This window comes from Cyanobium sp. Aljojuca 7D2 (assembly GCF_024346415.1).
Classification (GTDB): Bacteria; Cyanobacteriota; Cyanobacteriia; order PCC-6307; family Cyanobiaceae; genus Cyanobium_A.
This window is the reverse complement of the sequence record NZ_JAGQCX010000015.1, coordinates 1-50,261: the sequence shown is the minus strand read 5'-3', so window position 1 is coordinate 50,261 and position 50,261 is coordinate 1. Positions and strand designations below refer to the sequence as shown.

Below are 50,261 nucleotides of genomic sequence, written 5' to 3'. Positions count from 1 at the left end.
TTTGCCTGGATTTATACCTGTCAAAGGCCAGTTTTCCTCTGGAAGGCGCTCAGGGATATTCTATGGCTTGAAACAGAAGAATTGCTCGTCACTGCATAACCGATCTAGCGAGCTTCCTGCACCCATGCCTCTTGGCTGAAATCAAGGCAGCTTGCTGGAAGCTTTTTCAGGAGTCCCTAAGTAGTTTGTTCCTCACAAGCTCATACGCTTTTTGAGCCTCGCTTTTCGTGATGTTCATTTCCTGAAATTATAGTCGGTCAAGGCTTGTGCTTGCCTTGTGTTCACCTTAACATATCTTTTCTATATCGCCATGCTGATCAGCAGAGAATTTGCTGGAGCCGCTTCCGAGTTGATCGACCACTAATCGGTGAAGGGTTCCTGAAGCGGTTTTTGATCGAGAGGTGGCAAGGCAGTGGAGTCCCAACAATTGGTGTGGCTCGGGAGGATTAACTCGGGTGTTGGCGGGGTTGATTGCTCTCCTTCCTCACGTCCCAGTTGTGGCCATGGGCGGTCCGGTCTGTTTCCCTTTTAGCAGCACTACCTGTCCGACAACAGTCGGGTTGAGAAGTCGCGCCAAACAGGTTGACCGCTCATGAGGGGTCCAGCTGAATCCGGTTGCCTTGCGCAGGGCACCGGGGCATGCCTGGTCCCCTCACCGCTCAACAAAGTGCGCTGACCATGGCCAATCGACGAGCCGGCAGCCGCCAAACTTCGTGGCCGGCGGCGTCCAGACCCGTTGGCCGAGGTGTTGGAGCCGCTGCTGGAGCACCTGCAGGAGCAAAAGCCAGATCAGGGCTGGAAGGCCCTCCATAGCCCAACTCCGGAGCTGATGGTCCCGCTGGCCTACCAGCCCGGAGAGATCGGCTCTTGCGATTTCACCAAGGTCAAGCGGGTGGAAATCACCCTGCGGGGCGAACCGTTTCCGCACCTGCTGGCCGCCTGTGGCGGTGTGCCCAAAGATCTGCGCACGGTGCGGCTGCACCATGACCGGCTGATCGTGGTTCTGCGCAGCGACTGGGTCTGCCAGCTTCCCCGCGCCTACGGCAATGGCGGCCATGGCCGCTACCAGCGCCACCTCTTGCCGGATCAGCACTGGTAATACTACATAGCTAGCTGTGCAGCACTTGTTTACGAGCCTGCCACCGCATCCACCAGCTGCAACTGGCGCTTGAGGCAGGCATGCAGCGCATAGCCCTCTTGGATGTGCTGCCGTGCCCGCTGCCGCAGGGGGGTGAAGCGCGCGGGTTGCTGCAGAGCCGCCAGCAACGTGTTGGCCAGGCCCTCAGCATCACCAAACGGCACCAGCAGCCCCGTTTCCCCGTGCTGGATCAGCTCCTGCACCGGCGCGGTGGCGCTGCCCACCACCAGGGCGCCGCAGCCCATCGCCTCCAGCAGGCTCCAGCTCAGCACAAACGGATAGCTCAGATACACGTGGGCGGCGCTCACCCGATACACATCCCGCAGCACCCCATGGGGCACCTGGCCCAGGGGGTGGATGCGGCGCCAGTCGAGCCGATCGCCTAGCTGCTCTCGCAGCACGGTGAGCCAGCCGCGGCCATCGCTGCGGTGGGCGCCGTAGCTCACCTTGGGCGTGTCGGTTCCCACCAGCACCGCCTGGGCCGTGGGGTGGCGGGCCTGCAGCTGTGCCAACGCCTCGAGAAACACATGCACGCCCCGGTAGGGCTCAAAGGTGCGGTTCACAAACGTGATCACCGGATCGCCGGGCCGCAACACCAGCCCGCCCGGCAGCTCCGACCGGGGGGAGATCGTCAGCTGGGCGGCGGGATCGGAGCACAGCCACTCCACATCGATCCCGTCGTGGATCACGCTGGTGCGCGCCTGGGCCCAGGCCGGCAGCAGGCTGTGCTGGAAGCGGGTGGGGGTGAGGCCCGCCTGCATCTGGTTGAGGTTCACCAGCAGATTGGTGTTTTTGATGCGCGCGCGGGCCTTTTCCTGCCAGGTTTGCGGCGTGGCATGGGGATCGGCGATGTCGTTGTCGGTGCCGGGCACGCCGTGGAAAAACTCCACGTAGTGCAGCTGGGGGGCCTCGGGCCACACATCCCCTAAGAACAGCATCTCGCCCCAGCCCGGGTGGCCCAGGATCAGATCGGGCTGCCAGGGCGCGCCCGTCACGGTGCCGTCGGCCAGCTGCGCTGCCACGGTGGCCACTGCCTCGCCGCGGATCACCTTGGTTTCCAGTTCGCTGGCCAGGGGGAGAGTGTCGCGGCCGTTGCCCCGCTCGAGCTTGTAGGGCAGGTAGCGCACCCCCGCTGGGATCTGCTGCTTGGCCCGGGGGCCGCTGATCGCCCAGAGCTCATCGCCGCGGGCCCGCAGGGCGCCGATCAGATGCTTGAACTGCCCTGGGAACCCCTGGTGGATCAGCAGGATCTGTCTCCCCATTGGCCGGCCCAAGCCCAGCGGCCGCATCTAATGCGATCCTCTCATGTATGCAGCACGTGGCCTCTTCTCCTCTCGATCCCCGCCCAGTGGCCTGGCTGGTGCCGGAGCGTTTGCAGCGCTTGCGCCAACAACTGGCCCCAGCGGCCCCCCTGCTGGGCTCAGCCTGCCTGCTGAAGCCAGCGCTCAACCACTGGGTGCGGCTGGAGCTAGCCCAGGAGGTGCTGGGTGCTCCCCTCGAGCAAGCCGCGCAGGAGCAAGCCGAGCTGAAGCAACTGGTGGGCGAGAGCTGTCTGCGTTGGGCTGATCAGCAATGGCGGCCGCGGCTCAAGTCGCTGTATCTCGAGCGCAAGGCCATGCTTGATCGCGCCAGCTGCCGCCTGCTGCGCCTGAGCAACAAGCACCTGGCCCTGGAGATCTATCACCGCATCCGCGCGGGGGAAGCCAGTTTTGAAAGCCTGGCCACCCTGCACGGGGAAGGCCCTGAGCGTCTGCAGGGCGGCCTGCTCCCCCTTCAGCCCATGGGCAGCATGCCCCTGGGGTTGCCGGTCGTGTTGCAGAGGTTGCACCCTGGCGAACTCACCATGCCCCAGCGGCTGGGTGCGGGCTTTGCCCTCGTGCAGCTCGAGCAGCTGCAGCCGGCCTGCCTCGATGCGGCGACCGAGCAGCAGCTGCTTAGCCAGGAGCTGGATTCCTGGGTGGCTGCAGTGGTGGCGGAGCTGCCGGCTCACCTAACCTCACCGCAACATTCTTTGGTTGACCCTTGAGCGTTGCCCCTGTGAGCCCGCTGGATCACTACCGCCAGCAGCTTGCCGGACAAGCCCCTTTTGCGCTGCTCCCTACGGAGCTCTGCGCCAACTGGTTTGCAGGTGGCAAGCTCCTCCGTTATCAGCCTGGGCAATACCTGCTCCGGCCCGACGAGCTCCCCGAGCGCACCCTGCTGGTACTCCAGGGGCAGGTGCGGCTGTTGGTGAATGATCCGCAAGATCAACGACCCATCACCCTCGAGAAGCGCGGCCCTGGCCAACTGCTGGGCTGGGCGAGCCTGCTACGGGGCGAACCGTGTGAGTGGGTGAGCGCGAGCGAGCCCGTGCTGGTGCTGGCGCTGCCGGCGGATGGCTTGGTTGCTGCCACCCGCAACAGTGACGACTTTCGGGCTTATTTCGCCCGCCTCTCCAGCCTGCAGGAGGCCCACCACGTGGCGCTGCAGGCTGGAGAGCTCTCAGCGCGGCGGCCAGATGGCTGGCAAGCCGACCTAGCCAGCCGGCTGCAACGGACCTGGGCCTGCACCCTGGAGCCAGGCCAGGCCTTCACTCCGCCGCCACAGGCACCGGCCGACCTGATCTGGCATCTCAGCACCCCCGATGTGCCGGGCTGCCCCGTTGGGCGGGCGGTAGCGCTGGGCGAGCAGCTCCCCAGCCGTGCTGGCTTCCTGCTGCCGTATCGGCTGATCGGTTTGCCGGAAGCGGCCCAGCTGCCCGCTGCGGAGCAGGTGCTGCCGGCCGATGTGGTTGCAGTGGATGCAGTAGCCGAGAATGCGGTGGATCAGGCATCCGCCACCTCCCTACGGCAGTTGGGGATCCTGGAAGCCGATCGCCTGGGTGATGGCGATCGCTACCCCGTGGTGCGTGGCCGTGGCCAGTTGGCTGAAGCGATGGCTGTTTGCGAAATGGTGGCGCTGCAGCAACGGGTGCCCTTCCGCCGCGACGCCATCGCCAAGGTGCTGGAAGACCAATTCCGGCGGGATAAAACTTTGTCGCTGGAGCTGATTGCCGGCCTTTGCGAGCTGCTGGGGATGAACAGCCAGCTCGCTGAGGTGGATGCGGTGCATCTGGCCAGTGTGGAAGCACCGGCGTTGTTGCTCCTGGAAGGCATTCCGGTGGTGCTGTTCCAGCAAGCCGGCCAGCAGGTGGTGATCGGCCATCCGCACCACGGCATCCAGCGCCTGCAGCGCCACGCTCTGCAAACCCAGCTGGGCGAGAGTTTCCGCTTTGCCTTGCCGCGGCGGCTGGCCAGCACGCCCACCAGCCGTTTTGGCTGGGGTTGGTTCACACCACTGCTGCGCAAATACCGCGTTGCGCTGGTGCTGGTGTTTGTGGCCTCGCTGTTGGCCCAGTTGTTTGGTCTGGCGATCCCCCTGCTGATCCAGCAGATCATCGACAAGGTGTTGACCCAAGGCAATCTCAGCAGCCTCAATGTGTTGGGGGCGGCGATGGTGGTGATGGCCCTGTTTCAGGGCGTGCTTACCGTGTTGCGGGGGTACATCTTTGTCGACACCACCGACCGCATGGATCTCACCCTCGGCAGTGCGGTGATCGATCGGATGCTGGCGCTGCCACTCAGCTTTTTTGAGCGCCGGCCCGTGGGAGAACTCAGCCAGCGCCTGGGCGAACTCAACACCATTCGCAGCTTCCTTACGGGCACAGCGCTGGTGAGTGTGTTGAACATCATCTTCGCCACGCTCTATCTGGCGGTGATGCTCGTGTATTCACCGTTGCTCACGGCGGTGGCCCTGAGCTCGCTGCCGCTCTATGTGCTGCTGGTGTTTGGCGTGGCGCCGATCTACAAGACCCTGATTCGCAAGCGGGCTGTCGCCCAGGCCAGAACCCAGAGCCATCTAATTGAGGTGCTCAACGGCATTCAAACGGTGAAGGCGCAACATTTTGAGCTCACCGCTCGCTGGAAATGGCAGGATCGCTACCGCCATTTTGTGGATCAGGGGTTCAAGAGCGTGGCGCTCGGCAGCGCGGCGGGCGAGATTGGCAACTTTCTCAATCAGCTCTCGGGGTTGCTGGTGCTGTGGGTGGGCATGTGGCTTGTGCTGGAAGGCAATTTCACCCTGGGTCAGTTGATTGCTTTCCGGATCATTTCCAGCAATGTCACCGGCCCTTTGCTGCAGCTTTCAGGCCTCTATCAGGGCTTTCAAGGTGTGCAGCTGTCGATGGAGCGCCTCAGCGACATCATTGATCAAAACCCGGAGCTGGGCAATCCCGAGGAGATTGGCCAGATCGCCTTGCCATCCATCCACGGCGATGTGCGTTTCGAAGGCGTGAGCTTCCGCTTTGGCCGCGCTGGTGCGAATCAAGTTGACAACGTGAGTGTCGCCATCCCTGCGGGCAGCTTTGTGGGAGTGGTGGGCCAGAGCGGAAGCGGCAAGAGCACCTTGATGAAGCTCTTGCCGCGGTTGTATGACCCCCAGAAGGGCCGAATTTTTATCGACGACTACGACATCGGCAAGGTGGATCTCTCCAGCCTGCGGCGCCAGATCGGCATTGTGCCCCAGGATTCCCTGCTGTTTGAAGGCACAATTGCCGAAAACATTGCCCTGAATGATCCCCAGGCCAGCACCGAAGCCATCCTGGAGGCAGCCCGGATTGCCTGTGCCCATGAGTTCATCATGGGCCTGGGGCAGGGCTATGCCACTCCCCTCACAGAAAAGGGCAGCAACCTCAGCGGCGGCCAGCGCCAGCGCATCGCGATTGCGCGCACCATCCTCGCCAACCCGCAATTACTGGTGATGGATGAAGCCACCAGTGCGCTCGATTACAACACCGAACGCCAGCTCTGTCTGAACCTGCAGCAGTGGGCGGCCGGTCGCACGGTGTTTTTCATCACCCACCGCCTCACCACGATCCAATCCAGTGATGTGATTCTGGTGATGCATCAAGGGCGGCTGGAGGAATCCGGCACCCACCACAATTTGATGCAGGCTTCGGCGCGATACGCCACACTGTTTCAACAGCAAGCCGATTGAGCGTCGATGGTGCTTGCCTAGGGGCATTCAGGTTTAGAAGATTTTGGCTGGGTCATTGCCCGGCTCCCCAAGCAAGTGGGCACAAAGCGGTAGCGCACATGACTTACTGATGCTGCAGTGCAGGGATCAAACCCGTGGAGACCCACTCGTTCAGCCTGTTTGTTTTAGCAGCGTGGAAAGTGATGTGCGCCCGGCATAGCCCCCGTCCCGGCATACATGCCTGTGAACACAAGATTGTCGTCCTGATACTTGTTAGATGGGCGAGTATCGATTGCTAGAGGTCATCCTCACCTGGGGGCGAGACCGCGTTGCTCTACTAATGACGCCGATTCTCATAAGGCAGAGAAAACGCTTTAGCAGTCAGCCATGCCTAGCAATTGGAGGTGCTGCGTCAGCCGCACTTGCTGAGACTTCGTCTACGGAAGACCAATGATTCGGCTCCGAAGACTTGCCATACATTTTTGTCATGCCAAAAAAAAACCCCGCCGAAGCGGGGGTGATGACAAGAGAATTTCGAATTAGGTAGAGTTTAGCCGACGAAGTTGACCTTGAGTGCGCTATTGCTCACTCGTGTGATTGAGCCGGACGCGAGGAAGGCGTCGTCTGCGATCCCGCCGAGTTCGACCAGGAGGTCATTAGATGTACCACTACCAGCAGCACCTCCTTGAACAAACAAGTAGGTAGAAGTGCCTGCCTGGAACAATACGGAGTTGCCATTTACCAAAGTTGCATCTAGCAGAGTGGCTCGGGCGGTCAGGGAGTTAGTAACTCCCGAAAACACTGCCTGTCCAGCCGCATTGCCAGAAACACCAGCGCCGTCAAAAGAGACAACGGAGAAATTGGTGACACTCTGGCTGACCATGAAGGAGCCAAACTGACCAGTATTAACTAGGCCAGTGACATCACTAACGCTGACAACGTCAAAGGACCCGAGCGTGGACTCGCTGAAAGCAGCGTAAGCGATGTTGACTCCGCTAGCTCCGGCAGGCGCATTGCCGCCTGTTACCTGAGCACCACTTGCGATGGCACCGAGATTAATAGAGTCGGCGCCTTCGCCACCGTAGATGAAGCCGCCATTAGCATCTGCGCCGTTCACAGTGATGGAGTCAGCTCCGCCACCCCCTTGGATAGTGCCAAAGTTAGAGACAAGTGCGGCGCTCACCGTGATGGTGTCAGTACCGGCGCCAGCGCCAACACTGGTGCCACCGCTTACCACAAAAGCATTGATGAAGATGCTGTCGTCTCCGGCATTGCCTTCAACGGATGCTCCAGTTGTGAAACCTCCGCTGATCACAACTTGATCATTCCCCTGGCCACCTTGGAGGAGAGAGGCGCTGCCAAACACGCCACCGATGGTGATGGTGTCGTTGCCGAAGTTAATAGTGTCGCTGAAGCTGTCACCCTCAACATTGGAATTGCTGATGGTGCCGCTCAAGCTGATGGAATCATTGCCTCCACCACCGTTCACAGTGGAGCTAGAAAGGTTAATGCCTTGTCCACTTACAAAATCCGCACCTGCGCCACCCGCGATTAGCGAATTGGTGAAGAGGGCGCTAAATACGGTGATGCTGTCATTGCCTCCGTTGCCGTTGATGCTGGAGTTACCACCAAATTCGCCGCCGCTTAGGGTGACGATAAGGTCGTTGCCACCGCCACCGGTGATATCCACACCGCCGCCGGCCGAGGAAGTTCCAGCACGAGTTCCGGCGGCAAGTGTTAAAACATCGTTGCCGCCGCCGAGCAGAATGGCAGCATTATCAAGAATGCCGGTGGCGACACTGAAGGTGACGGTGTCATTGCCTGAGCCACCTTGAATATTGGCAGCAGTGAAACCAGTTGCTGCGGCACTAATGGTGTCTGCTCCGCCGGCGGCGATGATTGACACGCCAGCGCCGGTGCGCAAATCAAATAAGTCAGTGGTATCCGTCCCCTGGGTCAGGGAATTCGGAGTTGTGATCAGAAAATTCGCCATGTCAGAGGAGAGAGACTAGGAGTCGATTTTAGACAACCCCTGTGAAGTTACAGGTTGGGGGGGGGATGGTCAACCGATTGTGGCCAGCTCCACACCCAGCACAGCCCCCCATCGTTTTTCGTCGTTGCGCCAGTGGCCCAGGTCCCTGCGCCACTGGTCATCTGGATCGTCGTGCTCGAGAGCCAGGGCCGGTTTCAGCCGGCCCTGGCGTCTTGCCATAGCTGGCTCCTGCAAGAAGCCCTGCACCCGGCTGTCCACCAGCCAGCCCCGGCCTGGGTCGCAAAACTCCCGCACGGGTTCCACGTCGCTGGCTACCAGTGGGCAGCCACAGGCCAGGGCCTCCAACAGGCTCCAGCTGGCCACAAACGGTTGGGTGAGATGCACATGCAGCCAGCTGCTCTGCAGCCAGCGCACGTAAGCGTCGCCATTGAGATGGCCGCGCCAGCGCACTCTGCCACTGGCCAGGTAGGGAGCCAGCCGCGTTTCGGCCCAGGTTTTCCAAGAGCCCTCTGGTGGAGCCTTGCCCGCATAGTGGATGCCATCGCCGCCGGCGATCTCCACCTGCAGTTCGGGCCAGAGCTCCAGCACACTGGGCAGCTCCTTCACCAGCTCCGGGAAGCCGCGCATCGGCTCCATGCCCCGGGTGCCATAGGTCAACAGCGGCAGGGGGCTGCGCTGCTGGGGATCGGGCCTGAAGCGCCGGCGATCGAGGTTGTCGTAGATCACCTGACAGCGCTCCCGCAGCGCCACAGGCAGTTGGCGCCGCTGCCACTCGCTGGGGGCCACCACCGCATCGGCACTCACCAGTTCCAGGGCCAGGGCCTGGTTGCGGAGCCACAGGCTCGGGGCCGACTCTGGCCCGAAGCCCAGGTGGGGGTTTTGGCTGTCGTGGTGGAGCAGTGGCGATTGGGGGTCAAACCACCACTCCAGGTAGCTCACCAGCCGGCATCGGGGCCAGAGCTCCTTCACGTGCAGGCCGCAGCCCCAGCCGCTGTGGCTTACCACCACATCGGCCTGCCACCCCTGGCGCTCCAGCTGGGCCATGGCCTGGCGGTATTGATCCGCCACGATCCGGGTTCTCTCGAGTTGGTTGGGTTTGTGCTTCTCGAGGGCTTCGGCGCCCAGCGGCCCTTTCATGCACAACCGCCGCACGCCAGGCAGGTTGCGGCCGTAGTGGGTGTGGCAGAGAAACGCCACATCGTGGCCAGCCGCCGCCAGAGAGGCAGCCAGATGGCGAAACTGGCCTGGAAAATTCAGATGCAGGAACAGAACGCGCACCGCCAATCCCAAAGCCCGCTGCGACCATGCTCTACTACGGCTCAGCGAATACGACATCGTTGCCGTGGGACTACCCCTTGCGCTGCAGGCCCATCAGCGCGGCGATCTGGTGCAGGCGAAGCAGCACTACCAGCGTGCTTTCGAGCAGCAGGTGCGCGCCGCTGTTCTCTATCAGAATTATGGCGCTCTGCTGCGTGAGCAGGGCGATCTGACCGGGGCAGCCCAGGTGTACAACCAGGGCCTTGTCTTGTTTCCCCACCACCCCGGGATCCTGGGCAATCGCGCCAATCTCCACCGTGCCACCCGGCCCGCCTCAGCGTTGGCTGACAATCTCCGGGCGCTCAGGCTGCTGTTGGCTGCGGCAGAGGGTGGCGCCGCTCTCCGCACCGTTTGGCTCTCCGCCCTCAGCCAGCTCCGCGAGCTTCAGCTGCACGCCTGGGCCCTCGCTCTGGCGCGAGAGGGCCTGGCGCGCCTGGGGCCCGACCCCCAGTTGCTGCTCCAGCTCCTGCTGGTGTTAGACGCCCTGGCCAGCTCCAGCGGGGCTGAGCTGCTCAACGCCGATCAGGCGGCAGCATTGCGCCGCCAGATCGAGGCTCGCCTGGCCGATTGTGCGCCCGTGGAGCAGGCGGAGATTCGCCTGGGCCTGGCCAGCCACCAGATGGGCCAGGGCCTGCTGGATGACGCCCTGGCCAGTTTTGAGCAGGCCATGGCCATCGTTCAGCAGCCTGGTGAGGTCACGCCAGAGGAACGGGAGAAACGCCAGAAGCTGGTGGATGTGAACAGCTGGAATTTCGGCATCACCCTGCTCAAGCGCCAGCAATTTGAGCGGGGCTGGCGCCTGTTCGAATACGGCCTGCGCACTCCAGCGGAAGGGCCGCAACGCTGGCAGCGTGCCCTGCGCAAGCCGTTCAGCAGTGCGGAGTTGCCCCTCTGGCGCGGTGAATCCATCGCGGGCAAGCGTCTGCTGCTGCTGGAAGAGCAGGCCATCGGCGACGTGATGATGTTTGTCACCCTTCTGCCTGCCCTGCTCGAGGAGGTGGCCTCCATCGGCCTGCTGTTGGCCGATCGGCTACTGCCGATCTACCGGCGCTCTCTCCAACACCTGGCCGATCGGGTGCAGATCTGGAGCTTTGCCGATGCCAGCGAAGGCCGCCTCAGCCCGGCCCACTACGACCTCCAATGCCCGATCGGCTCAATCTGCCAACACCGCTTCACCGATCTCGAGCGCTATGGCCAACACCTGCCGCTGCTGCAGGCCAAGCCGCAGTGGGCGAAGCAACTCCGACGCGACTACCTTCAGCACGGCAGCCCTGCCCAACAGTTGATCGGGATCAGTTGGCGCGGTGGCGGCAAGGGCCTGCGCATCCAGCAGAAATCCATCCTGCCGGAGCAATATGCGCAGCTGCTCCAGCCCCTGCCCGGTGTGCGCTTTGTCAGCCTGCAATACGGCAATGCCGGGCCCACCGTGGAGCACTGGCGCCAGCAAGGGCTCGATGTGCTCCACGACAGCCGGGTGGATCCGCTCAAGCAGATGGACCCCTGGCTCGCCCAGGTGGCCGCCTGCGATGCCGTGCTCAGTGTGGCCAACACCACGATTCACGGCGCCGGCGGGCTTGGCTTGCCCACCCTTTGCTTGCTCAGTGTGCACAGCGATTGGCGCTGGCTCGACGATCCGAGCGCCAATCGCAGCTATTGGTATCCCTCCGTTGGGATTGCCCGTGAATCCCGTGAGGCCGGTTGGGGTGAGGCCCTGCAGCAGGCCCGGGCCTGGCTGGAGGCCGGCTCGCCTCCTCCCACCCTTGGCTGAGCCCTCGCCAGCTCTTCACAGCTGATCTTCCTCTTTGTTTGCCATGTCCGACCCCTTCGCCGATCCACTCACGGCCGTGTCTGCGCCCGACCAGCAGTTGTTAGCCCTGTTTCGGGAGGGCCGCCATCGTGAAGTGGTGGCCCAGGCCCAGGCCCTGAGCATCACGACCAACGCCAATCCCCTGGCCGCACAGGTGCTGGCCGCCGCCCTGTTTCAACTGGGCAACTATTCCCAGGCTGCTGGCCTGCTTGAGGGGCTCGAAGCCGCCTTGGGCCAACAGGGCGACTACCTCTCCCTTTATGGCGCCACGTGCCGCCGCTTGGGCCAGCTGCAACGGGCAGAGCAGCTGCTGGCGAAAGCCCTGCAGTTGGCACCGCAGGCCCTGGATGTGCGCAACAACTACGCCAACTTGTTGATCGATCTGGGTCGCGACGCGGAAGCCCGCGCCATCCTTGAGCAGCTGCTCCAGGAGCAGCCCAACTATCAGGATGCGCGCGCCAATCTCAATCGCCTGCAGTTTCGCCAGCAGCCCAGTGCCGTGCCCCCAGTGGCTGCGACAGCTGCAGAGCCGGCGTCGAGCCCTGTGGAGCCCTGGACGCCAGCCGATCCCCTGATGCTGGCCTTCGCGGAGGAGGAGGTGAAACAAGCCGGGGCCGTCAAGCCTGCTGCCCCCGGCTCGGCCGCTGCCGCCCTGGCCACCACCCTGCCCCAGCCCGATGCCGAGGCCGTGGCTGCAGACAAGCTCAAAATGGCCACCCAGGCAGTGAGCGAGGGCAATGGCCCCTTTGCCCTGCAGCTGTGCAGCCAGGCCCTTGCGGGTCTCGGTGCCAACGCCAGCGTGTATGTGAATGCCTCGGATGCCTACATCCGCAACCAGCGCTTCCTTGAGGCTGAGATCTGCCTGCTGCACGGCATCGTGATTGGTGGCTCCACGATCAACCACTTCATCAATCTGGTGAGCCTGGCCAGCCTGAGGGGAGACCTGGCCCTCGCCGCCCACTACCTCGATCAAGCCGCAGCCTCGGATCCCAGCCACCCCCAACTGGCCACCCTGCAGACCAACCTGCGTCAGCGTCAGGCCTCGCTGGAGGGCCAGGCCTACTGCTTTCAGCCCTCCTGGCCCGAGCAGCAGCTGCAGCCGTGCCCTTCCCCTTGAACCCAGCCCGGCAAGGGCTGCTCTATGTGGCCACAGGAGCGGCCTATCTGGAAGAAGCCGCCGCCAGCGCCCGCGCCTCACGGCCTTTTGCCGGCGGGCGGCCGCTGGCGGTGGTGTGTGATTGCCCCGAGCAGGCCCGCCAGTTGGGCGTCTTCGATCAGGTGTTGCGCCATCCCGATCCCCGCTGCTCCTACCGCGACAAGATCCCGCCGCTGTTGCGCCTGCCCTTCGCGCGCACCCTCTTTCTGGATAGCGACGCCCGCCTCACGGCCCCAGCCGATGCCCTGTTTGCCGCCCTAGGCAACGCCCATCTGGCGGCTGCCCAGGCGCCGGTGCGCCGCCCAGCAGGTTGGTGGGATGCCAGCGTGCCGGCGTTGTTTCCAGAGCTGAATTCCGGCGTGCTGTTGCTGCGCCGCTGCTGGCGCCAGCGGTTGCTGGTGCGCCGCTGGCTGCGTCGTTACGACCAACTCGCAGCCAGCTGCGGCCAGAGCTGGGACCAGGCCAGCCTGCGCTCGGTGGTGTGGCGCCTGCAGCAGTGCTGGGGCCTGCGCTTGGCCCTGCTGCCCCCCGAGGCCAACCTGCGCACCTCCAAGCCCTGGCTGGCCGGCGAGGGCCTGGCCGTGCATGTGGTGCACGGGCGGGTGCCCGAGCCCGAGTGGCCCCCGCTGTTGCGCTATCTCAATGGCAACACCGCCTGTTTCCGCACGTGGCAGGAGTGGCAGGCCCTCCATCCCCAATCAGCTGTGCGGCTCAAGGGTGTGCACTTCAGGGCTGGCCCGGCTGAGCCGCCGCCAGATCCAGCCCGGCCTTGAGCGTCGCTGCCATTCCCGCCGGCCCCAGCGGCGCAGCTGTTGCCAGGCCGGGCTCCAGCGCCAGCGCTCCGGCTGCGCCGTGATCAGGTTGGTTTGCTCCAGCGGGTCGCGGCCCAGGTGCACCGCCCACAGCGGCTGGCCCTGACGATCCAGGGCGAGCTTGCGCGGGCCCCGCAGCAGCAGCAGCTCTCCGCCAAATTCCACCACCGCCCCCGGCTGCCGCAGCGCCCACTGCCGCAGCGGGCCGCTGCCGCCGCCGCGGGCCAGCCCTGCCAGGGTTTGCTGCAACAGGCCGGTGAGCGGCAGGGGCGCCGTGCTGCTGGAGCCCCTGCCTGAGCCTTCGCTGTTTGCGGGTGGGCGGTAGATCCAGGGCACCCGCACCGCCCCATCCAGGAAAGCGCCCTTGTAGAGCATTCCCCCATCCCCCAACAGCTCGCCGTGGTCGGCCGTGAGGGCGACCGCCGTGCGACCCCGGTCTGCCCGCTGATTCAGCGCTGCCAGCAGCCTGGCCACCTGGCTGTCGAGCAGCTGCAGGTGGTCGGCGTAGTCGGCCCGGCAGGCCTGAATCGCTGCCGGGCTCAGCTGGCCGGCCCAGCTGGCCTGGGTGCGGCGCAGCTCGCAATCGGCCGGCAGCTGCTCCAGCCACGGCGGCGTGGGTTGGGGCGGCGGCAGCTGGTTTGGCAGGTGGTGGCCATGCCAGGGCGGCGGCGTGTCGAAGGGCTCGTGCGGCCCCACAAAGCTCACCCACAGCAGCCAGGGTTGATCGCTGGGCATCGCCTGCAGTTGCTCAAGGCCTTGATCAGCGATCCAGCAATCGGGGTAGAGATCCAGCGGCAACACGCTCGGCCGCACCTCCCAGGCCGCCGCTGTGCGGCCGCCGCCATAGCGCGCCTGCAGATCGGCCCGCTGCCGCCCCAGCACACCCGCTGCCTCCCAGGCTCGGGTGAGGGCACAGTCGAGCCGCTGCAGCGCCCGCGGCCCCGCCACCTCCTGCGCCTCCGCAAAGCCCAGCGCCTGCAGCAGGGGCTGGTTGTTGTCCAGGTCGGTGCGCCCGTCGTGGCTGGTCCAGTGGGTTTTGCCCACCAGGGCCGTGTGCCAGCCCGCCGCCCGCAGGTGCCGCACCAGAGAAGGCGCATCGGCCGGCAGGTCGGCCGGCTCGTTGCGGGTCACGCCCAGCTGGCTGGGCGCCAGCCCCGTGAGCCAGCTCAACCGCGCCGGCACGCACTGGGGGCTGCTGGTGTAGCAGCGCCGGGCCGTCCAGCCCTGGGCCGCCAGCTGGGCCAGCGCCGGCAGCTCGACCACCGGCACCTGCGGATCACCCCAGTCGCCCCGCCATTGGTCAAAGGTGATCAGCAGCAGGTTGGCTGGCAACACGTGGGGCATCAGGCGCTCCAGGCTGAGAGAATCCGGCCATGAGCCAGCCTGCCAGCACGTCTCCAATCCGCTCCCACTCCAGAACGCCCAGGCGTTATTGGCTGGCCCTCCATCCCGATGTGGCGCGGCCGATTGGAGGTGTCAAGCAGATGCATCGCTTCGCTGAGGCGCTCATCGCTGCTGGTCGCGAAGCCACCTTGATTCAGCAGTCCGCCGCTTTCCATCCCGGCTGGTTCAACAGTTCAGTGCCTGCTATCGGAGTGAGCGACTGGCAGGCACGCACGGATTTGACCCCACAGCGGGATGTGGTGGTGCTACCCGAAACATTCATGCCTGAGCTAAAGCGCTACGGCCCTGGCTTGCCCAAGGTGGTGTTCAACCAGAATGGTTCGTACAGCTTTGGCTTGGATCCCAGCAGGCTTTGCCTGCCTGCCCAGCAGCTGTTGGCCCTGTATCGCCACCCCAGCGTTGCGCAGGTGTTGTGTGTGTCGAAGCACGATGAGCAGCTCTTGTTGCAGGGCTTCGGGTTGGAGCGGTGTCGGGTGAGCCGGCTGGTGAACGGGATCGAAACCGAGCTCTTCCATCCCAACGGCCCAAAACGCAAGCAAATCGCCTACATGCCTCGCAAAAATGGCATGGATGCGGCTGTGGTGGAAGCCCTGTTGCGGGCCCAGCCCTGGTGGGAGGGCTGGCAGCTGGTGCCGATCCACAAGCAGCCCCAGGCTGAGGTGGCCCGCATCCTGCAGCAGAGCCTGGTATTTCTGGCGTTTGGCCATCCAGAAGGCTTTGGTTTGCCGCTGGCTGAAGCGATGGCTTGCGGCTGCGCTGTTGTGGGGTATTCAGGCTTGGGTGGTCAGGAGTTGTTGGCCCTTGGGGCCAAGCATGGCGTGGCTTTAGAGGTGGCCTATGGCCACTGGTTGGGCTTTGTGGAGGCTGTGGCTGCCTTTCATCGATCTCTGCAGAAGCAGCAACCAACCGTGATGGCGGCCTTGCTGGCGGCCTCCAAGGAGGTGCGCAACCAGTACAGCTCGGCCCTGATGCAGCACTGCGTTGCTGCAGCCCTGGCCCGTTGGGAGGCCCAACTGGACCTCCCAGTCCAGGCCTGATGGCATTCCCTCTCACCAGCGTTCGTGATCTGGCCAGTCAGGTGGAGTGGGGACAGCTCTGCATCACGCCGCTCGATCCGGGTATCTGGGCCCTGCTGGAGCCCGCCGGCTCCCAGAACCACGCCCCCCAGCTCTGCTGGGTCACCCCTGATCTCTTGGCCTGCGTGTGGATGGCTGGCGGCCAGGAGGGCACCTCTGGCATGGGGATTGTTTTGTCGCTCCTGGCCGCCAGCTCCGGCCGTTGGACTGAGCCCCAGCTGGTGTCGCAGGATCCCGCGCGCTCCGAGCAGAACCCGCTGCTGTACGTGGCCGGCGAGCATCTCCATCTGGTGCACACCGCCCAGCGCTCCCGCTCCCTCGATGAGCCCTTCTGGGAATCGGGCAGCAGCTTTTCGATGCAGTGGACCGCCCAGCTGCGCCACCAGAGCCTGCCCCTGGCCGCCCTTGATCCTGCCGACCCCGCCAGCTGGGGCCCAGGCGCCTGGAGCCGGGCCACCACCCTGCTGGAGCAGCCCGCCTTCTGCCGGCACCCACCCCTGCAGCGCGCTGATGGTCGCTGGCTGCTGCCGATCTACCGCAGCCTTGAAACCGGCGGCTCTTTCGGCCACGACCACTCCCAGGTGCTGCTGCTGGAGGCCGATGGGACGGCCGTGGCCAGTGCCCTGGACGAGGAGCTGCCTAGTGTTGACCCGATCACGGTGCCGGAGAGCACCGGCCGCGTGCACGGCTCAATCGTGCCCAGCGCCGATGGCAGCGGTTTGCTCCAGTTTTTCCGCTCGCGCCTGGCGGATCGCATGTATCTCTCCCGATCTGGCCCCGAGGGGGAACAGTGGACTGCGCCCGAGCCGATCCAGCTGCCCAACAACAACAGCTCGATTCAGGCCCTGCGCTTGGCGAGTGGCCGGCTGGCGATGATTTACAACCGCTTCTGCTTCGAGCCCGATCCCGAATCCCCCCAACCCTGGGGCGAAGCCAACTGGCCCCGCACCCGCTGGCCCCTCTCGATCGCCCTCTCCACCGACGACGGCCAGACCTGGCCCTGGATCCGCGACATCGACACCGGCTTGGGCTTCTGCGGCAGCGCCAACTGGCAGCTCAACGGCCAGCTCGCTTACCCCACCATCCTGGAAGGCCAGCCCGGCGAACTCCACATCGCCTACTCCTGGGCCGGCCGCGCCGCTATCCGCTATCTCTGCCTCGAAGAAGACGAGATCCTGGGCGTGGTGCCAGCCCTGGAGGGCTCCTGATGCCGCCAGCGCCTTCCCAGGCTTCCCACTCGCGCTCGGCAGACTCGGTGCTGTTGCTCAGCCTCGATTCCTGTCGCTTTGACACTTTCGCAGCGGCCCACTGCGCCGGCACCATCCCCCATCTGGCCGCCATCGGCCCGTTGCACCGCGCTCTGGCCCCCAGCTACTTCACCTACGGCAGTCACGCCGCTTTCTGGATGGGCTTCACCCCGGGCGTGGTGGGCAGCAGCGAGCCCTGGCTCAACCCCAAGGCGGGCAAGCTGTTTCGGATGGCCTTCGCCGGCCACCCGGGCCGTGCGGGTGGCAGCGACGTTGAGGGGAGTTTTCTCCTGGAGGGCGGCAACCTGATCGAGGGCTTCCGCCGCCGTGGCTACCGCACCATCGGCAGCGGAGCCGTGGATTGGTTCGACACCGCTAGTGACACCGGCGCCGTGCTGGCTGCCCCCTTCGAGCGCTTCCACTTCGCCGGTGACACCTGGAGCCTGGGCCGCCAGCTGGCTTGGATTGAGGCTGAGCTGGCGGCCACCCCGGCCGAGCAGCCGGTGTTTGTGTTTTTGAACGTGGGCGAAACCCACGTGCCCTACTGGCATGAAGGGGCGCCCTGGGAGCGCTGGCCTAGCCCCTGTGTGCCCTTTGGCGGAGCTGTGTGCTCCGCCGCCGAGAGTCGCCGCCGTCAGCGGGATTGTCTGGAGTGGGCCGATGGTCAGTTGGCTCCACTGCTAGAGCGTTTTGCGGGCGGCACGATCTTGGCCTGTGCCGACCACGGCGACTGTTGGGGCGAAGACGGTCTCTGGGAGCACGGCATCAGCCACCCCGCCACCCTCACCGTGCCATTGCTGCTGCGTGTGCGCGGCTGCCCAATCGCTGCCTAGCTCCGCCCAGGCTTTGCGGCGCTGCCCCACGCGGAAGTGGGTCGTCGGCGAATCCGTTGGCTACACCGTTAGACGTTGGCGGAGCTTGATCCAGGGCCGCTCCAACACTTGATACGACAAATAGCCCAACGCCAGACTGAGCAAGAGGTAAAGCATGAAGAGTTCTCCACTGAGGCCAGGAGCTTGATTTTTCAGCTGCCGAGCCCACTGGAGCACAAGTACCTGGTGCAGCAAGTAGGTGGAGTAGCTGGCCGCCGCCGTAGTGCTGATCAAGCTGACCCATAGCCTGTTTTTTGTAAACGCTGCTGGCGGCACTGCTGCCACGGCAAGGACCAAGCCCGCCGCCACAATTCGGCTGATGCCATAGGCCATGCATGAATGGGTTAGGAGATCTGTTGATCTCTGCCCTTCCAAGAGGTATGGGGCACGCACAACGAAGCCGATCCAAGCAGTGATCGGCAGTAGCGCCACTCCCAGTAGCCAAGGGGTTCCAGCCATCGCCCCCGGGCGAGCGCTCTGGCCGCCTGCCCAGAGGCGGGCCAATCCGCCATAGGCGAGGGCGTCCACGTGCAGTACAGCTGAAAACTTCAATTGGTCCAGGCTGAAACCCTGGTTCACGGCCCAGGCTCGGCTGGCCAGGCCGATTCCGATTAACAGCAGCATCAAGCCCGTCAGAACTGCTCGCTCGGACAGGCCGACACCTCGCCATAGATGCCTATACCTCAGCAATGCTGCCGTCAGCAATGCCAGGAGTACGTAGCTCATCTCCTCCACCGCAAGCGACCAGTTGACCGCCAGCAAGGGGTCAACGCCATTGCTCAGCACGGGAAAGGTTCGCAGGAACAGAGCTTCCCGCAGCCAAACCTGAAAACGGATCTCCGCAGGCAGCATGAGGCTCAACAAGGCCAACATGATCCAGTACACGGGCATCGTGCGTAGGAAACGCTTCCAACAGAACACCCGCAGCCCGTGCCAGGAACCTCCAGCGAGAACAGCAACCAATTGGCTCACGATTAGATAGCCGCTCAACGCAAAGAACAGCTCAATGCCCCAATGGGCAGGGGCTAACCAGGGCTGGTCAAGCGCTGTGCCCCTTGGCAAGAGCACACGTCCGTGGGCGAACACCACCAACACGATGGCCGCAGCACGCACCACATCCAATCCGGGTAGCCAGGTTGCCGTTGCCGGGCCCATTGCTGAGAGTGATTGCTTCGCTGCCAATTAGCACCCTGCTCAGCACTGGATGAGGATTGCAGGCAGAGTTCAGGCTTGTCCAGTCAACCTGTCTGCTCGCCAGAGCAGTAGGTGCTCTGCAGCTACCAAGCCCAATCGAAGCCGTAGCGGTTGCGAATGGCCGCTGCGGTTGGCGCCAGTTTGACGCGCAGCTGGGCCCGGATTGCCGGGCTCACCGCCGCCGCTTCTCCCCGGCCCGCATTGGCCTGCTCCAGCGGTGTGGGCAGGGGTATCCGTGCTAGCCCCAGGAAGGTTTGGATCTGCTGCCAGATCCGCTCGGGCTCGGCAAACAGATCTTCGCTGCGCAGCACCAGCAGCTGCTGGGGGGTAAACAGCGCCTCGTAGCGCGCCAGCTGCAGCTCGTAGCGGCTGCGGGCCACGTAGCTGTGTTTCTGGTGGCTGTCGTCGCGGCTGCCGGCGGCCGCCAGGCGTTGCTCGGCCCCTGCCAGTCGCCCGGGCTCGGCTTCCAACGCTGCTTCCAGTTCCAGGGGCTCAAAGCCAAGGCGGTGGGCATGGAAATACTGTGAAAGGGCCCGCTCCACCGGGTCGCGTAGCAGCACCATCAGCCGCACCTCGGGCACCAGGGCATGGATTCGGCGGGGAGCTTCTGGATGAAACAGGTAGTAGGGCGTGATCTCCCCACACTGCTGTTCGGCAGTCGCGGCAGCGAACTGGGCCTCATACCAGGTGACCCCCTGGCTGCTGTGCAAGGTGAAGTAGTGCAGTTCCTTGCTGCCCGGCAGAAACACGTTGGGGTGGCGTGCCAGGGCCTTTTGCAGGCTTGTGGTGCCTCCTTTCTGCGTGCCAATGCCAAGAAAATCAGGGTGGCGGCCTGTCATGGTTCTGTCCGGCATCAGACCATGATTGCGATCCATGGTGGTTGCACCCCCCATTGGAGCTCGAGGCTGACTGGCCTTCCCAAGCGTGGCAGATGCCCCTGGCGCCCGGAGAAAGCCGGCGGGGCGGGGCAGGGTTTTGGCCCGTTTGGCTGCGCAAACCTGGCCCGCCCGTCGCCTGGTGGTGAGTGGTGATGGCCCTCCGCCAGGGGGCTGTGGGCTTATTGCAGCCGCTGGGTGTGGGGTTCCTCGCCCCTTACGAGCGACTCCCTCCGGGTGCGGCTGTTTGCCTGGCTGGTCAAGGAGCGCCGGAGATTTGACGCAGGGCAGCTCGATGGTGCAATATTTATGGGTAATCGATTCGTCGGTTGGTCGCAGGACTTTGGTTTTTGCGACATTTGCGGATGTAGCTCAGTGGTAGAGCATCTCCTTGCCAAGGAGAGGGTCGAGAGTTCGAATCTCTTCATCCGCTTTTTAAATTCGGCAACTTGTCAGCTCGTTGTTTCGCGCAATGGCATTGATCCTGAAAAGCTTGATCAAGCTAGGCCTCTGTTTAAAGATCGATTGAATTCTTGCTCTCTGCCTACCCGGCTTTGAACCAGCTGCTACTCATCAGCCAGGCTTCACCGGGTGGAAGAGCGCTCTCAAGGTAATAGCTTTTGTACAATTGTTTGAGTTTTAAGGGTAATTGATAGCGCCATGGGCCAAGAGGGTATTTCATCAGTATGGGGCGCATTCGCGCGCATCCTCTTTTGATCCATGCCCCAGGCTGCCGCTCGAGCCAGTTGCAAAATCGCAATAGGATGAGATTCAAGAGTGGCAATGGTGGATTTGAGCGTATTGTTTTTGCAGTTTCTTGTAGGGCTTTGTCGCAACCAAGCAAGGTCGCAACAGTGGCCGCTGAGGATCCTGCAACTAAGGTTTTTGGCGCATATCGATACACTTCAAGCGAAGTCTCCGATGTGGCTTTGATGGCTTCCATCCAGCGCCGCTCGAGATCAACTTGGTTTCCGAATAAATCTGCCAGGGGCGTGCCAGGCGCTGGAGGGTGTGGCGCTAGCCAGCCTTCATGCTGAATCGCTGTTGAATGGCGAGATTCAATCAAGGATGTTGGATCGCGCCGAAATAAAACGATGAGGATTGGACCAACTCCGGCTTCACGGAGAGCGCTGAATAGTCGCTTAATTTCCCTGCTGTGTGTCAGACGGCTAGACGCAAGTTCTGTGCTCAAGAGCAGGGCGCGCTGATCAGCGTTGCGAGCCTGGGTCACTTCGTCACGTAGTCGCTCTAGAATTTCTCCTTGGAGTCGCAGCAAATCTTGGTTGGTGCAAATACCGCGACGGCTGGTTCCATCATCTCTTCGTTCGGGATCGTAACCAAGAAAGGAGACTTCTCGATGATTAAGAAGCCCTAGGGTTTTGGGTACATGCCAGCCTCTCTTGGCGAGAGCCGGACGCTCTTTCGCTAGCCAAACTTGGATTGCTGTTGAGCCGGTCTTTTCCATTCCGATGTGTAAAATCGTCGGCAGACCGTAAGTTTTGAGATGGCAGCAACTCTCCAGCCAAAGACGCCAATGTCCTTCCTGTTGAATAAGCATCGCAACTAAATCTTTGAGAAAAATTGGGCTGAATGGGAATGAGTTGATTTGTAATGGGTCGCTGCCGCCTGCGGGCAAGAGCTAGCAAGCTGCTTCACCAGCCAACCTCTGGCCGTTTCCTGCCAAATCCTGAGGGTGTCTCTATTTGAACCAGGATGCTGTCGCCCAAGGATAAATTCCTGGCAGCACTCCCTAGAGCAGAGCTGAAACCTTGCTCATGGCTAGCTTTAATCACCATGCACTTGCCAATCAAGATTCGCAACACCCGCGACTGAATCGGTCCGTTGCGGACAGATCCAGTTAATTAGATTATCATTATGCAGGTTGAAATCCATTCCCTCTCCTGGCCCTCCGCTGACCCGCGTCTTGCGGAGCAGCAGGCTGCTGTGTTTTCCCATTTCGACCTGCCGATTCGCCAGCATCGGTTGCAGGTTGATCATGGTTGTTGGATCGATGCCCTGCTCAAGGGATCCCAGGCTGAAGTGCTATTGGTCGTGGACAACGATTGCGTCCCCCTCAGCCGTCAGGCTGTGCTGGAAGCCGTGTCCTACGCAGGTCAACATCAGAGTTTGCTTGGTCTGGCCCAAGCCTCCAACCATATCCAGGGCGGTCGCCACATCTTTGCCGCTCCTGCATTCCTGGCGATTTCCCGAAGCGCCTGGCATCGGCTCGGCTGCCCCAGCTGCCGCCCCACTGTCCGCGGAGACGTGGCCGAGGAGCTCAGCTGGCGCGCCGAGGAGCATGGTTTGGCCTATCGCGCTTGGTAGCCCACCTGTTACCACCATCCCAGCCCAGAGGGGCTTTGGCGCCTCGGCCACTACGGTCACTACGGCATCGGCAGTGTTTTTGCTGATCGCGTGTTCCATCTCTACCAGGGCCGCTTTGCCCATCACGTGGATTTGTTCGTGCAGGTGTGTGAAAGGGTCTGTGCCGGCACATTCACCACAGCCGGGCTTCGCTCCTGTGTGGGAGTGGAGTCGTAGGGCTCTGAAGACCTGGTGTGTACTCAGGCCTTGCCGTTAGCCCGTTTGGCCCGCCTCAGTAGGCTGCTCCCAGCACTGATCGGCCCCTTTCCATGCTCAAGCTCCTGCTGGGTGACCCCAATGCCCGCAAGCTGAAGCGCTACCAGCCGATCGTTTCCGACATCAATCTGCTCGAGGAGGAGATCGCCCCCCTCTCCGACGACGAGCTGCGGGGCCTCACCGGCGAATTCCGCCAGAAGCTGGAGCAGGTGGCCGGCAACCCTGCCAAGGAGCGGGCCCTGCTCGATGAGCTGCTGCCCCAGGCCTTTGCCGTGGTGCGCGAAGCCGGCAAGCGGGTGCTGGGCATGCGCCACTTCGATGTGCAGCTGATCGGCGGCATGGTGCTGCACGACGGCCAGATCGCCGAGATGAAAACCGGCGAGGGCAAAACCCTCGTGGCCACCCTGCCGGCCTACCTCAACGCCCTCACCGGCCGCGGCGTGCACGTGGTGACGGTGAACGACTACCTGGCCCGGCGCGACGCCGAGTGGATGGGCCAGGTGCACCGCTTCCTGGGGCTCTCGGTGGGTCTGATCCAGCAGGAGATGGACCCGGCCACGCGCCGCGCCAACTACGCCTGCGACATCACCTACGCCACCAACAGCGAGCTGGGCTTCGACTACCTGCGCGACAACATGGCCAGCGACATCGCCGAGGTGGTGCAGCGCGCGCCCAACTTCTGCGTGATCGACGAAGTCGACTCGATCCTGGTGGATGAGGCCCGCACGCCGCTGATCATCTCCGGCCAGATCGAGCGCCCCCAGGAGAAGTACCGCCGCGCCGCCGAGGTGGCCGACGCCCTCGAGCGCGCCGCCGAGATGGGCAAAGACGGCATCGATCCCGAGGGCGACTACGAGGTCGACGAGAAGCAGCGCAATGTGACCCTCACCGACGAGGGATATGCCAAGGCCGAGGCGATGCTGGGCGTGAGCGATCTGTTCGACCCCGCCGACCCCTGGGCCCACTTCATCACCAACGCCCTCAAGGCCAAGGAGCTGTTCACCAAAGATGTGAACTACATCGTGCGCAGCGGCGATGCGGTGATCGTCGATGAGTTCACCGGTCGGGTGATGCCGGGCCGCCGTTGGAGCGATGGCCTGCACCAGGCGATCGAGGCCAAGGAGCAGCTGGAGATCCAGCCCGAAACCCAAACGCTCGCCTCGATCACTTACCAAAACTTCTTCCTGCTCTACCCGCGCCTGGCCGGCATGACTGGCACCGCCAAAACCGAGGAGGTGGAGTTCGAGAAGACCTACAAGCTCGAAGTCACGATCGTGCCCACCAACCGGGTGCGCTCCCGCTCCGACTGGACCGATCAGGTGTACAAAACCGAAACCGCCAAGTGGCGCGCCGTGGCCCTGGAAACCGCCGAGGTGCACCAGAGCGGCCGGCCGGTGCTGGTGGGCACCACCAGCGTGGAGAAATCGGAGCTGCTCTCCGCCCTATTGGCCGAGCAGGAGATTCCCCACAACCTGCTCAACGCCAAGCCGGAAAACGTCGAGCGGGAGGCCGAGATCGTGGCCCAGGCGGGCCGCGCTGGTGCCGTCACCATCGCCACCAACATGGCCGGCCGCGGCACCGACATCATCCTCGGCGGCAACAGCGATTACATGGCGCGCCTCAAGCTGCGCGAGATCCTGCTGCCCAAGCTGGTGCGGCCCGAAAACGAGCACCGGCCGATTCCGTCGGCCAAGGCCAGCCGTGACGCCCGGGCTCTGGGCAGCCTTTACCCCTGCACCCTCACAGAAGGGACCGAGAAGGCCCTCAGCCAGTTGGCTAAAGCCCTCGTGGCGGCCTGGGGCGACCGCAGCCTCACCCTGCTGGAGCTCGACGACCGCATCGCCCAGGCGGCCGAAAAAGCCCCCACCGACGACCCCCAGATCCAGGCCCTGCGCGATTGCATCGCCCAGGTGAAGGACGAATACGACGCCGTGGTGAAGCAAAACGAGCAGCAGGTGCGCGAAGCCGGCGGCCTGCACGTGATCGGCACCGAGCGCCACGAATCGCGCCGCGTCGACAACCAGCTGCGCGGCCGAGCCGGTCGCCAGGGCGACCCCGGCTCCACCCGCTTCTTCCTGTCGCTGGAAGACAACCTGCTGCGCATTTTCGGTGGCGACCGCGTCGCCGGGCTGATGAATGCCTTCCGGGTGGAGGAGGACATGCCGATCGAGTCGGGCATGCTCACCCGCTCCCTCGAAGGGGCTCAGAAGAAGGTGGAAACGTACTACTACGACATCCGCAAGCAGGTGTTCGAATACGACGAGGTGATGAACAACCAGCGCAAGGCCGTCTACACCGAGCGCCGTCGCGTGCTCGAGGGCCGCGAGCTCAAAGCCCAGGTGATCGGCTACGGCGAACGCACGGTGGACGACATCGTGGAGGCTTACGTGAACCCCGAGTTACCGCCCGAGGAGTGGGACCTCACCCGTCTGGTGGACAAAACCAAGGAGTTCATCTACCTGCTGGAAGATCTCACCCCGGATCAGCTCCAGGGCCTGGGGGTGGAGGAGCTCAAGGCCTTCCTGCAGGAGCAGCTGCGCAACGCCTACGACATCAAGGAGGGCCAGATCGAGCAGCAGCGGCCCGGGCTGATGCGCGAAGCCGAGCGCTACTTCATCCTCCAGCAGATCGACACCCTCTGGCGCGAGCACCTCCAGGCGATGGATGCCCTGCGTGAATCGGTGGGCCTGCGCGGCTACGGCCAGAAGGACCCGTTGATCGAATACAAAAACGAGGGCTACGATATGTTCCTCGAGATGATGACCCAGATGCGCCGCAACGTGATCTACTCGATGTTCATGTTCCAGCCGGCGCCGGCTCCCCAGGGGGCGACGGCCTAAACATCAAGTCCGTCGATTTGACCCTGTTGGGAGCTTAGGGAGCAGACCCCAAGAGGCGTTGCTGAGTTGCAATCGAGGATTCGAATGGCACGGAAATCGATAACGCGATGAACGAATTTTTTCCCTTCTGCCGCGAATACTACTAGCGCCCCGCTGATTAAATAAACTCCAGGCCAAAAGCCGCCTTTAAAGGCGTAGCGCGCTTTCCATTGTGTGTTTGGCGGGATAGTCAAAATATAACCACCAGGCTTTGGCCCCATGTTGGCAGGTATTGATTGTCCGCTGATGCCTAGCCCCGTATGGCTTGCGACATAGCAGGACATGGCTGCATGCACTAGCTCTTCACTGGACTTGTAGCAAATAACGATCGAAAAATCTTCGCCGAATGGCAGAGTATTCACTTTTTCGCCCTTCAGGTTCTCAGCCCACGCATCCTGAATCTCTCCGCCATGGCTCGGGTAAATTTCCGTAGACTGAGGCTTGAGCCCTGGGTCGTATGAGGCACCTGCAATCAGTTGATTCTTGTCACTATCAGCATCGGCTTTGGCGGGATGGCTGTCAGTGGGGCTTGGGTTGTTGATTTCTCTGTTGCGATCGGCTGATTCATGCTCTTCCTTGAGTGCGGCATGGTTGCCCTGTTCAAAAATAGCATCCCATTTAGAGTCATCTGCATTCAAGAGACGCTGGTAAAAGACAATGATTCTGGCTGGGTCGCCGATTAGCTTGGCCTGACCTTTGTGAAGAAGAAGTGCTTCGTCACAGTGCTGCATGATCTGCACATTGCTGTGGGTAACAAGCAAAATCGAGGTACCCTGTTCTTTTAGGCGCTCAAGATGTGCATAGCATTTCTTCTGAAATAGTTCGTCGCCCACCGCTAAGGCTTCGTCGACCACGAGGACATCGGGATTGATATGTGCTTGCACGGCAAAGGCAAGACGTACAGCCATTCCACTGGAATAGGTCTTGACCGGTTGATGCACGAAGTCTCCGATGTCTGCAAAGCTAAGAATCTGATCTAGTTTTGTTTCTATTTCGGTGCGGCGAAGGCCGAGTAGCGCTGCATTTAGGTACACATTTTCTAGCCCGCTGAATTCCGGATTGAATCCGCTTCCCAGTTCCAGTAGTGCTCCCACGCGGCCCCTCACCTGTGCGACCCCGGTGGTCGGTTGGAGGGTGCCGCATATCAGTTGCAGAAGGGTGCTTTTGCCTGAGCCATTGCGACCGACAACACCCAGGGTTTGACCTCTCTGCACCTCAAAGCTCAGCTGCTTTAGGGCCCAGAACTCCCGGTAATAGGTTGCTTGAGTGCTGCCAAGACCAGTTTTGCCCCAAAGGGCTTGTAGCATGCGATCGCGGGGGTGCTTGTAGATGCGATAGCACTTGCTCAGGTTTTGAACCTGGATAGCTGGGCATTCAATCTCTTGGGCATCATTGGCGTGCGCAGTCATGGCTTCAACGTATTGTTGATGATGAAATATACGGCTTAAAGTTGTTATTAAAGAACATCTGCGAAGCCCCTTCTGGCTTTCTGAAACGCCCTGTAAGTGACTTCGCAGCTGAGGAGTCCAATGAGGATACTTCCAGCTACATAGCTCGCTTGGGGAGGAAAACCAGCAATAGCCACCCTGCGTGTTTGTTCGATCACCAGAGCAAGTGGATTGAGCTGCAGCAGTGGCTGCCATTCGATTGGGAGTGCGCTGAGGGGATAAAACACCGCGCTTAGGAACATCAGTAGATTTGTCAGTACGCCCATCACCTGGTCGAGATCACGTAAAAACACTCCAGTAGCGGAAAGAAGCCAGCTCAGTGAGAGGCATCCGCACACAAGCGGCAGCCACACCACTGGCAGCCATAGCAGCGTGCTCGGCACCCCAATGGTCCCGCCTGCAGCTAATCCATTGACCAGCTGAAAGGCAATCAGTACCACCAGGCTTGTAGACGCGTGAAAGAGCGCAGCCGATACTGCTACTGCCGGCAAGATCTCCAGAGGAAAGATTACCTTGGTCACCAAGTTTGTATTGGCAAGTATTAAGTTTGGGGCTTTTGATGCTGTTTCCGCGAACAGGTTGAAAACAATCAGGCCGGCAAACAGGTTGATCGCAAACACCAGCGGCCCGCTCTGCTGCAGGTCACCCCAGCGGGCTTGAAACACCTGTGAAAACACAAAGGTGTACACCGCTAACATCAGCAATGGGGTGATCAGGCTCCAACCCCAGCCGAGCATCGAGCCGCGGTAGCGGCCCTGCACTTCGCGTCGGCTGAGTTGCCACCAGAGTTCCCGTTGGCGCCACAGGGCTCTGGGGAAGGTCAGCGCCAATCTCATGCTTGCGAACCTCCGCCACTGCCACTGCTACCGCCAGTGCCACCGCCCCCGTCGCCCAGGAATTCCAAGATCTCCCGGTCCTTGAGACTCTGGGATTCGCCGCGGCAGGTTTCCATGAGCGGCCGGCCAGCTGCCAGCTCCCGCAGGCAGGCCTGGGTGCGGGCGAGCTCATTTTCCAGGGAATCGATGCGCTCCATCAGGTTGCGAATCACCCCCGCTTCCGCATCGGGCAGGGCGGAGTGGGCCAAGGGATCGATGCGCACGCCGCTCTGGTGGATCACCCGGCCGGGAATGCCCACCACGGTGCTGTCGGCCGCCACGTCGCGCAGCAGCACCGATCCGGCGCCGATGCGGGTGTTGGCCCCCACGGTGATCGCGCCCAGCACCTTGGCGCCGGCCCCCACCACCACGTTTTCCAGCAGCGTCGGGTGGCGTTTGCCGTGGGCCTTGCCCGTGCCCCCCAGGGTCACCCCCTGATACAGCAGGCAGCGGTTGGCGATCACGGCCGTTTCACCGATCACCACGCCCATGCCGTGGTCGATGAACACCCCTTCGCCGATCCGGGCCCCCGGGTGAATCTCCACGCCGGTGAGCAGGCGGCTCACCTGGCTCAGGGCGCGGCCCGCCAGGGGCGCCAGTGGCAGGCGTGAGCGCCACAGGCGGTGGCTGATGCGGTGCAGGCACAGGGCGTGGAAGCCCGGGTAACAGAGCAGGATCTCGAGCGTGCCCCGTGCCGCCGGATCGCGCTCCTTGATGATCGCCAGGTCGGCGCGCAGGGCCTTCAACATGGAGCCATCCTGCCCGAGTGCTTCAGTCACACCTTTGCAACGTCGACATCCGTCAGCCCAAAGTCGTTGCCCTTGAACAGGAGCGGCATGTTGAGGGCTTTGGCAAGGCCATAGCTGAAGCAGTCGCCCAGATTCAGCCCGGCCGGGTGACGACCCTTGCCAAAGTCTCGCCAGCCTCTGAAGGCCCAGGTGAGGTGCTGCTGATCAAAGGCCACCACTTGGATGTCCAGCGCTCCGCAAAGGGCTGTCACGGTTTCGTGGCCTGCTCCGAAGCGGCTTCCTTCTGCGACCAGAAAGGTCTCCAGCTGGGTTGCCGACGACATCAGCAGCACGGGAGCGTCGACCATCAGCTCACTGAAGCGATCCGCTTCCGGTTCCCTGAACAGAACGGCGAGCAAGGCTGAGGTATCGATCACCATGCGTTGTTTCAGGCCGGCAGCCCGTGGCTGTCGTAGAGCGAATCCTGCAACTCGCGAGCAGAACGTGGATCGTGGGCAGGCCGCTGGCAAAAGCTGGCCTGAATTCGCCTCACGGCTTCCAATTTCGTGGCGCGAAGGTTGGCAGGCCCCGGCGCTGCTTCTCTGGCGAGTTCTGCTGCCAGGGCTTGGCGCACGGCGTCGGTGACGCTGCTGCCCCGCTTTGCAGCCAGCTCTCGTGCCATGGCATGAACCTTGGGGTCTTTGATGTTCATGCCCATGCTGACGCCGGGGTAGAAATATTTTTAATTCTACCCCGCCAGTAGCCCGATTTCCTTGCGCAGGCCGTCGATGGTGGCGGCTCCCAGGTAGCTCTGGGCGCAGTGCACCACAGGCATCCGCATCAGCTGGGAGCGGTTCTGTCGCAGGCTCTGCTCCACCAGCGGCAGGCTGGGGCGGTCGCAGAGCACGTGACTGGCGGCCCGCAGCAGGGCCAGCAGCCGGCTGCCGGTGTCGGGGTTGGCGGTCATCACCAGCAGCTCGTTGCCGCGCATGCTGTGCAAGATCACCTCCGCGGCACGCAGGATGCCCGGGCTGATGCTCACCAGGCCCACGCAGCTGCCCTGACGCAGCTCCTTGAGCAGGTCGAGTTCGTGGCGGAAATCGTTGAGGTCCACCGCCACCGCGCGCACGCCGTGGAGCTTGGCGATCTCCTCCACCGGCTGCAGGAAGTAGCGGCTGGTCACCACCGTGCCGTTGTTGGATTCGGTGAGCACCGCCGCCAGCTCCTCCATTGGCACCACTTCCACCGGCACCTGCAGATTGGGGGTGAGCTCCTCGGCGATCAGGTGCGAGGCGCCGAGGTCTTCCCGGGGGGTGCTGACCAGCACCCGGGCGCCGCAGCGCAGCCGCCAGTCGATCTCGCGGGTGAGCAGATCGCGGCTCTGCTGCAGGGTGCAGCCGGCATTCAGCAGCCCATCCACGCTCTGACGCACCTGGCGGTCAATGTCGGGCAGCGAGCGGCCGCGGGGCCCCGGTGGTGGCTTGATCTCCTTGGGCTTCTGCTGGTCGCGCACGTAAATGCCCGAACCGGCCATCGCCTCCACGACGCCGTCGGTTTCCAGCTGGCGGTACACCTTGCTGATCGTGTTGCGGTGCAGGCCGGTTTGCATCGCCAGCTGCCGGGTGCTGGGCAATCGGTGCCCCGGCGGGTAGTGACGGGCCGCAATGGCAAAGCAGATCTGGTTGTAGAGCTGCGTGGAGGCCGGAATGTCGCTTTCCTGCTGAATGTGGAATCGCACGCCGGGGTTTGGGCCAATTGGGCTGGTGGCCACCATAAGGAGCATCTGCCCTGGGGACAATCCCCCCGTTGGCATACGCGCGTGTGCCGGTTGGCTCCCTATGGCGGTTGCGTTGACCTGGGTTGACGTGCTGTGTGGGATCGGCACTCCGGAAATCTGTACAAGCTGTACAACTCTCTGAACGCGCCGGCAACAGCCCGTACCCCGCCCCCAGCCCATGTCGAAGTCCCCAGCCCCGTCCGCAGCAGATCTCCCCGCGCCGGCAGGCCCCGTGCAGGCTGGCTGGCAACAGCTCTCGCCCCAGCTGCGCGGCTGGTGGGCCCGGCCGCCGGTGGATCGGGCGCCACGGGCGGCGGTGCTGGTGCTGCCGGAGGTGTTTGGGGTGAATGGCTGGGTGCGCAGCGTGGCGGAGCGGCTGGCGGGTCACGGCTACGCGGCGCTGGCGCTGCCGATTTTTTCCCGCACTGCCCCCGATCTGGATGTGGGCTACGACGCCGCAGGCCTGGAGGAGGGCCGCCGCCACCGCGACCAGCTCACCGCCGCCCAGTTTCTCGACGACGCCCGCACCGCCATCGCCTGGCTCCAGGCGCAGCCGGGCCTGGAGCAGCGGCCGGTGGGTTGCGTTGGCTTCTGCTTTGGCGGTCACCTGGCCCTGTTGGCGGCCACCCTGCCTGAGGTGGTGGCCACCTGCGATTTCTATGGCGCCCGGGTGTCCACCGATCGCCCCGGTGGCGGGCCGCCCACCCTTGCTGTGATGCCGCAGATCAGCGGCAAGCTGCTGTGCTTCTGCGGCGACCACGACCCGCTGATGCCACCCAAGGAGCTGGCCGCGATCCGCGCCGCCCTGGCGTCAGCCGGCCAGCCGCCCCTGATCATGGCCGCCGGGGCCGGCCATGGCTTCATGTGCGAAGCCCGCGCCGATTTTCACCCCGCGGCGGCGGCCGAGGGGTGGAGCCAGATGCTGGCGCTATTTGAAGATCGGCTCTAGTTATTCCGCAGCGGCGCTCGCTGGGGCCTTGCCATTGCCCTTGGGGGCGGCGGCCTTGCGGGGGCTCAGGAACATGATCATGTTGCGGCCCTCCCGCTTGGGGGGCTGCTGGATCTCGGCGTTGTCTTCCAGGTCTTTGGCCATGCGCATCAGCAGCACCTCGGCCAGGGCGGTGTGCTGGATCTCGCGGCCGCGGAAGATCACGGTGCACTTCACCTTGTCGCCGTCTTTGAGGAAGCGCTGCGCCTGGCCGATCCGCACCTGGTAATCGTGCGAATCGATCTTGTAGCGCATCTTCACCTCCTTAACTTCCGTCTGGTGCGACTTCTTCTTAGCCTCCTTGGCCTTCTTCTCCTGCTCAAACTTGTATTTGCCGTAGTCCATGATCCGGCACACCGGCGGATCGGCCTTTTCGCTCACCAGCACCAGGTCGAGCTCGCGATCTTTGGCCACCTCCAGCGCCGCTTCTCGGGTGATCACCCCCAGTTGACTGCCGTCGGCATCCACCACCCGCAAATTGGGGTAGCTGATGCGGTCGTTGATGTTGGGCAGCTCCCGCACGGGAGCACGGCGGTCAAAACGGGGACGGGGAGGCATTCAGGGGTGTGAAGGATCGCGAAATCGCTAACGCTTCACCCTAGACCGCGCGCGACCTCTTGGTAGGCCTGGCTCAATTGTTCTTCAGGGCTGCGGCCCTCCAGCCAGATGGGCGCGTGCCGCCGCCGGAACCAGGTGCGCTGCCGTTTGGCGAACTGGCGGGTGCGCTGCTCGGTGAGCGCGATGGCGTCGGCTTCGCTGAGGGCCCCCGTCAGCCGCTGCCGCGCTTCGGCGTAGCCGATCGTGTCGAGCAGGGGCAGCTCCGCCCCGTAGCGCCCGATCAGCGCTTCGGTTTCGGCCACCAGCCCATCGCCGTAGAGGGCCCGGGTGCGGGCGGCGATGCGGGCTTTGAGATCCACCGGATTGAGGCCCAGCTCCAGCACCCGCCAGGGCGGCGGCGTGGCTCCCTGCTGGCTGGAGAGGGGCTGCCCGGTGGCATAGAGCACCTCCAGAGCCCGCTGGGTGCGCACGGCATCGGCGGCGGCGATGCGGCCGGCGGCGGTGGGGTCGCCCTGGCGCAGCAGCTGGTGGCAGAGGGGCTGGCCGAGGGCCGCCAGCTGGGCCCGCAGCTGGGGCTGGGGCGGCACCGCCGGCGGCTCCATGCCCTGGGTGATCGCCTGCAGGTAGAGGCCGCTACCGCCCGCGAGGAGCGCCACGGGTGGCCCGCTCGCCCGTGGGCGGGCCAGCTCGGCATTGAGTTGGGCTTCCGCGACGGCCCGGAATTCCTGCAAGTTGATTGGTTGATCCGGATCGCGCAGATCCAGCAGCTCATGGCGGGCCTGGGCCTGCTGGGCGGCCGTGGGCTTGGCGGTGCCCACATCCATGGAGCGGTATAGCTGGCGCGAATCCACGTTCAACACCGCCAGATCCAGGGCGCGGGCCAGGGCGATCGCCAGGTCGGTTTTGCCGCTGGCGGTGGGGCCCAGCAACACGATCACCAGTGGCTGACGGGGTGGCTGAGTGGGGCTCATGGGTCCACCTTGCCAGGGGGTGCCCCGCCGGGTTGGCGGTGGTAAATTGCCTTTCGTGAAGGGCTTTTGAGTCTGTTTCACGCCTTACTTGCCCCGGGATCTCGCCGTCCTGTGCCGATTCCCTGGGGAAACCTTCCTGCATGAGCGCTGAAAGCCAAGCTTCCACCAAAATTCAGGCCGCCTATGGCGCCGAGCAGATCCAGGTTTTGGAAGGCCTGGAGCCGGTGCGCAAACGCCCGGGCATGTACATCGGCTCCACCGGGCCCCGGGGTCTGCACCACCTGGTGTACGAGGTGGTTGACAACGCCGTGGATGAGGCCCTGGCCGGCCACTGCGACCAGATCCTGGTGGTGCTCAACGACAACGGCTCCTGCGCCGTCACCGACAACGGCCGCGGCATCCCCACCGACATCCACCCCCGCACCGGCAAGAGCGCCCTGGAAACGGTGCTCACCGTGCTGCACGCCGGCGGCAAGTTCGGCTCCGGCGGCTACAAGGTGTCCGGCGGCCTGCACGGCGTCGGTGTGTCGGTGGTCAACGCCCTCTCCGAGTGGGTGGAGGTCACCGTCTACCGCCAAAACCAGGTGCACACCCAGCGCTTCGAGCGCGGTGCGCCGATCGGCATCCTGCAATCCGCCCCCGGTGAGCAGGGCCGCACCGGCACCTCGGTTTGCTTCAAGCCGGATATCGAGATTTTCTCCACCGGCATCGAGTTCGACTACCAGACTCTCTCCTCGCGCCTGCGGGAGCTGGCCTACCTCAATGGCGGTGTGCGCATCGTCTTCCGCGACGACCGTGCTTCAGCCCGCAATGCCGCCGGTGAGTGCCACGAAGAGATCTACTTCTACGAAGGCGGCATCCGGGAATACGTTGCCTACATGAATGCGGAGAAGGATCCGCTGCATCCGGAAATCATCTACGTCAACCGCGAAAAGGACGGCGTGCAGGTGGAGGCGGCACTGCAGTGGTGTGTGGATGCCTACTCCGACAGCATCCTGGGCTTTGCCAACAACATCCGCACCGTGGATGGCGGCACCCATATCGAGGGCCTGAAAACGGTGCTCACCCGCACCCTCAACACCTTCGCCAAAAAGCGCGGCAAGCGCAAAGACGCCGACACCAACCTTGCTGGTGAAAACATCCGCGAGGGCCTCACCGCCGTGCTGTCGGTGAAGGTGCCGGATCCTGAATTTGAGGGTCAAACCAAAACCAAGCTCGGCAACACCGAGGTGCGCGGCATCGTTGATACCTTGGTGGGCGAAGCGCTCAGCGAATACCTGGAATTCAACCCCTCGGTGATCGACCTGATCCTCGAGAAGGCGATCCAGGCCTTCAATGCCGCTGAGGCTGCCCGCCGGGCTCGCGAGCTGGTGCGCCGCAAGAGCGTGCTGGAGAGCTCCACCCTGCCGGGCAAACTGGCCGACTGCAGCTCCCGCGACCCCTCCGAATCAGAGATCTACATCGTGGAGGGCGACTCCGCTGGTGGCTCTGCCAAGCAGGGCCGCGATCGCCGCTTCCAGGCAATCCTGCCGCTGCGGGGAAAAATCCTCAACATCGAGAAAACCGACGACGCCAAGATCTACAAAAACACCGAGATTCAGGCGCTGATCACGGCCCTCGGCCTGGGTATCAAGGGCGAAGACTTCGACGAGAAGAATCTGCGCTACCACCGGATCGTGATCATGACCGACGCCGACGTGGACGGCGCCCACATCCGCACCCTGATCCTCACCTTCTTCTTCCGCTACCAGAAAGCGTTGGTGGAAGGCGGCTACATCTACATCGCCTGCCCTCCTCTCTACAAGGTGGAGCGCGGCAAAAACCACACCTACTGCTACAACGAAAACGACCTCAAGAAGACCATCGAGGGCTTCGGCGAGAAGGCCAACTACACGATCCAGCGCTTCAAGGGTTTGGGTGAAATGATGCCCCAACAGCTCTGGGAAACCACCATGGATCCCAGCACCCGCATGATGAAGCGTGTGGAAATCGAAGATGCCCTCGAAGCCGATCGCATCTTCACAATCCTGATGGGCGACAAAGTGGCCCCGCGCCGGGAATTCATCGAAACCCACAGCGCCAGCCTCGATTTGGCCCAGCTCGACATTTGATGCTGCTTTCCGCATGAGGCAGTCACCTGCCGCCTGGCGCTGGGCGGCCCTGCTCGGTTTTGCGTTGATCACTCCAGTGGCGCTCCCGGCGGGCGGCGCTGATCGCCGCTCGCCCGAGGTGCGGCGGCGCAACATGGGCGATCCTTTGCTTTCCACGGGGGCGATGGCGCTGCGCCTCGCCCCTGAGCAGCAGGCGCCGGCTCTTCAGGACCTGTCTGCCGATCAGCCGCTGCGGGTTTTGCGCAGCTGGCGGGGTGGATCTGGCCAGCGTTGGTTGCAGGTGCAGGCCGGCGATCGCCGTGGCTGGCTGGCGGCCGGCTGATCCTCCCGGGCGGAATGCCGGCTGGTGGGGTGGAAGGCTCGCTTTTGGCGCCGCCGTTCCCCACGGGAGCTCTCCCTAATTCTGTACAGCCCGTACAGAATTAGGGAGAGGTGTGAAGGAGGCCCCTCAACCTGCAGGGTCGCTCGCGCAGCGAACAGGTTCAGGCCGCAGCCAAAGCCGCTTCGATGGCGCTCTTCAGCTCAGCCGAATCGGGCTCCACGTTGCTCTTGAAGCGGGCCAGCACCGTGCCGTCTTTGCCGATCAGGAACTTCTCGAAGTTCCAGGCCACCGCTCCGGCTGGCTCGGCCTGGCTGAGGGTGGTGTAAGGCTCCTCGGCCATCGTCACCTTGTCGAGCAGGGTGAAGCTGGCGCCGTAGGTGGTGGAGCAGAACTGCTGGATCTCCGGCAGGCTGCCGGGCTCCTGGGCGCCGAAGTCGTTGCAGGGGAAGCCGAGCACCGCCAGGCCCTGGGGGCCGTAGGTGTCCTGGAGCACCTGCAGGCCGGCGTACTGGCGGGTGAAGCCGCAGCGGCTGGCCACATTCACGACCAGCAGCACTTTGCCGGCCCAATCGCCCAGGCTGCGTGCGCCCCCTTGGGCATCGCGCACGGTCACGGTGCTCACGTTCACATTGCTGGAGGGGGCCATTGGCACGGAAGATTCGGGGTGGCCGGACCTTAGCGAGCTGGCCCCCATAAACTCAGCACTGCGGCGTCGCAGGGGCCATGAGCGAAGCCAACGGCGTTCAGCTGGCCGAGGTGGTGGCCCAACAGCTGGAGATGCTGCTCGAGGCCGGCAACTACGACGGCGCCAAGCTGCTGCTCGGGCCCGTGCAGGAGGTGGATGCGGCTGAAGCGATCGGCAGCCTGCCGCGCACCTTGCAGGCCCTGGCCTTCCGCCTGCTGCCCAAAGATGAAGCCATCGAGGTGTACGAGTACCTCGATCCTCCCGTGCAGCAAACCCTGCTGGAGCGGTTGCGCTCCGGCGAGGTGCTGGAGCTGGTGGAGGAGATGTCGCCCGACGACCGGGTGCGGCTGTTTGACGAGCTGCCCGCCAAGGTGGTGCGGCGCCTGCTGGCCGAACTCAGCCCGGCGGAGCGGCGGGTGACGGCCCAGCTGCTCGGCTACGAGGCGGAAACGGCGGGTCGGCTGATGACCACCGAATTCGTTGACCTCAAGGAGTTTCACAGCGCCGCCCAGGCGCTGGCAATCGTGCGCCGCCGCGCCCGCGACACCGAAACGATCTATTCCCTCTACGTCACCGATGGCTCCCGCCATCTCACCGGCATCCTGTCGCTGCGGGATCTGGTGACCGCCGATCCGGACGAGCGCATCGGTGATGTGATGACCCGTGAGGTGGTGAGCGTTGGCACCGACACCGACCAGGAGGAGGTGGCCCGCGCCATCCAGCGCTACGACTTCCTGGCCGTGCCGGTGGTGGATCGGGAGCAGCGGCTGGTGGGGATCGTCACCGTGGATGACGTCATCGACGTGATCGAGCAGGAGGCCACCCGCGACCTCTACGCCGCCGGCGCCGTGCAGGCCGGCGATGAAGACGATTACTTCCAGAGCAACCTGTTCACCGTGGCCCGTCGCCGGGTGGTGTGGCTGCTCGTGCTGCTGATCGCCAACAGCGGCACCTCGGCGGTGATCGCCGCCCAGGAGTCGGTGCTGAAGCAGGTGGTGGTGCTGGCCGCCTTCATTCCGCTGCTGATCGGCACCGGCGGCAACGTTGGGGCCCAGAGCTCCACCGTGGTGATCCGGGGCCTGAGCACCCAGCGCATCCAGGCGATGGGCCCCTGGCGGGCGATCTGGCGCGAGGCCGTGGCCGGGGCTCTGCTGGGCCTGCTGATGGTGCTGGCCGTGGTGCCCTGGGCTGCGTATGTGGCCGGCAGCTGGGGAGTGGCCACCGCCGCGGGGTTGAGCCTGGTGGCGATCACCACCCTGGCCGCCACCGCGGGAGCGGCCCTGCCCCTGCTGTTTGATCGCCTCGGCCTGGATCCGGCGCTGATGTCTGCCCCGTTCATCGCCACCGCCACTGACGTGGCCGGGGTGTTCATCTATCTGCAGACCGCCTCCTGGCTGCTGCAGCGGGGGCCATTTGGCTGAGTTTTTGGGATTTCTGAGAGGAGTTCACACTTCTTCAGGTTAGGCTTTACACATCTTCAAGGCCTTACCGTCGTGGTTGTCGCTACTGCCATCGCCACCACTGCCACCGCAGCCTCTCCGGCTCGCTCGATGCCCCAGGCCGATGGCGACCTGGTGCGCAGCTACCTGCGTGACATCGGCCGTGTGCCGCTGCTGAGTCACGAGCAGGAGATCACGCTGGGGCGCCAGGTGCAGGAGCTGGTGGCGCTGGAGGAGTTGGAGCAAGAGCTGGAGAGCCGGCTGGGCAACAAGCCGAGCCAGGCGGAACTGGCCCAGGCGGCGGGGCTGAGTGCACCGCTGTTGAAAAAGCGGTTGCAGGCGGGACGCCGGGCCAAGGAGCGAATGGTGGCGGCCAACCTGCGGCTGGTGGTGAGCGTGGCCAAGAAGTACACGCGGCGGAACATGGAGCTGCTGGACCTGATCCAGGAGGGCACGATCGGGCTGGTGCGGGGCGTGGAGAAGTTCGACCCGACGCGGGGCTACAAGTTTTCGACCTATGCGTATTGGTGGATCCGCCAGGGGATCACGCGGGCGATCGCCGAGAAGAGCCGCACGATCCGGCTGCCGATCCACATCACCGAAACCCTCAACAAGCTGAAGAAGGGTCAGCGTGAACTGAGCCAGCTGCTGGGCCGCACCCCCACGGTGACGGAGCTGGCGGAAGCGGTGGAGCTGCCGGAAGAGGAGGTGAAGGACCTGCTGTGCCGTGCACGCCAGCCGGTGAGCCTGGAGACGAAGGTGGGCGATGGCGACGACACCGAGCTGCTGGATTTATTGGCGGGTGACGCGGAACTGCCGGAGGACCGTGTGGATGGGGAGTGCCTGAAGGGCGACCTGCGGGCACTGCTGGAGCAGCTGCCTGAGCTGCAGGGCCGGGTGCTGAAGATGCGCTACGGCATTCCCTGTGCCGACAACCCCGAGGGCGGCGAGCCGATGAGCCTCACCGGCATCGGCCGCATCCTCGGCATCAGCCGCGACCGGGTGCGCAACCTCGAGCGCGACGGCCTGGCCGGCCTGCGCCGGATCAGCGATGCCGTGGAGGCTTACGTCGCCGGCTGAGCTGGCACCGGCTGATTCAGGTCTCCTTCGTGTAGGGCACCACGACGTTGGCGAGCATTGGGAAATGGCGCCGGTTGAGGGTTGCCAAGCTGGCTCCAGCTGCATGCACGCTCGCCGCAATCAGCGCATCGGCTAGTCCGGTGCCGTGGCTGCGGCCATATTGCTGTCGCCACAATCCGGCAACCGCTGCCGCCTCTCGCTCCAGGGACAACACCTCAAACGCCTGCACGAACGCATCCAGCCGTTGTCGTTCCTCCCCAGCGCGCACGCCCACATACAGCTCGGCGATCGTGACCACCGACACCGCAAGCGGTTGGTCGCTGTCCTCCAGAAAGGCCACCGCCTGCGCTTGATCGCGCAGGTAGTCGATCAGCACATCCGTATCCACCACCAAGAGAGCTGTTCCAGGCGGGCTGGTCACCGGTGATCCAGCTCCCGGCGCAGCGCCTGCCAGTCGGGCAGGTCGGTGCGGGAGGCCCAGACGCCTCGGGCCTGGCGTAGCCGGGCCAAGCGGCCCTGGGGCTGGTGTTGTTTCAGGAAAACGTCGATTGCATCGCGAATCAGGGCGCTCTGGCTCTTGCCACTGCGCTGGGCCAGCGCTTGCAGCCCCTGGCGCTCCGGCTCCGAGAGATAGATCTGCGTGCGCCGCATCGTTGCTGTCTGCAGCATGGTAGGCATCTGATGTATACACCATACATTTGTTGGGGGCTGCGTGCCCATTGCCGTGCTGCGCGCCGTGCTGCTCACCTGGTGGGAGGCCCACGGCCGCCACACCATCCCCTGGAAGCTGCGCGCCGACGGCGCCCGGCCTGAGCCGGGTGAGGCGCTGGATCCCTACGGGATCTGGGTGGCGGAAGCGAAAAGACGATAGAGCAGATACACTCCAGCCGCACTCTGCGGATGGTTTGCGGTGCCCCTCTGCTGGTCCTATGCCAGGACTTCAACCGCTCGGCAGGCCGCGGCCGATCGCTCGGGGATGGAGCGCCAGGAGGGGGCCCTGGCCCAGTGGCTTGCCGATCACCCGGACTACCAGCTGGCCGAGGCCCTGGTGGATGCCGGCGTGTCGGCGGGCAGCGGCAAGCATCGGACGCGCGGTGCCCTGGCCCGCTTCATCGAGGGCGGCCGCACTGGGGCGGTGCCGCCTGGCAGCTGCCTGGTGGTGGAAAGCTGGTCGCGCTTCAGCCGGGAGGTGGCCACCGACTCGCTCGGCACCTTGCTCAACGACGTGTGGGGGCAGGGGCTGGCGATCAGCTTCTGCACCGATGGCGTGGTGCTCACCCGCGAGCTCATCAATCGAGAGGACTACAGGCTGCATGGCCTGCTGGGGGCGATGGGTCAGGCGCGCCGCGAATGGGAAGAACGGTCGCGCCGATCAAGGGGTGCAATCCGCAAACGTGAGGAGCTTCAGGACCAGGGCCACAGGCCGCGCGGGCGGCTGCCGTTCTGGATCGAGCGCAACGCCTCCGCCGAACTGGTGATCTCACCCACCTATGGCCCTTTGATCCAGCGGGCTGTGGAGCTCGCGATCAGCGGCCTGGGCATGAGCCTGATTGCGGAGCGACTGAACAGCGAGGGCTTTCCCCCGCCTCCCAGTCAGAGCAGCCGCAACCAGTACCGCCCCGAAGGGGGGCGGCGATGGGGGCAGGGCAACATCAGCCGTGTACTTAGACACCCGGCACTGATCGGCACTTTGGAGCGCAAGGCCTCAGGGGACCTGCCCGGCTACTACCCGGCTGCTGTCACTCCTGAGCGCTGGGCACAGCTCAGGGCCTCGATCGACAAGAGGAACAGCATCAAGGGGGCCATCAGGGGCAAGAGCCATCGGGCGCAGAACCTCTTTCAGACCTTGCTTCGCTGTGCCTGCTGCGGTGGGCCCGTTGGCTACAGCCCCCCTGCCAAGCGGTCTCGGGCTGGTCACCCTGGATATGTGGCGTGCAGGAACGGCGCCGGCGGACGCAATGGCTGCACGATGAAGGGATACATCGAGTACGACAGGGTTGAGGCGCACTGCCTGAGCCGGCTCGGCGCGACTGACTGGGAAGCGCTCCTCCATCGCCCTGAGGATGAGCGTGAGCAGCAGCGGCTAGGGCAGGAGATTGCCTCCCTGGAGCTTGAGCGCGATCGCCAGCGCGCCCAGCTGGAGATGGCTGAGCGCCGCGCGGAGGATGCCTGGCTGCAGGGGGACGAGGAGCGCGCCGCGACAGCTGAAAGAGCTCTGAAGCGCCTGCGCGAGGCCCTGGCGGCTGCTGACGATCGGCTGCTGGCGTCAAAGCAGGATCTGGCTCGGCTACGTGCACGGCCGCAATCGGTGGATCAGGCCGCGGCGATGCGGACCAAGGTGGCTGAGCTTGTCGCTTCGATCCGCCGGGCAAACGGTGCGGAGCGATTGGCGTTCAACCGCTGGCTGCTGACCCGGGAGCCGGCGATCGCCTTTCGGCTGCGCATTGATGCTGACGGCCCAAGGGATGCGCGCTGGAGGAGGGCTCAGACCGAGATGTTTGTTGGCGGCGAATCGTTGGGCTTCGAGGGTGTGCCGATCTGGACAGACAAGCTCGCTATCGAGGCCGGCTCTCCTGGGCTGAGGCAGGTTGTCTCAGTCGGGCAGGCCGGCTCCGTCACGCTGGTCAATACCGCCTGGGTCGATGCCTTCGACAGCCAGGAGGCTGCCGCTGCAAAGCTGCGCAGTGCCGCAGACGCGAACCGTGATCTCGCTGTCGCGCTGCAGCGTCGGGGCGGGGACCTGGATGGCTCAAAGGGTGCCGTCATCGAAGGCTGAGGCGGTGCATCAGGGGCACTGTCCAGCGCCGCTCGCCTCGGGTTCAGGGGGGGCAGGGTCTCCCGCTGGGCGCTCACTTTCGAGCGCTGCGCTAGGGGTGTGGGAGCGACGAGTTGCAGCCCACTACCAGTGGGGTTACTTTTGCCTCAACAACCACCCAGGTGAGGACGCGGGCCCGCCCGTGCCTGTGGTTCTTCCGGGCGCTGGATCCTCAAGCGCACCAGCCTGCACGCAGCAGGTCCCGGGAAACGCGGTTCCAATTATCGAACCGTTGTGCCTAACAACACACCGCCGGATAAACGGCAACAGCGTCGATCCGCAGTCAACGTCACAGCCCACCACGAATACGTCGCGGCAATGCAGCAACTTGCTGCAGTAATTGGCACCAGCCATGCAGGGCTGGTTAAGGCTGCCCTGGAGCTTGCCGCCCGCCACATCCTGGAACAGGCCCCGGGCACACCCCAAGGCAGCGTCGCCGAAACGTTCCTGCGGGAGAGCCATGCCACATACCACCGCAACCTTTGGGCAGCGCCCATGGGGCTGGATCTTCCAGTTTTGGGACGCCCCCTTGCCCACGACCTGAAAGGCCAGCTGCTGCAACCAGTGCACAGCAGCACGGCCCAGGCCTTGCCGGTGGTGATTAGTGACGACGCTCAACCCTGAGCACAGGGATAGCCGTTCAGCAAACCAGCGACCCGACGCAATCAATGCCCGACCTTCACAACGAAGGGGACCTGGAGGCACGCACCCTCCAAGGCCCCTCCGACGTTCAGCCAGCGAAGGCTAACTCGGATGGCACAAGCGACGAACGCTCCACAACACTTGAGCCGCACCACGCGGAGCATCTGCTCAAGGAGCTGGGCACGCCCGCAGCCGTGGACGCCGCAGTGCGATACGGGGCCCGATCTATCACGGCTGAAGAAGCGAGCCGCATGGGTTTCCGCCTCTTCGTGAACGGAAAAGCTCAAACCAGCAGCGGCCTGTTTCTTCCTTTCGGGGGCAAGTTCGGGCAACTGCGCTGCGACAACCCACCCCTCAACGCCAGGGGTGAACACGCCAAATACCTGAATCGCGCACGCTCAAAAGCTGAGCCCGTGATCTTTGGCGATGGCGAACCCACCCACGCCACCGAAGGATGGAAAGACGCCCTCCGGCTGCACCTCGAGCTAGGGGTGACCACCTGCGGCATCGCAGGGGTAGGGCACTGGCCGCTGCTGCCGGCCTCCGTTCGGCACCTGATCTACGACGCCGACGCCTCCATCAATCCAGCGGTCTGGGGCCAGCTCATCAAGGCAGGGCTCGCACGCCGCGGACTGAAGCTCGCCTTCTTCCCTGCTGATGACGCCGGCCCCAAGGGGGGTGCCTGTGAGTTCTTCGCCAACGGTGGCAGCGCCCGGCAGCTCAGCGATCTCCTGGCCGCCAGCCTCACCGGGCGGAAGCTGTTGCTGGTGATCGGCCGCAGCTGGGATGCCGCCGAGATGCCTGGCCCCCAGCGCATCAGGAACCTGCAGCAGCTGGCTCGCCTCGCTGTGCTGGCAGAGCTTGCCCCAATGGAGGCCGAGGCCCTGGTGGTGGAAGACGCCTGCAAGAGGCAGCTCAAGCTGCCTCCCGGCAATGGCCGCGCCCTTCTGGATCAGGCCAGGCGGCGGGCCCGCCAAGAAGCCGGCGACAGCGAGGAAGGCCAGGGCGAACTGCTTGAGGGCGCAGAGCTACAGGACTTCATCCTCGATCGCTACAAGGTCGAATGGGATTTGCTTCGCCGGCGTGTTGTCGTAAACGGTGAGATCCCGCGGGGAGAACAACTCAAGCTCTTCTATCAGGACCTGAGCTGCCGCTATCGCATCAAGGCCAGGAAGGAAGAAGCGAAAGACGCTCTTGAGTTCCTGGCTCATTCCAATCCCTACAACCCAATAGCTCGCTACATCGAATCGCTCAAGCAGCGGCGAGATGAGCTGCGCCTGATTCCGCTCAGTGAGATCGGCCGTGCCTTTGGCTTCGCTCCTGAGGACGGGCTCTCCCATCAGCTGCTAGCCCGCAAGTTGGTGCAGCAGCTCAAGCGGGGGCTCGCGCCTGGCTACAAGGCCGATGAAATGCTCATCTTCTACGGCACCCAGGGCGACCTGAAATCCGAGGCAATCAAGGCCCTGGCCCCGGAGGGTGATTGGCTAGCCGCGGCCACCGAGATCAAGGAAACAGACGACTGGAAGTTTTTACTCAAGATCTCCCAGTGCTGGATCTACCTCATCGACGAGTGCGACAAGTTCCTGCGCGGGAAGGACAGCGCCACCCTCAAATCCGTGCTCACGATCACCAGCGACACCTATGCCCTCAAGGGGTTTAACGAAGTCGATGGCCACGATCGGTTAAGTACCTTCTGGGGAACCACAAACGAGCGCGAGCTGTTCAATGACCACACCGGCGTTCGCCGCTGGTGGATCGCCTGCGTCGGTGATGGGCGAAGGGCCGATCCCGGCTGGATTAAGCAGAACCGAGATTCGATCTGGGCCACTGCCTACACCTGGGCCATGCATGGGCTGGAGAGCTACCTACCCCGCGGCAGCAACATCGAGCAGGCCGCTGCGGCCCGCGCATGGAACGCCACCTATGGCCTCCCCTACGAAGCCGCTCTCCGTGGGGTGCTGGAGGCTTTGCCAGGAACCCTCGAGTCGCCACCACCTGCCATCGCTCAAAGCGCCCTGATCCAGCGCGGCCTTGAGCAGGACATCAACGAACTGATGATGCGCAACAAAAAGGCCGGCCAGGACCTGATCAACGACGTGCGCCGCGTTGTCGAGCAGGTTCAGTTCCGCACCCACGGCGGCCTGTTCCGGTGGGAGAAAAAGCCCAAGCTGCGGCTCGAAGGATTCCCGAACCCGGTTGCTGGTTACCGAGCCCTCGCCGCGCCCCAGCACGAGCTGGCAGCAGCTGACTCCGAAGGCCCCCTGAGCTTCCAGTCAGAACCGATCCCGCTTGTTCCGGCCTGTTCCGCAGGTGTTCCGACCCGTCGGAACGGGCAAACCGATTGGCCTAACTGGGATTTCTCTTACCTGTTCCGACCGTTCCAAGAAAACAGAGAAGTCAAGGCAATGGGAAATAACAACTCCCCCACACCCATGACAGGGCTGTCTCTCGCAGCAGAGCTACCGAGCCCCCAAAAGGTCGGAACGGTCGGAACAGTCGCTGAGATCGACTGCCACGCAATGGACCTGCCTGTTCCGACCCCTCCCCCCATGTCGGAACACCCGTCGGAACAAACGGCTGCGGCCGCTCACCGCGCCTCTCCACTGGTGGATGCGGAGGGGGCGGGATGCGTCGCTGGCTCCGATGCTGCGGCTGCTGGCCGACCTGAGCTGGAGGCCAATGCCGCTCGCAGCAACCTCACCGAGTTCGAGCCCGGTGATCGGGTCTACGTGGCGCATCAGCTCCTTCCATTCGGCCGCCTGCACCAGGCCGTTGTCTCGAAGGTGATCAACGCCGAGGTGCACTTCGACCCGCGGTTTGAGGGCCTGCTGAACGACCCTCAAGACCCTGGCGCTGGCGGATGGATGCCGCCGGCACCGTTGCGGCAGGCAAGCAGCAGCAGTTGCCTGCCTGAGCTGGGAGCCGCTGCGGGGATAACGATCAAGCAGTTCGAACGGGATGGTCAGCAGCTGCGGCGCCTCAGCTACCGGCAGATCCATGCGGACGGCAGCGAGACAACCGTGGCGCGGGAGATCCCCGTGCCCAAGGCCGGGTATGAGCCGGTCGATGAGGACGGGCTCGATACCTTCCTGGCCGAGCTCCAGCAGCAAGACATCTGCATAGCCAAGGGCTTGCAGGACTATCGCTTCAGTGAGGCGGCCTGATGCCTGAACTCTCCACCCGTGGATAGCTGCACCCGTGCAACGTCTCGCCCTCGGCGGCGTTCCTTCATAGACGCCGCCCCCCGCGCCGGCTCGCTCCTGCCCGCCATGGGCACTACGGCGCAGCCGCAGCCATGACGCAGAGCCAGCTGGGCGATGGGCTGGGCGACTTCGCGATGGTGCCGCTGGCGCCCGAGGGCCCCCTGCTGGTGGCGCTGCGGGAGGGCCGACTGCTCGGCCGCGACATCGCCGTGCTGTGGTTGCTGATGGCCCGCCTCGACTGGCGTACCGGCCGCGCCTGGGCGAGCCCCGCAGAGCTGGCCGCGGCGATGGGCAACAGCTGCCCCGGGAGGGTGCAGGAGTCCCTGGCCCGCCTGCGCCGGGAGGCCCTGGTAGCCAGGGGCAGCGACAAGCGGGACCCGCGACGGCGGTTCTGGTGCATCAACCCTGCTGTGGCAGCAACAGGGGGCAAGCACCGCCGGGCGCTGCAGTGGGCGCAATTCCAGCGTGCTCTGGAGTAGGCGCTGGCTCAGGCAGCCGCCAAGCGTTTGCCGTCAGGGCCATAGCCGTGCTGGGCCAGGAACTCCACTCGATGCAGCTCGCGCCGCACTGCAGCGCAATCGGGGCACAGCTGCAGCTCTGCGCCGCACGGCAGCACCTTGGTGCCGCACCAGTCGCACGCCCCAAGGGCATCGACCGCCTGCTGCGCGGCCCTGACTCGACGCTGTTGTGCAGCGGCCTGGCCTCGGATGGTGCTCAGCGCGGCCTTCTCGACCTTGAGGGTGGCCAAGGCTTCCTGCAGCTCCTGCTGTCGTGGGGTGAGGGGTTTACGTGCCATGGCCCCATGGTTCCGCGATCAAGCCGCATCGAAAAGGTCGGCGAGGCTGGGCTTTCGCCTCCCCGCTGGCTCTCGATCCAGGGCCGCGGCCGGTCGTTCGCCGGGGTGCTGGCCCGGGTGGTTCAACCACTCCTCCAAAGCTCCCCACCCCTGGCTCACCAGCACCCGGGCTCTCTCGGCCGCGGCGACCTGCTCGGCCTCTGGGATATGGGCCCTGAGCTGGAGCTGCTCGCCGTAGCTGGGCCACAGGACTCCATCGCCCTGGGGCTCCTCGACGGAGCGCTTGCGTGGGCCGCGGCGGCCTGATCGGGGTGCGCCCATCGGCGGCTGCGCTCTCCCCACGCTGCTGCGCTTTGGAGGCCCGGGCCAGGGCGGCTGCGGGGGGCAGTCCCCGGCTCAGCTCACCGGCCTATGCCGCTGCTCCTGTCTTGGCTGATGGCAGTTGCGACCAATGCCCGGTTCCTCGGCGTATTGGGCAGACCGTGGGCCGCTAGCTGCATCTGAATGACCGTATCCACGCGGCGCAGGGTCTCGGCGTGCTTTGCCTTGGCCCGCTCCCGCTCGGCCACCTTCTGGCTCCGGGGCTTGCGCAGGTGGCGCACCAGCAACACCAGCAGCAGGGGCGGGAGCCACACGTACCAAATGATCAGCAGCACCACCGGCACCAGTAGTGCGAGCGGCCAAAGGAAATCCTTGGCCGTGGCCTTCGTGCTCATGGGCCCTGCCCCTCGGCGCGCCGCCGTTCCCGGTGTCGGGCCACAGCAGCAGCGGTTGCAGCTTTGCGGTCCTCGTTGGCCTGGTAGCGGCGCCGATCAGCCGCCCGGCGTTCTTCCTTGCCCTCCGGTGTCGCCCTCCAGCAGCCGGCGCACAACCCTGCCTGCAGCCGCTGGAAGCTGGCCACATCGAGGCGGTAACTCTTTCCGCACACCCGGCACGGCGGCGACCCCGTTTCACCCTTGGCCTTGCGCAGGCGGTGGAGCGCCATCCGGTCAGCGCTGCCTGGCGGGGTCATCGAGTGATCCGGCGGATTACATCGCATGATCCCTTGGGCACGTTGCTTGCGCACCCGCTCCCAGCAAAGCAGCTCAGATGCGGGGCGCCGGCGCAGCAGAGCTTGGGCTTCAGCCATGGGTGCAGGCCGCGGCGGAGCTGGCCTTGCTCAACAGCCGGTGCACCGCCGATGGCGAGGCGTCGATGCTCACGGCGATCTGGCGGATGCTCTGGCCCTCGGCTGCCAGGCGCTTCACCAGCTGGGCTTTCTGCCCGGCGATGGTGGGACGCCGGCCGCCGACCTTGCCATGAGCCTTGGCGCGCGCCAGACCGTCGAGGGTGCGTTCGCGGATCAGGTCGCGCTCGAACTGCGCGATGGCCGCCAACACGGCGAACATCAATTTGCCGGCGGGGGTGCTGGTGTCGATCGCCTGATCCAGCACCACCAGGTCAATGCCCCGGCTCTCCAGCCCCTGGGCAATCTCCAGCAGCTCCCGGGTGCTGCGGGCCAGCCGATCCAGCCGAACCGTCACCAGGGCATCGCCCTCGCGCAGATACTCCAGGCAAGCCTGCAACTGGGGCCGGTGCTCCACCCTGCTGCTGATCGTCTCCTCAAAGATCCGCTGGCAGCCGGCCGCCTCCAGTCGCATGACCTGGGCGGCGGTGTCTTGGTCGGTGGTGCTCACCCGGCTGTAGCCGATGCGGTGGGCCATTGCTCTGCTCCAGAAACGTCGGGATTGGTGGTTGTGAAACGGGACAGGGAACCGAAACGGCGGTGCCCTGTCCTGGTGGTGGTGGGGCTGGGCCCGCTGCAGCTGTTGCGGATTCGGTCGTTTCCGAAACAGGCCCCAGCAGACCCGATCCCCTGGTTCAGATCGGCCGCCCCATGGAGGTCTCCAGCAGAAAGGCGATGAGGTTGGAGAGGCTCCGGCCCTCGTCGTCGGCGCGGTGGATCAGCCGTTGATGGACAGCGGCGCTCAGGGTCAAGGAGACCCGGCGAGGGCAGCGCTTGAGGCGATCAAGCGCAGCAGTCGAGCTGGTCATGGGGCGGTAGGTGGTTGGTGGTTGGTTGGGCCTGGTGAGGGCCGCAGGGAAGGGCGGGGCCAACCCCTCCGGGCGGCCGTCACGGGGCGATGGTTTGGCCGTGTTGCTGCTGGGCCGCGGCATCGAACAGGGGACCCAGCTGGCCGCCATCGCCGAACGGGATGCAGCCCTGCTCGGCCGTGGTGCGGGCTTCTGGTGTTGGCCCCCATTGCTGGGTCTCGGCGTGGCCCTCCAGCCCGGGCAACGGCTCCATCCGGTAGCGGTTGGGGCCTGTCATGCCTCACACCCCAGTTCGGCCAGGGTCTCGGGCGCGATCAGGTCGGCGGCCTGGCGGGCTTGGCTGAGGACCTTGAACAGCGCCCGCGGCTCCTCCCGCAACAGCTGGGCCCACTCCTTCAGGTAGGCGGCGTGGTTGTGCAGCTGGCAGCCGATCTGCAGCCGGTAGGCGATCAGCACCGCCGCCAGCTCGGCTACCAGCTCCTCCCGTGCGTAAGCCCTGGTGCCATGGCTGCCGGACAGGTCGCGGCTCAGGCGGGAGCTGTGGCCGGTGCTGTGGGCCTGCTCGTGGGCCCAGGTGGCGCAGAACACCTCCCGGCTGGTGAAGGCGTCGGCCTCAGGCATCCGGATCTGATCCAGGGCCGGGCTGTAGCAGGCGCGGGCGCCGCCCCAGCTGGTGGACACCGTCCAGGCTTCGAGCACGGCTTCGGCCGCGGCCAGCCGGGCATGGGGCGCCAGCTGCAGGGGCTGGCCGATCGCCTCACGGATGCGGGCCTGCAGGGCGGCTTCTGCCGCTTCGTCGGTGCCCACCAGGTCGGCGGCATTGAACACGGCGCAGGGCTTGTAGCTGACCCAGGCCGCAATCAGCTGGGAGCCATCGGGGCCGGTGATCGGCTGACCGTTGTCGTCCTGCTGCTCACGCTTGTTCAGCTGGGGGCGAACGATGCGAACGGCCTTGCAGCCCTTGCGGGGCCACCAGCCGCGGGCCTTGGCCTGGGCGCCGCCGATCCAGAGCGGCAGGGTGTGGCCGCGCAGCATGGCGCCCAACTCCAGCAGGATCGGATTGGCGCCCCGGTAGGGCTGGCCGGTTTCGAGGTTGCGGTGCTCGCCCTGCTGGCCGGCCCACTCCCTGCGCCAGGGCGGCAGGTCTGAGCTCTCCATCAGGGCCACCAGGTCGGCTACTAGGAGCTCTTCGCTGGTGGGACCGTCGTAGGCCTTGCGGCTGTGGTGCTTGGTCGCGGTTGTCATCGGACTGGGTGGTTGGTGGGTGGCGGTTGGCGCTGCGGGAGAAGCCAGGGCGGGGATCGCACCCGGCCTCCCGCTTCAACGGATCAGGTGGCGATCAGATCAGGCCCCAGCCGGTGGTGGTGCGGCCGTTGAGGCGATCGAGCTGCAGGCGCAGGCGGACTGCGCCGATGTCGAGCCCATAGGCGACCCCGTGGCCCTCGGGGAAGCGCCAGGCGCTGCAGCCGGTGGCACCTGGGCAGATGTCGATGTAGACGGCGGCTTCGATGTAGGCCACCACGGGAAACACGAATCCGCGGGTTGTTACTTGCATGGTTGATAGAGCGATGGGACAGGCAGCAGACCGGCAGAGCTGCGGGCCCTGGCCGTTCCGGTTGTCAGTGGTGAGAACGCTGCGGAGCGGCCGGCATCGCTTCTGCCCGGCCTGCTGCCTGATAGCAATGTAATCCGCTCTACGTCACAGCGCGACGCAGGGCAGGCAAGGCCTGTAACAACTCTTTGTAATTAAAGATTGCCAGCAGAGTTATCCCGTCGCCATTGGCAACAGGAGCCACAATCGAGGCGAGGTTGGCCACCTCCTGGCTGCCAGCCAGGTCGCTGGATAGCGACAAGTCAACAGCACCAGATGCCAGCCACAGCAGGCGATAGGGGCACAGACCTATGCCTTCAGCGCCAGCAAAGAAGCGCGCCTCTATTCGCCAGCGCAAGCCAGCTGCCCCAGGGCCGCAGCCCACCCCAGCGGGGGGAAGCTGCTGCGCCTAGCGCTGGGGAGGGCATCACAAAATACGGCCCAAAAATGAGCCGTTTTTATTCTTCCCAGCCAGAGGAAGTTGTCAGTACTTATCTCTCCACTCTGGGCAATCAGGGCGAGCCACTACCTAGTTGGTCAATTTGAATTGAACGCCGCTGAGCAAGATGCAAATCTTCTGCTGGCATCCTGCTTGCCCTGCTGCGGCTCGGCGGGAAGGCCCCTAAGCGTGCGAGCTGCCAAGCATGGGCAGGAGCCGAGGGGGCCCAGGGAAGGCGCGGCGCAGATCTCTACTCATTCCCAAGGAAAAATAGAGAATCTCTCTAAATGGGGACTCCTGAAAAAGCCAGATCGCCTGCAGCGCAACTTGTTTCAGCGATCAATACCCGATAAACTGACCTCGATCAGGGCAATTGACGATTGCTACAACTGCTGAGCACTGCAGATGTACCGGAAA

Annotated in this window: 49 protein-coding genes and 1 tRNA gene; 21 read left to right on the top strand and 29 right to left on the bottom strand. The window is 64.3% G+C overall.

The features are described 5' to 3' along the window. Window positions 1-736 precede the first annotated feature (736 nt). The gene (locus tag KBY57_RS13185; RefSeq protein WP_254996345.1) at window positions 737-1,099 is read left to right on the top strand and encodes a hypothetical protein; all 363 of its coding nucleotides are present in this window, start codon (window positions 737-739) and stop codon (window positions 1,097-1,099) included. Window positions 1,100-1,128: 29 nt separating this feature from the next. Here the strand turns inward: KBY57_RS13185 and KBY57_RS13180 are convergent, their stop codons facing one another. Next, window positions 1,129-2,400, bottom strand: a complete 1,272-nt coding sequence (locus tag KBY57_RS13180; RefSeq protein ID WP_254996344.1) for a glycosyltransferase — start codon at window positions 2,398-2,400, stop codon at window positions 1,129-1,131. A 56-nt stretch (window positions 2,401-2,456) separates the two neighbouring features. Between KBY57_RS13180 and KBY57_RS14330 the strand changes: the two genes are divergently transcribed. Together KBY57_RS14330 and KBY57_RS13170 are read left to right on the top strand one after the other, a co-directional pair. Then, the gene (locus KBY57_RS14330) at window positions 2,457-3,164 is read left to right on the top strand and encodes a peptidylprolyl isomerase (RefSeq protein WP_254996342.1); all 708 of its coding nucleotides are present in this window, start codon (window positions 2,457-2,459) and stop codon (window positions 3,162-3,164) included. Then, a complete protein-coding gene (locus KBY57_RS13170; protein WP_254996341.1) occupies window positions 3,161-6,151 on the top strand; it encodes an ABC transporter transmembrane domain-containing protein in 2,991 nt (996 codons plus the stop codon). The genes KBY57_RS14330 and KBY57_RS13170 overlap by 4 nt, the downstream gene beginning before the upstream one ends. 529 nt (window positions 6,152-6,680) lie before the next feature. On the opposite strand, the gene KBY57_RS13165 is transcribed toward KBY57_RS13170, so the two are convergent. From KBY57_RS13165 to KBY57_RS13155, 3 genes are all read right to left on the bottom strand, one after another. Continuing rightward, complete coding sequence (locus KBY57_RS13165) at window positions 6,681-8,123, bottom strand: beta strand repeat-containing protein (protein WP_254996340.1); 1,443 nt, start codon at window positions 8,121-8,123, stop codon at window positions 6,681-6,683. A gap of 69 nt (window positions 8,124-8,192) precedes the next feature. Then, on the bottom strand, window positions 8,193-9,401 hold the full coding sequence (locus tag KBY57_RS13160; RefSeq protein WP_254996339.1) for a glycosyltransferase: 1,209 nt from the start codon (window positions 9,399-9,401) through the stop codon (window positions 8,193-8,195). A gap of 70 nt (window positions 9,402-9,471) precedes the next feature. Next, the gene (locus KBY57_RS13155) at window positions 9,472-9,696 is read right to left on the bottom strand and encodes a hypothetical protein (protein WP_254996338.1); all 225 of its coding nucleotides are present in this window, start codon (window positions 9,694-9,696) and stop codon (window positions 9,472-9,474) included. Window positions 9,697-9,720: 24 nt separating this feature from the next. Here KBY57_RS13155 and KBY57_RS13150 point away from each other — a divergent pair, with 24 nt between their 5' ends. From KBY57_RS13150 to KBY57_RS13140, 3 genes are read left to right on the top strand one after another with little or no spacing between them, the layout of a single operon-like run. Beyond that, window positions 9,721-11,208 (top strand): hypothetical protein, encoded by a 1,488-nt coding sequence (locus KBY57_RS13150; RefSeq protein WP_254996337.1) that lies wholly within the window; start codon window positions 9,721-9,723, stop codon window positions 11,206-11,208. A gap of 43 nt (window positions 11,209-11,251) precedes the next feature. Then, on the top strand, window positions 11,252-12,364 hold the full coding sequence (locus tag KBY57_RS13145; RefSeq protein ID WP_254996336.1) for a tetratricopeptide repeat protein: 1,113 nt from the start codon (window positions 11,252-11,254) through the stop codon (window positions 12,362-12,364). Further along, window positions 12,349-13,176: a hypothetical protein gene (locus KBY57_RS13140; protein WP_254996335.1), complete on the top strand. Its 828-nt coding sequence runs from the start codon at window positions 12,349-12,351 to the stop codon at window positions 13,174-13,176. Before KBY57_RS13145 ends, KBY57_RS13140 begins: the two co-directional genes overlap by 16 nt. Here the strand turns inward: KBY57_RS13140 and KBY57_RS13135 are convergent. Then, on the bottom strand, window positions 13,102-14,559 hold the full coding sequence (locus KBY57_RS13135; RefSeq protein WP_254996334.1) for a sulfatase-like hydrolase/transferase: 1,458 nt from the start codon (window positions 14,557-14,559) through the stop codon (window positions 13,102-13,104). The genes KBY57_RS13140 and KBY57_RS13135 overlap by 75 nt on opposite strands. 29 nt (window positions 14,560-14,588) lie before the next feature. Here KBY57_RS13135 and KBY57_RS13130 point away from each other — a divergent pair, with 29 nt between their 5' ends. Genes KBY57_RS13130 through KBY57_RS13120 form a run of 3 tightly spaced genes read left to right on the top strand, consistent with a single transcriptional unit; the run spans window position 14,589 to window position 17,775 of the window. After that, window positions 14,589-15,656 (top strand): glycosyltransferase, encoded by a 1,068-nt coding sequence (locus KBY57_RS13130; protein WP_254996333.1) that lies wholly within the window; start codon window positions 14,589-14,591, stop codon window positions 15,654-15,656. After that, window positions 15,656-16,903: an exo-alpha-sialidase gene (locus KBY57_RS13125; RefSeq protein WP_254996332.1), complete on the top strand. Its 1,248-nt coding sequence runs from the start codon at window positions 15,656-15,658 to the stop codon at window positions 16,901-16,903. The genes KBY57_RS13130 and KBY57_RS13125 overlap by 1 nt, the downstream gene beginning before the upstream one ends. Further along, complete coding sequence (locus KBY57_RS13120) at window positions 16,903-17,775, top strand: hypothetical protein (protein WP_254996331.1); 873 nt, start codon at window positions 16,903-16,905, stop codon at window positions 17,773-17,775. Before KBY57_RS13125 ends, KBY57_RS13120 begins: the two co-directional genes overlap by 1 nt. Window positions 17,776-17,835: 60 nt before the next feature. Here KBY57_RS13120 and KBY57_RS13115 read toward each other — a convergent pair whose 3' ends face one another. Then, complete coding sequence (locus tag KBY57_RS13115) at window positions 17,836-18,996, bottom strand: acyltransferase family protein (RefSeq protein WP_254996329.1); 1,161 nt, start codon at window positions 18,994-18,996, stop codon at window positions 17,836-17,838. Window positions 18,997-19,091: 95 nt separating this feature from the next. Next, complete coding sequence (locus KBY57_RS13110) at window positions 19,092-19,847, bottom strand: sulfotransferase domain-containing protein (protein ID WP_254996328.1); 756 nt, start codon at window positions 19,845-19,847, stop codon at window positions 19,092-19,094. Between the two features lie 397 nt (window positions 19,848-20,244). Here KBY57_RS13110 and KBY57_RS13105 point away from each other — a divergent pair. Further along, window positions 20,245-20,316 (top strand) — tRNA-Gly (locus KBY57_RS13105). A 111-nt stretch (window positions 20,317-20,427) separates the two neighbouring features. Here the strand turns inward: KBY57_RS13105 and KBY57_RS13100 are convergent. Together KBY57_RS13100 and KBY57_RS13095 are read right to left on the bottom strand one after the other, a co-directional pair. Next, on the bottom strand, window positions 20,428-21,519 hold the full coding sequence (locus KBY57_RS13100; protein WP_254996327.1) for a hypothetical protein: 1,092 nt from the start codon (window positions 21,517-21,519) through the stop codon (window positions 20,428-20,430). 149 nt (window positions 21,520-21,668) lie between these two features. Next, a complete protein-coding gene (locus KBY57_RS13095) occupies window positions 21,669-21,881 on the bottom strand; it encodes a hypothetical protein (protein ID WP_254996326.1) in 213 nt (70 codons plus the stop codon). 635 nt (window positions 21,882-22,516) lie between these two features. Here KBY57_RS13095 and secA point away from each other — a divergent pair. Next, a complete protein-coding gene (secA, locus tag KBY57_RS13090; protein WP_254996325.1) occupies window positions 22,517-25,303 on the top strand; it encodes a preprotein translocase subunit SecA in 2,787 nt (928 codons plus the stop codon). Here secA and KBY57_RS13085 read toward each other — a convergent pair. The 6 genes from KBY57_RS13085 to KBY57_RS13060 form a co-directional block, all read right to left on the bottom strand. Then, window positions 25,300-26,751, bottom strand: coding sequence for an ABC transporter ATP-binding protein (locus KBY57_RS13085; RefSeq protein ID WP_254996322.1), 1,452 nt, complete (start codon window positions 26,749-26,751; stop codon window positions 25,300-25,302). The genes secA and KBY57_RS13085 overlap by 4 nt on opposite strands. Before the next feature lie 47 nt (window positions 26,752-26,798). Then, a complete protein-coding gene (locus tag KBY57_RS13080; protein WP_254996321.1) occupies window positions 26,799-27,620 on the bottom strand; it encodes an ABC transporter permease in 822 nt (273 codons plus the stop codon). 2 nt (window positions 27,621-27,622) lie between these two features. Beyond that, window positions 27,623-28,414: a serine O-acetyltransferase gene (cysE, locus tag KBY57_RS13075; RefSeq protein WP_254996318.1), complete on the bottom strand. Its 792-nt coding sequence runs from the start codon at window positions 28,412-28,414 to the stop codon at window positions 27,623-27,625. A 26-nt stretch (window positions 28,415-28,440) separates the two neighbouring features. Next, entirely contained in the window at window positions 28,441-28,833 is a 393-nt protein-coding gene (locus KBY57_RS13070) for a type II toxin-antitoxin system VapC family toxin (RefSeq protein WP_254996317.1), read from the bottom strand. A gap of 8 nt (window positions 28,834-28,841) precedes the next feature. After that, complete coding sequence (locus tag KBY57_RS13065) at window positions 28,842-29,075, bottom strand: type II toxin-antitoxin system VapB family antitoxin (RefSeq protein WP_409996457.1); 234 nt, start codon at window positions 29,073-29,075, stop codon at window positions 28,842-28,844. 66 nt (window positions 29,076-29,141) lie between these two features. Then, window positions 29,142-30,131, bottom strand: a complete 990-nt coding sequence (locus KBY57_RS13060) for a GntR family transcriptional regulator (protein WP_254996347.1) — start codon at window positions 30,129-30,131, stop codon at window positions 29,142-29,144. 217 nt (window positions 30,132-30,348) lie between these two features. On the opposite strand from KBY57_RS13060, the gene KBY57_RS13055 reads away from it, so the two are divergent. Continuing rightward, entirely contained in the window at window positions 30,349-31,119 is a 771-nt protein-coding gene (locus tag KBY57_RS13055) for a dienelactone hydrolase family protein (RefSeq protein ID WP_254996316.1), read from the top strand. Here KBY57_RS13055 and infC read toward each other — a convergent pair whose 3' ends face one another. Together infC and miaA are read right to left on the bottom strand one after the other, a co-directional pair. Beyond that, window positions 31,120-31,716, bottom strand: coding sequence for a translation initiation factor IF-3 (gene infC, locus KBY57_RS13050; RefSeq protein WP_094559024.1), 597 nt, complete (start codon window positions 31,714-31,716; stop codon window positions 31,120-31,122). It lies immediately after the preceding gene. Between the two features lie 35 nt (window positions 31,717-31,751). Further along, window positions 31,752-32,687 (bottom strand): tRNA (adenosine(37)-N6)-dimethylallyltransferase MiaA, encoded by a 936-nt coding sequence (gene miaA / locus KBY57_RS13045; protein WP_254996315.1) that lies wholly within the window; start codon window positions 32,685-32,687, stop codon window positions 31,752-31,754. 140 nt (window positions 32,688-32,827) lie between these two features. Here miaA and gyrB point away from each other — a divergent pair, with 140 nt between their 5' ends. Together gyrB and KBY57_RS13035 are read left to right on the top strand one after the other, a co-directional pair. Beyond that, on the top strand, window positions 32,828-34,798 hold the full coding sequence (gyrB, locus tag KBY57_RS13040) for a DNA topoisomerase (ATP-hydrolyzing) subunit B (RefSeq protein ID WP_254996314.1): 1,971 nt from the start codon (window positions 32,828-32,830) through the stop codon (window positions 34,796-34,798). A gap of 13 nt (window positions 34,799-34,811) precedes the next feature. Further along, window positions 34,812-35,120 (top strand): SH3 domain-containing protein, encoded by a 309-nt coding sequence (locus KBY57_RS13035; protein WP_254996313.1) that lies wholly within the window; start codon window positions 34,812-34,814, stop codon window positions 35,118-35,120. 160 nt (window positions 35,121-35,280) lie between these two features. On the opposite strand, the gene KBY57_RS13030 is transcribed toward KBY57_RS13035, so the two are convergent. After that, window positions 35,281-35,766 carry a glutathione peroxidase gene (locus tag KBY57_RS13030; protein WP_254996312.1) on the bottom strand — a complete coding sequence of 162 codons (486 nt, stop codon included), beginning with the start codon at window positions 35,764-35,766 and terminating at the stop codon, window positions 35,281-35,283. A gap of 77 nt (window positions 35,767-35,843) precedes the next feature. Here KBY57_RS13030 and mgtE point away from each other — a divergent pair, with 77 nt between their 5' ends. After that, on the top strand, window positions 35,844-37,226 hold the full coding sequence (mgtE, locus tag KBY57_RS13025) for a magnesium transporter (RefSeq protein ID WP_254996311.1): 1,383 nt from the start codon (window positions 35,844-35,846) through the stop codon (window positions 37,224-37,226). Between the two features lie 129 nt (window positions 37,227-37,355). Further along, window positions 37,356-38,324: an RpoD/SigA family RNA polymerase sigma factor gene (locus KBY57_RS13020; protein WP_254996346.1), complete on the top strand. Its 969-nt coding sequence runs from the start codon at window positions 37,356-37,358 to the stop codon at window positions 38,322-38,324. A gap of 16 nt (window positions 38,325-38,340) precedes the next feature. Here the strand turns inward: KBY57_RS13020 and KBY57_RS13015 are convergent, their stop codons facing one another. Together KBY57_RS13015 and KBY57_RS13010 are read right to left on the bottom strand one after the other, a co-directional pair. Further along, complete coding sequence (locus KBY57_RS13015; RefSeq protein ID WP_254996310.1) at window positions 38,341-38,745, bottom strand: type II toxin-antitoxin system VapC family toxin; 405 nt, start codon at window positions 38,743-38,745, stop codon at window positions 38,341-38,343. After that, a complete protein-coding gene (locus KBY57_RS13010) occupies window positions 38,742-38,975 on the bottom strand; it encodes a CopG family transcriptional regulator (RefSeq protein WP_254996309.1) in 234 nt (77 codons plus the stop codon). The genes KBY57_RS13015 and KBY57_RS13010 overlap by 4 nt, the downstream gene beginning before the upstream one ends. A 61-nt stretch (window positions 38,976-39,036) precedes the next feature. Between KBY57_RS13010 and KBY57_RS13005 the strand changes: the two genes are divergently transcribed. The 4 genes from KBY57_RS13005 (at window position 39,037) to KBY57_RS12990 (ending at window position 45,463) form a co-directional block, all read left to right on the top strand. Then, window positions 39,037-39,195 (top strand): hypothetical protein, encoded by a 159-nt coding sequence (locus KBY57_RS13005; RefSeq protein WP_315859806.1) that lies wholly within the window; start codon window positions 39,037-39,039, stop codon window positions 39,193-39,195. 39 nt (window positions 39,196-39,234) lie between these two features. Further along, window positions 39,235-41,100 carry a recombinase family protein gene (locus tag KBY57_RS13000; protein WP_254996308.1) on the top strand — a complete coding sequence of 622 codons (1,866 nt, stop codon included), beginning with the start codon at window positions 39,235-39,237 and terminating at the stop codon, window positions 41,098-41,100. A 932-nt stretch (window positions 41,101-42,032) separates the two neighbouring features. Then, a complete protein-coding gene (locus tag KBY57_RS12995) occupies window positions 42,033-44,945 on the top strand; it encodes a virulence-associated E family protein (RefSeq protein ID WP_254996306.1) in 2,913 nt (970 codons plus the stop codon). A 131-nt stretch (window positions 44,946-45,076) separates the two neighbouring features. Further along, window positions 45,077-45,463, top strand: coding sequence for a hypothetical protein (locus tag KBY57_RS12990; RefSeq protein ID WP_254996305.1), 387 nt, complete (start codon window positions 45,077-45,079; stop codon window positions 45,461-45,463). Between the two features lie 8 nt (window positions 45,464-45,471). Here KBY57_RS12990 and KBY57_RS12985 read toward each other — a convergent pair whose 3' ends face one another. Then, entirely contained in the window at window positions 45,472-45,780 is a 309-nt protein-coding gene (locus KBY57_RS12985; protein ID WP_254996304.1) for a hypothetical protein, read from the bottom strand. 6 nt (window positions 45,781-45,786) lie between these two features. On the opposite strand from KBY57_RS12985, the gene KBY57_RS12980 reads away from it, so the two are divergent. Then, on the top strand, window positions 45,787-46,086 hold the full coding sequence (locus KBY57_RS12980; RefSeq protein WP_254996302.1) for a hypothetical protein: 300 nt from the start codon (window positions 45,787-45,789) through the stop codon (window positions 46,084-46,086). Window positions 46,087-46,181: 95 nt separating this feature from the next. On the opposite strand, the gene KBY57_RS12975 is transcribed toward KBY57_RS12980, so the two are convergent. The 8 genes from KBY57_RS12975 to KBY57_RS12940 all read right to left on the bottom strand — a co-directional run bounded on the left by KBY57_RS12975 (window position 46,182) and on the right by KBY57_RS12940 (window position 49,667). After that, window positions 46,182-46,496, bottom strand: a complete 315-nt coding sequence (locus tag KBY57_RS12975) for a hypothetical protein (protein ID WP_254996301.1) — start codon at window positions 46,494-46,496, stop codon at window positions 46,182-46,184. Continuing rightward, the gene (locus KBY57_RS12970) at window positions 46,493-46,909 is read right to left on the bottom strand and encodes a hypothetical protein (RefSeq protein ID WP_254996300.1); all 417 of its coding nucleotides are present in this window, start codon (window positions 46,907-46,909) and stop codon (window positions 46,493-46,495) included. The genes KBY57_RS12975 and KBY57_RS12970 overlap by 4 nt, the downstream gene beginning before the upstream one ends. Continuing rightward, window positions 46,902-47,483, bottom strand: a complete 582-nt coding sequence (locus KBY57_RS12965; RefSeq protein ID WP_254996299.1) for a recombinase family protein — start codon at window positions 47,481-47,483, stop codon at window positions 46,902-46,904. Before KBY57_RS12965 ends, KBY57_RS12970 begins: the two co-directional genes overlap by 8 nt. 157 nt (window positions 47,484-47,640) lie before the next feature. Next, complete coding sequence (locus KBY57_RS12960; RefSeq protein ID WP_254996298.1) at window positions 47,641-47,877, bottom strand: ribbon-helix-helix domain-containing protein; 237 nt, start codon at window positions 47,875-47,877, stop codon at window positions 47,641-47,643. A 16-nt stretch (window positions 47,878-47,893) separates the two neighbouring features. After that, complete coding sequence (locus KBY57_RS12955; RefSeq protein ID WP_254996297.1) at window positions 47,894-48,091, bottom strand: hypothetical protein; 198 nt, start codon at window positions 48,089-48,091, stop codon at window positions 47,894-47,896. After that, complete coding sequence (locus KBY57_RS12950; protein ID WP_254996296.1) at window positions 48,088-49,059, bottom strand: zincin-like metallopeptidase domain-containing protein; 972 nt, start codon at window positions 49,057-49,059, stop codon at window positions 48,088-48,090. Before KBY57_RS12950 ends, KBY57_RS12955 begins: the two co-directional genes overlap by 4 nt. Before the next feature lie 94 nt (window positions 49,060-49,153). Further along, window positions 49,154-49,369, bottom strand: a complete 216-nt coding sequence (locus KBY57_RS12945; RefSeq protein ID WP_254996295.1) for a hypothetical protein — start codon at window positions 49,367-49,369, stop codon at window positions 49,154-49,156. Between the two features lie 139 nt (window positions 49,370-49,508). Continuing rightward, on the bottom strand, window positions 49,509-49,667 hold the full coding sequence (locus tag KBY57_RS12940; RefSeq protein ID WP_254996293.1) for a hypothetical protein: 159 nt from the start codon (window positions 49,665-49,667) through the stop codon (window positions 49,509-49,511). Window positions 49,668-50,261 lie beyond the last annotated feature (594 nt).

Excerpts from the sequence above, each read along its gene's own strand:
- KBY57_RS13010 (WP_254996309.1), bottom strand. The coding sequence starts at position 38,975 with ATGCGGCGCACGCAGATCTATCTCTCGGAGCCGGAGCGCCAGGGGCTG.
- KBY57_RS12970 (WP_254996300.1), bottom strand. The coding sequence starts at position 46,909 with ATGGCTGAAGCCCAAGCTCTGCTGCGCCGGCGCCCCGCATCTGAGCTG.
- miaA (WP_254996315.1), bottom strand. The coding sequence starts at position 32,687 with ATGAGCCCCACTCAGCCACCCCGTCAGCCACTGGTGATCGTGTTGCTG.
- mgtE (WP_254996311.1), top strand. The coding sequence starts at position 35,844 with ATGAGCGAAGCCAACGGCGTTCAGCTGGCCGAGGTGGTGGCCCAACAG.
- KBY57_RS12955 (WP_254996297.1), bottom strand. The coding sequence starts at position 48,091 with ATGACAGGCCCCAACCGCTACCGGATGGAGCCGTTGCCCGGGCTGGAG.
- KBY57_RS13070 (WP_254996317.1), bottom strand. The coding sequence starts at position 28,833 with ATGGTGATCGATACCTCAGCCTTGCTCGCCGTTCTGTTCAGGGAACCG.
- KBY57_RS13120 (WP_254996331.1), top strand. The coding sequence starts at position 16,903 with ATGCCGCCAGCGCCTTCCCAGGCTTCCCACTCGCGCTCGGCAGACTCG.
- KBY57_RS12995 (WP_254996306.1), top strand. The coding sequence starts at position 42,033 with ATGGGTTTCCGCCTCTTCGTGAACGGAAAAGCTCAAACCAGCAGCGGC.
- KBY57_RS13095 (WP_254996326.1), bottom strand. The coding sequence starts at position 21,881 with ATGATCAACCTGCAACCGATGCTGGCGAATCGGCAGGTCGAAATGGGA.
- KBY57_RS12945 (WP_254996295.1), bottom strand. The coding sequence starts at position 49,369 with ATGCAAGTAACAACCCGCGGATTCGTGTTTCCCGTGGTGGCCTACATC.
- cysE (WP_254996318.1), bottom strand. The coding sequence starts at position 28,414 with ATGTTGAAGGCCCTGCGCGCCGACCTGGCGATCATCAAGGAGCGCGAT.
- KBY57_RS13135 (WP_254996334.1), bottom strand. The coding sequence starts at position 14,559 with ATGCCCCACGTGTTGCCAGCCAACCTGCTGCTGATCACCTTTGACCAA.
- KBY57_RS13030 (WP_254996312.1), bottom strand. The coding sequence starts at position 35,766 with ATGGCCCCCTCCAGCAATGTGAACGTGAGCACCGTGACCGTGCGCGAT.
- KBY57_RS13165 (WP_254996340.1), bottom strand. The coding sequence starts at position 8,123 with ATGGCGAATTTTCTGATCACAACTCCGAATTCCCTGACCCAGGGGACG.
- KBY57_RS13035 (WP_254996313.1), top strand. The coding sequence starts at position 34,812 with ATGAGGCAGTCACCTGCCGCCTGGCGCTGGGCGGCCCTGCTCGGTTTT.
- KBY57_RS13180 (WP_254996344.1), bottom strand. The coding sequence starts at position 2,400 with ATGGGGAGACAGATCCTGCTGATCCACCAGGGGTTCCCAGGGCAGTTC.
- KBY57_RS12980 (WP_254996302.1), top strand. The coding sequence starts at position 45,787 with ATGGTTCCGCGATCAAGCCGCATCGAAAAGGTCGGCGAGGCTGGGCTT.
- KBY57_RS13065 (WP_409996457.1), bottom strand. The coding sequence starts at position 29,075 with ATGGCACGAGAGCTGGCTGCAAAGCGGGGCAGCAGCGTCACCGACGCC.
- KBY57_RS13110 (WP_254996328.1), bottom strand. The coding sequence starts at position 19,847 with ATGACAGGCCGCCACCCTGATTTTCTTGGCATTGGCACGCAGAAAGGA.
- KBY57_RS12950 (WP_254996296.1), bottom strand. The coding sequence starts at position 49,059 with ATGACAACCGCGACCAAGCACCACAGCCGCAAGGCCTACGACGGTCCC.
- KBY57_RS12990 (WP_254996305.1), top strand. The coding sequence starts at position 45,077 with ATGACGCAGAGCCAGCTGGGCGATGGGCTGGGCGACTTCGCGATGGTG.
- secA (WP_254996325.1), top strand. The coding sequence starts at position 22,517 with ATGCTCAAGCTCCTGCTGGGTGACCCCAATGCCCGCAAGCTGAAGCGC.
- KBY57_RS12985 (WP_254996304.1), bottom strand. The coding sequence starts at position 45,780 with ATGGCACGTAAACCCCTCACCCCACGACAGCAGGAGCTGCAGGAAGCC.
- KBY57_RS13020 (WP_254996346.1), top strand. The coding sequence starts at position 37,356 with ATGCCCCAGGCCGATGGCGACCTGGTGCGCAGCTACCTGCGTGACATC.
- KBY57_RS13125 (WP_254996332.1), top strand. The coding sequence starts at position 15,656 with ATGGCATTCCCTCTCACCAGCGTTCGTGATCTGGCCAGTCAGGTGGAG.
- KBY57_RS13130 (WP_254996333.1), top strand. The coding sequence starts at position 14,589 with ATGAGCCAGCCTGCCAGCACGTCTCCAATCCGCTCCCACTCCAGAACG.
- infC (WP_094559024.1), bottom strand. The coding sequence starts at position 31,716 with ATGCCTCCCCGTCCCCGTTTTGACCGCCGTGCTCCCGTGCGGGAGCTG.
- KBY57_RS13085 (WP_254996322.1), bottom strand. The coding sequence starts at position 26,751 with ATGACTGCGCACGCCAATGATGCCCAAGAGATTGAATGCCCAGCTATC.
- KBY57_RS12975 (WP_254996301.1), bottom strand. The coding sequence starts at position 46,496 with ATGAGCACGAAGGCCACGGCCAAGGATTTCCTTTGGCCGCTCGCACTA.
- gyrB (WP_254996314.1), top strand. The coding sequence starts at position 32,828 with ATGAGCGCTGAAAGCCAAGCTTCCACCAAAATTCAGGCCGCCTATGGC.
- KBY57_RS13145 (WP_254996336.1), top strand. The coding sequence starts at position 11,252 with ATGTCCGACCCCTTCGCCGATCCACTCACGGCCGTGTCTGCGCCCGAC.
- KBY57_RS12965 (WP_254996299.1), bottom strand. The coding sequence starts at position 47,483 with ATGGCCCACCGCATCGGCTACAGCCGGGTGAGCACCACCGACCAAGAC.
- KBY57_RS13055 (WP_254996316.1), top strand. The coding sequence starts at position 30,349 with ATGTCGAAGTCCCCAGCCCCGTCCGCAGCAGATCTCCCCGCGCCGGCA.